This is a genomic window from Mycetocola sp. CAN_C7 (genome assembly GCF_015752285.1).
In the GTDB taxonomy this organism is placed as follows: domain Bacteria; phylum Actinomycetota; class Actinomycetes; order Actinomycetales; family Microbacteriaceae; genus Mycetocola_A.
Map to the genome: position 1 here is coordinate 1 of NZ_JADOUY010000008.1, position 56,577 is coordinate 56,577.

At 64.5% G+C, this 56,577-nt stretch carries 55 protein-coding genes, 2 tRNA genes and 1 other RNA gene (1 of these 58 only partly in view); 17 read left to right on the forward strand and 41 right to left on the reverse strand.

What is annotated here, in order from left to right:
• Positions 1–159: 159 nt before the first annotated feature.
• Both IWX78_RS14795 and IWX78_RS14800 read right to left on the reverse strand, forming a co-directional pair.
• The gene (locus tag IWX78_RS14795) at positions 160–1,080 is read right to left on the reverse strand and encodes a LysR family transcriptional regulator (RefSeq protein WP_334684784.1); all 921 of its coding nucleotides are present in this window, start codon (positions 1,078–1,080) and stop codon (positions 160–162) included.
• A gap of 218 nt (positions 1,081–1,298) precedes the next feature.
• A complete protein-coding gene (locus IWX78_RS14800; RefSeq protein ID WP_196834413.1) occupies positions 1,299–1,646 on the reverse strand; it encodes a hypothetical protein in 348 nt (115 codons plus the stop codon).
• 469 nt (positions 1,647–2,115) lie between these two features.
• On the opposite strand from IWX78_RS14800, the gene IWX78_RS14805 reads away from it, so the two are divergent.
• Positions 2,116–4,881, forward strand: a complete 2,766-nt coding sequence (locus tag IWX78_RS14805; RefSeq protein ID WP_196834414.1) for a helix-turn-helix transcriptional regulator — start codon at positions 2,116–2,118, stop codon at positions 4,879–4,881.
• 223 nt (positions 4,882–5,104) lie between these two features.
• Positions 5,105–5,590 (forward strand): GNAT family N-acetyltransferase, encoded by a 486-nt coding sequence (locus IWX78_RS14810; protein WP_196834415.1) that lies wholly within the window; start codon positions 5,105–5,107, stop codon positions 5,588–5,590.
• A 152-nt stretch (positions 5,591–5,742) separates the two neighbouring features.
• Here IWX78_RS14810 and IWX78_RS14815 read toward each other — a convergent pair whose 3' ends face one another.
• The 4 genes from IWX78_RS14815 to IWX78_RS16465 form a co-directional block, all read right to left on the reverse strand.
• Positions 5,743–7,401 (reverse strand): cation:proton antiporter, encoded by a 1,659-nt coding sequence (locus IWX78_RS14815; protein WP_196834416.1) that lies wholly within the window; start codon positions 7,399–7,401, stop codon positions 5,743–5,745.
• Positions 7,402–7,464: 63 nt separating this feature from the next.
• Positions 7,465–8,091, reverse strand: a complete 627-nt coding sequence (locus tag IWX78_RS14820; protein ID WP_196834417.1) for a pyridoxamine 5'-phosphate oxidase family protein — start codon at positions 8,089–8,091, stop codon at positions 7,465–7,467.
• Positions 8,092–8,289: 198 nt separating this feature from the next.
• Positions 8,290–8,658 carry a RidA family protein gene (locus IWX78_RS14825; protein WP_196834418.1) on the reverse strand — a complete coding sequence of 123 codons (369 nt, stop codon included), beginning with the start codon at positions 8,656–8,658 and terminating at the stop codon, positions 8,290–8,292.
• The gene (locus IWX78_RS16465; RefSeq protein ID WP_196834419.1) at positions 8,597–9,061 is read right to left on the reverse strand and encodes a response regulator; all 465 of its coding nucleotides are present in this window, start codon (positions 9,059–9,061) and stop codon (positions 8,597–8,599) included. Before IWX78_RS16465 ends, IWX78_RS14825 begins: the two co-directional genes overlap by 62 nt.
• A 629-nt stretch (positions 9,062–9,690) precedes the next feature.
• On the opposite strand from IWX78_RS16465, the gene IWX78_RS16470 reads away from it, so the two are divergent.
• Complete coding sequence (locus tag IWX78_RS16470) at positions 9,691–10,341, forward strand: GAF domain-containing protein (RefSeq protein WP_442929260.1); 651 nt, start codon at positions 9,691–9,693, stop codon at positions 10,339–10,341.
• Here the strand turns inward: IWX78_RS16470 and IWX78_RS14840 are convergent.
• The 9 genes from IWX78_RS14840 to IWX78_RS14880 all read right to left on the reverse strand — a co-directional run bounded on the left by IWX78_RS14840 (position 10,294) and on the right by IWX78_RS14880 (position 20,524).
• Positions 10,294–10,695 carry a DUF302 domain-containing protein gene (locus IWX78_RS14840; RefSeq protein WP_196834421.1) on the reverse strand — a complete coding sequence of 134 codons (402 nt, stop codon included), beginning with the start codon at positions 10,693–10,695 and terminating at the stop codon, positions 10,294–10,296. The two genes, IWX78_RS16470 and IWX78_RS14840, sit on opposite strands and share 48 nt — an antisense overlap.
• Positions 10,696–12,026: 1,331 nt before the next feature.
• A tRNA-Gln gene (locus IWX78_RS14845) sits at positions 12,027–12,098 on the reverse strand.
• 57 nt (positions 12,099–12,155) lie between these two features.
• Positions 12,156–13,085 (reverse strand): NAD(P)/FAD-dependent oxidoreductase, encoded by a 930-nt coding sequence (locus IWX78_RS14850; RefSeq protein WP_196834422.1) that lies wholly within the window; start codon positions 13,083–13,085, stop codon positions 12,156–12,158.
• Complete coding sequence (gene gltX / locus IWX78_RS14855; RefSeq protein WP_196834423.1) at positions 13,082–14,602, reverse strand: glutamate--tRNA ligase; 1,521 nt, start codon at positions 14,600–14,602, stop codon at positions 13,082–13,084. Before gltX ends, IWX78_RS14850 begins: the two co-directional genes overlap by 4 nt.
• Before the next feature lie 28 nt (positions 14,603–14,630).
• A complete protein-coding gene (locus IWX78_RS14860; protein WP_196834424.1) occupies positions 14,631–15,866 on the reverse strand; it encodes an MFS transporter in 1,236 nt (411 codons plus the stop codon).
• A 5-nt stretch (positions 15,867–15,871) separates the two neighbouring features.
• Complete coding sequence (locus IWX78_RS14865) at positions 15,872–16,630, reverse strand: fumarylacetoacetate hydrolase family protein (RefSeq protein WP_196834425.1); 759 nt, start codon at positions 16,628–16,630, stop codon at positions 15,872–15,874.
• A 39-nt stretch (positions 16,631–16,669) separates the two neighbouring features.
• Positions 16,670–17,779, reverse strand: a complete 1,110-nt coding sequence (locus IWX78_RS14870) for a branched-chain amino acid aminotransferase (protein WP_196834426.1) — start codon at positions 17,777–17,779, stop codon at positions 16,670–16,672.
• Between the two features lie 24 nt (positions 17,780–17,803).
• Entirely contained in the window at positions 17,804–18,859 is a 1,056-nt protein-coding gene (locus tag IWX78_RS14875) for a 3-isopropylmalate dehydrogenase (protein WP_196834427.1), read from the reverse strand.
• A gap of 135 nt (positions 18,860–18,994) precedes the next feature.
• Positions 18,995–20,524, reverse strand: a complete 1,530-nt coding sequence (locus IWX78_RS14880) for an MFS transporter (RefSeq protein ID WP_334684769.1) — start codon at positions 20,522–20,524, stop codon at positions 18,995–18,997.
• Between the two features lie 65 nt (positions 20,525–20,589).
• Here IWX78_RS14880 and IWX78_RS14885 point away from each other — a divergent pair, with 65 nt between their 5' ends.
• Both IWX78_RS14885 and IWX78_RS14890 read left to right on the forward strand, forming a co-directional pair.
• Positions 20,590–21,180, forward strand: coding sequence for a TetR/AcrR family transcriptional regulator (locus tag IWX78_RS14885; RefSeq protein ID WP_334684770.1), 591 nt, complete (start codon positions 20,590–20,592; stop codon positions 21,178–21,180).
• Between the two features lie 109 nt (positions 21,181–21,289).
• Positions 21,290–21,538, forward strand: a complete 249-nt coding sequence (locus IWX78_RS14890) for a DUF6458 family protein (protein ID WP_196834428.1) — start codon at positions 21,290–21,292, stop codon at positions 21,536–21,538.
• A 68-nt stretch (positions 21,539–21,606) separates the two neighbouring features.
• Here IWX78_RS14890 and serA read toward each other — a convergent pair whose 3' ends face one another.
• From serA to IWX78_RS14910, 4 genes are all read right to left on the reverse strand, one after another.
• Complete coding sequence (gene serA, locus IWX78_RS14895) at positions 21,607–23,199, reverse strand: phosphoglycerate dehydrogenase (protein WP_196834429.1); 1,593 nt, start codon at positions 23,197–23,199, stop codon at positions 21,607–21,609.
• Positions 23,200–23,287: 88 nt separating this feature from the next.
• On the reverse strand, positions 23,288–23,638 hold the full coding sequence (locus tag IWX78_RS14900; RefSeq protein ID WP_196834430.1) for a hypothetical protein: 351 nt from the start codon (positions 23,636–23,638) through the stop codon (positions 23,288–23,290).
• Positions 23,635–24,105 (reverse strand): hypothetical protein, encoded by a 471-nt coding sequence (locus IWX78_RS14905; protein ID WP_196834431.1) that lies wholly within the window; start codon positions 24,103–24,105, stop codon positions 23,635–23,637. Before IWX78_RS14905 ends, IWX78_RS14900 begins: the two co-directional genes overlap by 4 nt.
• 64 nt (positions 24,106–24,169) lie before the next feature.
• Positions 24,170–24,967: a copper homeostasis protein CutC gene (locus IWX78_RS14910; protein ID WP_196834432.1), complete on the reverse strand. Its 798-nt coding sequence runs from the start codon at positions 24,965–24,967 to the stop codon at positions 24,170–24,172.
• Between the two features lie 103 nt (positions 24,968–25,070).
• Between IWX78_RS14910 and IWX78_RS14915 the strand changes: the two genes are divergently transcribed.
• A complete protein-coding gene (locus IWX78_RS14915; protein ID WP_196834433.1) occupies positions 25,071–26,369 on the forward strand; it encodes an alpha-L-fucosidase in 1,299 nt (432 codons plus the stop codon).
• A gap of 141 nt (positions 26,370–26,510) precedes the next feature.
• Here IWX78_RS14915 and ilvC read toward each other — a convergent pair whose 3' ends face one another.
• From ilvC to IWX78_RS14945, 6 genes are all read right to left on the reverse strand, one after another.
• Entirely contained in the window at positions 26,511–27,539 is a 1,029-nt protein-coding gene (gene ilvC / locus IWX78_RS14920; RefSeq protein ID WP_196834434.1) for a ketol-acid reductoisomerase, read from the reverse strand.
• A gap of 66 nt (positions 27,540–27,605) precedes the next feature.
• The gene (gene ilvN / locus IWX78_RS14925) at positions 27,606–28,115 is read right to left on the reverse strand and encodes an acetolactate synthase small subunit (RefSeq protein ID WP_196834435.1); all 510 of its coding nucleotides are present in this window, start codon (positions 28,113–28,115) and stop codon (positions 27,606–27,608) included.
• Between the two features lie 2 nt (positions 28,116–28,117).
• Positions 28,118–29,926, reverse strand: a complete 1,809-nt coding sequence (locus tag IWX78_RS14930) for an acetolactate synthase large subunit (RefSeq protein ID WP_196834436.1) — start codon at positions 29,924–29,926, stop codon at positions 28,118–28,120.
• Positions 29,927–29,973: 47 nt separating this feature from the next.
• Positions 29,974–31,668 carry a dihydroxy-acid dehydratase gene (gene ilvD, locus IWX78_RS14935; RefSeq protein ID WP_196834437.1) on the reverse strand — a complete coding sequence of 565 codons (1,695 nt, stop codon included), beginning with the start codon at positions 31,666–31,668 and terminating at the stop codon, positions 29,974–29,976.
• Positions 31,669–31,703: 35 nt separating this feature from the next.
• Complete coding sequence (gene otsB / locus IWX78_RS14940) at positions 31,704–32,486, reverse strand: trehalose-phosphatase (protein WP_196834438.1); 783 nt, start codon at positions 32,484–32,486, stop codon at positions 31,704–31,706.
• Positions 32,483–33,988, reverse strand: a complete 1,506-nt coding sequence (locus tag IWX78_RS14945; protein ID WP_334684771.1) for an alpha,alpha-trehalose-phosphate synthase (UDP-forming) — start codon at positions 33,986–33,988, stop codon at positions 32,483–32,485. The genes otsB and IWX78_RS14945 overlap by 4 nt, the downstream gene beginning before the upstream one ends.
• Before the next feature lie 126 nt (positions 33,989–34,114).
• Here IWX78_RS14945 and IWX78_RS14950 point away from each other — a divergent pair, with 126 nt between their 5' ends.
• From IWX78_RS14950 to IWX78_RS14960, 3 genes are all read left to right on the forward strand, one after another.
• Entirely contained in the window at positions 34,115–35,002 is an 888-nt protein-coding gene (locus tag IWX78_RS14950; protein ID WP_196834439.1) for a sugar phosphate isomerase/epimerase family protein, read from the forward strand.
• Between the two features lie 49 nt (positions 35,003–35,051).
• A complete protein-coding gene (locus IWX78_RS14955) occupies positions 35,052–35,285 on the forward strand; it encodes a hypothetical protein (protein WP_196834440.1) in 234 nt (77 codons plus the stop codon).
• A 125-nt stretch (positions 35,286–35,410) separates the two neighbouring features.
• Positions 35,411–36,034 carry a hypothetical protein gene (locus tag IWX78_RS14960; RefSeq protein WP_196834441.1) on the forward strand — a complete coding sequence of 208 codons (624 nt, stop codon included), beginning with the start codon at positions 35,411–35,413 and terminating at the stop codon, positions 36,032–36,034.
• A gap of 5 nt (positions 36,035–36,039) precedes the next feature.
• Here IWX78_RS14960 and IWX78_RS14965 read toward each other — a convergent pair whose 3' ends face one another.
• The 11 genes from IWX78_RS14965 to IWX78_RS15015 form a co-directional block, all read right to left on the reverse strand.
• Positions 36,040–37,305 carry a DUF6716 putative glycosyltransferase gene (locus IWX78_RS14965; protein WP_196834442.1) on the reverse strand — a complete coding sequence of 422 codons (1,266 nt, stop codon included), beginning with the start codon at positions 37,303–37,305 and terminating at the stop codon, positions 36,040–36,042.
• On the reverse strand, positions 37,305–38,177 hold the full coding sequence (locus IWX78_RS14970) for an N-acetylneuraminate synthase family protein (protein ID WP_196834443.1): 873 nt from the start codon (positions 38,175–38,177) through the stop codon (positions 37,305–37,307). The genes IWX78_RS14965 and IWX78_RS14970 overlap by 1 nt, the downstream gene beginning before the upstream one ends.
• Entirely contained in the window at positions 38,174–39,346 is a 1,173-nt protein-coding gene (locus IWX78_RS14975; RefSeq protein WP_196834444.1) for a cytidylyltransferase domain-containing protein, read from the reverse strand. The genes IWX78_RS14970 and IWX78_RS14975 overlap by 4 nt, the downstream gene beginning before the upstream one ends.
• Before the next feature lie 88 nt (positions 39,347–39,434).
• Positions 39,435–40,817, reverse strand: a complete 1,383-nt coding sequence (locus tag IWX78_RS14980) for a glucose-6-phosphate dehydrogenase (RefSeq protein ID WP_196834445.1) — start codon at positions 40,815–40,817, stop codon at positions 39,435–39,437.
• 29 nt (positions 40,818–40,846) lie between these two features.
• Complete coding sequence (locus IWX78_RS14985) at positions 40,847–41,599, reverse strand: ArsR/SmtB family transcription factor (protein WP_196834446.1); 753 nt, start codon at positions 41,597–41,599, stop codon at positions 40,847–40,849.
• A gap of 98 nt (positions 41,600–41,697) precedes the next feature.
• Positions 41,698–42,561, reverse strand: coding sequence for a phosphogluconate dehydrogenase C-terminal domain-containing protein (locus tag IWX78_RS14990; protein WP_196834447.1), 864 nt, complete (start codon positions 42,559–42,561; stop codon positions 41,698–41,700).
• Entirely contained in the window at positions 42,558–43,352 is a 795-nt protein-coding gene (locus tag IWX78_RS14995) for a sugar phosphate isomerase/epimerase family protein (protein ID WP_196834448.1), read from the reverse strand. The genes IWX78_RS14990 and IWX78_RS14995 overlap by 4 nt, the downstream gene beginning before the upstream one ends.
• Positions 43,349–44,119: a triose-phosphate isomerase family protein gene (locus tag IWX78_RS15000; RefSeq protein ID WP_196834449.1), complete on the reverse strand. Its 771-nt coding sequence runs from the start codon at positions 44,117–44,119 to the stop codon at positions 43,349–43,351. Before IWX78_RS15000 ends, IWX78_RS14995 begins: the two co-directional genes overlap by 4 nt.
• The gene (locus IWX78_RS15005; protein WP_196834450.1) at positions 44,119–44,586 is read right to left on the reverse strand and encodes a ribose-5-phosphate isomerase; all 468 of its coding nucleotides are present in this window, start codon (positions 44,584–44,586) and stop codon (positions 44,119–44,121) included. Before IWX78_RS15005 ends, IWX78_RS15000 begins: the two co-directional genes overlap by 1 nt.
• Positions 44,586–46,310, reverse strand: coding sequence for a dihydroxyacetone kinase family protein (locus IWX78_RS15010; RefSeq protein ID WP_196834451.1), 1,725 nt, complete (start codon positions 46,308–46,310; stop codon positions 44,586–44,588). Before IWX78_RS15010 ends, IWX78_RS15005 begins: the two co-directional genes overlap by 1 nt.
• 79 nt (positions 46,311–46,389) lie before the next feature.
• Positions 46,390–47,757, reverse strand: coding sequence for an MFS transporter (locus IWX78_RS15015; RefSeq protein ID WP_196834452.1), 1,368 nt, complete (start codon positions 47,755–47,757; stop codon positions 46,390–46,392).
• A gap of 159 nt (positions 47,758–47,916) precedes the next feature.
• Between IWX78_RS15015 and IWX78_RS15020 the strand changes: the two genes are divergently transcribed.
• The 4 genes from IWX78_RS15020 (at position 47,917) to IWX78_RS15035 (ending at position 51,276) form a co-directional block, all read left to right on the forward strand.
• Positions 47,917–48,654 carry a FadR/GntR family transcriptional regulator gene (locus IWX78_RS15020; protein WP_196834453.1) on the forward strand — a complete coding sequence of 246 codons (738 nt, stop codon included), beginning with the start codon at positions 47,917–47,919 and terminating at the stop codon, positions 48,652–48,654.
• A 217-nt stretch (positions 48,655–48,871) separates the two neighbouring features.
• Positions 48,872–50,653: a M6 family metalloprotease domain-containing protein gene (locus tag IWX78_RS15025; protein WP_196834454.1), complete on the forward strand. Its 1,782-nt coding sequence runs from the start codon at positions 48,872–48,874 to the stop codon at positions 50,651–50,653.
• Positions 50,654–50,695: 42 nt separating this feature from the next.
• Positions 50,696–50,899 (forward strand): hypothetical protein, encoded by a 204-nt coding sequence (locus IWX78_RS15030; RefSeq protein WP_196834455.1) that lies wholly within the window; start codon positions 50,696–50,698, stop codon positions 50,897–50,899.
• 17 nt (positions 50,900–50,916) lie between these two features.
• The gene (locus tag IWX78_RS15035; RefSeq protein WP_196834456.1) at positions 50,917–51,276 is read left to right on the forward strand and encodes a hypothetical protein; all 360 of its coding nucleotides are present in this window, start codon (positions 50,917–50,919) and stop codon (positions 51,274–51,276) included.
• A 29-nt stretch (positions 51,277–51,305) separates the two neighbouring features.
• Here IWX78_RS15035 and IWX78_RS15040 read toward each other — a convergent pair whose 3' ends face one another.
• Together IWX78_RS15040 and IWX78_RS15045 are read right to left on the reverse strand one after the other, a co-directional pair.
• A complete protein-coding gene (locus tag IWX78_RS15040) occupies positions 51,306–51,677 on the reverse strand; it encodes a biopolymer transporter Tol (protein WP_196834457.1) in 372 nt (123 codons plus the stop codon).
• A 102-nt stretch (positions 51,678–51,779) separates the two neighbouring features.
• Positions 51,780–51,852: transfer RNA gene (locus IWX78_RS15045), tRNA-Lys, on the reverse strand.
• A gap of 135 nt (positions 51,853–51,987) precedes the next feature.
• On the opposite strand from IWX78_RS15045, the gene IWX78_RS15050 reads away from it, so the two are divergent.
• From IWX78_RS15050 to IWX78_RS15060, 3 genes are read left to right on the forward strand one after another with little or no spacing between them, the layout of a single operon-like run.
• On the forward strand, positions 51,988–52,809 hold the full coding sequence (locus tag IWX78_RS15050) for an inositol monophosphatase family protein (protein WP_196834458.1): 822 nt from the start codon (positions 51,988–51,990) through the stop codon (positions 52,807–52,809).
• 30 nt (positions 52,810–52,839) lie between these two features.
• Positions 52,840–53,613: a lysophospholipid acyltransferase family protein gene (locus tag IWX78_RS15055; RefSeq protein WP_196834459.1), complete on the forward strand. Its 774-nt coding sequence runs from the start codon at positions 52,840–52,842 to the stop codon at positions 53,611–53,613.
• Entirely contained in the window at positions 53,610–54,362 is a 753-nt protein-coding gene (locus tag IWX78_RS15060) for an alpha/beta hydrolase (RefSeq protein ID WP_334684772.1), read from the forward strand. Before IWX78_RS15055 ends, IWX78_RS15060 begins: the two co-directional genes overlap by 4 nt.
• Here the strand turns inward: IWX78_RS15060 and IWX78_RS15065 are convergent.
• Positions 54,353–54,640 carry a hypothetical protein gene (locus tag IWX78_RS15065; RefSeq protein WP_196834460.1) on the reverse strand — a complete coding sequence of 96 codons (288 nt, stop codon included), beginning with the start codon at positions 54,638–54,640 and terminating at the stop codon, positions 54,353–54,355. The genes IWX78_RS15060 and IWX78_RS15065 overlap by 10 nt on opposite strands.
• Before the next feature lie 88 nt (positions 54,641–54,728).
• Positions 54,729–55,104, reverse strand: a transfer-messenger RNA (tmRNA) gene (ssrA, locus tag IWX78_RS15070).
• A 163-nt stretch (positions 55,105–55,267) separates the two neighbouring features.
• On the opposite strand from ssrA, the gene IWX78_RS15075 reads away from it, so the two are divergent.
• Positions 55,268–55,936, forward strand: a complete 669-nt coding sequence (locus IWX78_RS15075) for an SIMPL domain-containing protein (RefSeq protein ID WP_196834461.1) — start codon at positions 55,268–55,270, stop codon at positions 55,934–55,936.
• 18 nt (positions 55,937–55,954) lie between these two features.
• On the opposite strand, the gene IWX78_RS15080 is transcribed toward IWX78_RS15075, so the two are convergent.
• Positions 55,955–56,577, reverse strand: the 3' portion of a protein-coding gene (locus IWX78_RS15080) for a tyrosine-protein phosphatase (RefSeq protein ID WP_196834462.1). 112 nt of this gene lie beyond the right edge of the window; only the last 623 of its 735 coding nucleotides appear in the window; the start codon falls outside the window, past its right edge — the gene reads right to left on this strand; the stop codon is at positions 55,955–55,957.

The following is a 56,577-nucleotide window of genomic DNA, read 5'->3' on the forward strand; positions in this document are numbered from 1 at the left end:
CGAGGCGGTGATCCTCCCAGAACTCGCCGCCGCATAAGCTAGAAGCACTGACCCGCACGGTGTCGAGAAATTCCACCACTCAGCGGGACGTCACCGATGGCGAGGTCGCCTGGGCTGTCTCCTTCGTCTCGGCGTCGCGTCGTTCCGACTCACCCAACGTCAGCCCACCAAGACGGCCGAAGCCTGACGCACGGCCACGTCCACCATCGCCAGAACGTCCCGGCTTGGAGAATTCCGGGCAAAGGCGACCACGACAACACTCGGCTCGAGCCCGTTCACCCGACAGTATGCCACGTCGGTTCGGGCATAAAGGGAGGCCATCGATGCCGGCAAGACAACGATGCCGTGTCGAGCTGCTACGCGCTCCATTGCCTCGAGCATTGACCCAGTTGAGTAACTCCGGGTGAGCCTTCGCGGCTGCGCACGATGGCCGCCTGGAGCGTAGAAAGCCGTGAGCTCGGGGACCGCCTCCGCGTCCTGAAGAAGACGAAGCTGGAGTAGGTCTCGGATCTCGAGATAGTCCAGCCGGGCCAGTGGATTGTCGGCGGGCATCGCAACGACTCGCGGCTCTTCGTAGAGGGGAATCAATTGGAGATCACGAGGGTCAATAGGTTGCCTAACGAAGCAAAGATCGACCATCCCGCTTCGCATCAGTTCGGTCGGGTCTTCGGGCTCGACGCTCATTAGGTCGACTTCCACTGCACCGTGTTGTTCGCTGAACTCCCTAACGATTGGAGCAACAGCTATACCCCGGTCAAAACCAACCGTGATGAGGGGCATGCGGATTGCTGCCTCAGCTATCCTGTCCCTGAGCTGGCCGGCGGACTGCAAGAGAGGCTCTGCGTCCTCGAGAAGTTGCCGCCCGGCGTCGGTAAGTTCTGTTCCGCGCACGGAGCGCGTGAACAACTTTGCCGCCATCTCCACTTCAAGTGATCTGATTTGCCGTGTCAACGCCGGCTGAGAGACATGAAGCACACCCGCGGCGCGTCTGAACCCCGAGCACTCGGCAACTGCTACAAAGTAGCGCAGCTTCCTAAGATCGACGTCAATGCTGTCCTCCTTTTTCTCCTCGCAACGAATTTGACCAGCGTGACGTCCAGCGACCGATCTTCGGGATCACTTCCCTGCCATTCTTGCTATCACGCGAAGACAATCGTCGCGCCGTCGACGCTCGGTTTTGTCCCACACCGTCGCGGTAGGCGCAGCGCACCGCGAACCGAGCGAGCCCGTGTCATTCGAGATGATGTGGACCGCTCCAGCCACGTACCCTGGCGTGTTATCGCATTTCGACGGAATGATCACGATTGACGTCCGACAGCGGGTTCACCGACAAATTGATGCCCTTCACGGGCGAGTTCTGACCAGAGTTCACGGTCACTCACGCGCACCCAGGTGCGACTAGTGATCCCGTCGCCGGTAAACGCCTCAGCAACCCCGCGGATACGGAGATCCTGAGCTCGTTCTACCGGCAGGTCGACCACTAGTTCAGAGCCGTGCAGGAATGCGAAGAGTTTCCCGTGAACGAGAAGCCCGCTGGGAGTCAGGTCGACATCGACGTCCTCGTCCTGCAGCAGTTCCAGGGCCACGATGCTGTAGACCGCTTTAGCGCTATCGCTTGTCGTCTGTGAGTCATCAGGTTGCGACACGTTCAGCTCCCGACGAATCCAAGGAGGTCGGCGTTAAATTGAGCCGTGTAGTGGCGGTGAGTACATGGGGCGTTCCAGGGTCGGCCGTAAGCGTGCAACCGTGCGAGAGCATGATAGTGCCCCCCTCGCCCGAATCTTTATAGTAGATCTCGGTTCCATGGTCGGTGGAGATCGTGCTCATTGTCGTCTTCTCCTTTGCTCTACAAGGCCTCAGCCATCGTCGTTTCAGCATCCCGGCCTCTGTGCGTGTCGCTTGCAACCGGTTGAACCAACAGCACCACACGAGGCCGGTCCTTCGAATCCGGGACAGCCCCAGTCGTGAAGCAATGTCCGTAGTTGTTGCTCCTGGTATGCGCCGCGGTTAGCATTGAGCTCCCAACCGTCACCCGAGAGCGGACCGGTAATGTGTTCAGCTAACGATTCCTGACATGAACTTCAGCGAGAACGCCATCCGTCACCGGACCAACCGATGACCAACCACATGGCGCCCTCGCATTTTGATGCGGCACCATTCTTCGGCCGCCACGAGGAGCGCCGGAATCTAGACGATCTCGTTTCTCTGATAGAAAACGGACTGAGCGGTGCCGTCGTTTTCTTGGGTGACCCTGGGGTTGGGAAAACCCGACTGCTGGAATGCCTACACGAGGCATCAGAGAGTGTCCGAACCATCCACCTGGTTGGGCTCGAGTCAGAAGTCCGGCTGCCGTTCGCGGCACTCCACCGCTTGCTGGAACCGCATTTCAATCGAATCGACCGGCTGCCCACCCCTCAGCGCGACGCTCTACTCATCACGTTCGGCATGCTCGATGGATCCCCGCCCGCGAGACTTCTCATCGGACTTGGAACTCTCAGCTTGCTGGCGGACGCCGCCACTGAGCAGCAACTGATCTGTGTGGTCGACGATGCCCAATGGCTCGACCGAGAGTCGCTGGGGACACTCGCTTTCGTCGCGCGACGCGTCCATGCTGACGGCATCGGTTTCGTCTTCGCGGGCAGAGAAAACCAACCGGAACTACAGGTGCTCGATGGTCTTGCGACGCATCACCTGGCGGGTCTAGGCACGTCCGACGCCAGCTCGCTGCTCAACGCGATCACGCCGCACAACATCAGTCCTTCAATCGCAGCGCGCCTGGTGACCGAGACTGGCGGCAATCCGCTCGCATTGGTTGAACTCGTCAAACAATTGACACCTGGCCAGTTGGAAGGTCAACTGCCTCTCCCTCAACGGCTGCTCATCGGCTCTGGACTGATCGACTATTTTCAACGCCAGGTCGAATTGCTTCCTGCGCAAACGCGCTCGCTTCTCTTGCTCGCATCGGCAATGTCGGATGAGAACGCGGCGTCGCTCTGGCGTGCGGCGACACTCATCGGCCTCTCGCCGGAGTCGATGGATGCCGCCGCACGCGTAGGGCTGATACGGGTCGACGATCGCGTCGCATTCCGGCACCCGCTTATCAGGTCCGCTGTCTATGGATCCGGCACACTAGACGAACGGCGAGCTTCCCATGCCGCTCTGGCAGCCATCGCCGACTTAGAGGACCATCCGGACCTGACAGCGTGGCACCGGGCTGCGGCAGTAGCAGCTCCGAACGAGGAGATTGCTGCTCAGCTGGAACGGTCCGCCGTCCATGCGGAACAGCGCGGGGGCCAGGCGGCGCAGGCCCTTTTTCTCGCGCGAGCCGCGGAACTTTCGCCAGGCAAAGATGACCGAAACATCCGCCTTTTTGCCGCTGCACAGGCCTATCTCGCTGCTGGAGATGGCGTCCAGGCGGATGCGCTCTTGGAGAAGGCAGCCACATGGCTCGGCTCCACAGAAATGCGCGTTGATCTCCAACGTCTACGCGCATCGATCGCTGTGTTCTTTTCCCGGCACAAGGACGCCCCCGCAATCTTGCTCGAAGCTGCTCGACACGTAGATCCAAATGAATCCGGAGTGATACGCGCGATTCTCTTCGATGCGCTACAAGCGGCTCTTGTTGCACGGGGCTACATCGTGGGACTCACTCCGGCGGACGTCGCTCTTTCAGTCCTTCATACACGCAGCCCGGAAAGGCCGAGTACCAAAGACCTACTTTTGGATGGATTCGCCGCACGCCTCGCAGTCGATTTCGAGACGGCAGCCCCCTTGCTCCGGGCGTCAGTGAAGCAACTCTTCACTGACGAGCAATCGGGCGCCCCGGAACTTCCCTCGATCATCCTCGGCTGGTTTGCGGCCGAGGATGTTTGGGATGACGAGGCTCTCAGATCGATGTTCGACCGTGCCGCTGTTATGTGCCGCCGTCACGGTGCACTCGGCGCGCTTCGTATTGCGCTCGCTGGCCTCTGCGTCAGTCAAGCGCTGGCGGGGCAGCTCGCCAAAGCGGAGCAGAGCTACTTCGAGGCCGCAGACATTTCGTCTTTGATCGGCGTCCCTCCGCCCGCAACAACGGGGGTGTTACTTGAGGTGCGGGCGTGGCAGGGTCGTGAACAAGAGAGTCGCGAAACTGCGGCTCTGACGTCAGCGTGGGGCAAAGAGCACGGCGCGGAGATCCTAGAGATCTTCTCGTGGTCCGGGTTGACGATACTCGAAATAGGACTTGGAAATTACTCGGCCGCGGCGAGATGGGCCAGGGAAATCTTCCGACGCGATCCGCCAGGGTTCGGCAATCGAATCCTTCCTGAGATTGTGGAGGCCTGCACTAGAACGGGCGAAACCGCATTCGCGCAGGAGGCGCTAGACCGGCTGAGTGAACGCGCTCGCGCGAGCGGGACGCCTTGGGCGAACGGCATGCTGGCACGATCGCGGGCTCTAATCGCCTCAGGTGAGGAAGCTGAGACGTACTATCTGGAAGCGATCGAGCATCTTGCGGCAACATCTGTCCACACCGAGCTGGCACGTGCCCACCTTCTCTTCGGAGAATGGCTACGGCGGCGAAAGCGGCGACGGGATGCACGGCTGCACCTCACCACCGCGCACGACATGTTCCTAGCTATGGGTGCGATGGCATTCGCGACCCGTGCTCGTTCTGAACTGCTCGCAACCGGCTACCAGTCGACAGTCGATACTCTCCAGTTGAGCCTAGGACTGACCTCTCAGGAGACTCAAGTAGCCCGATTGGCGGCGGCCGGCGCAATGAATGCTGAAATTGCAGAACAGATGTTCGTCACCACGTCGACGGTGGAATACCACCTCAGTAAGGTCTTCCGGAAGCTCGGTATTTCGTCGCGCCGCCAGCTCACGAGCATGCTCCAATAAGGTCGACCTTTTCGATGGCCAAACGCTTGTGCCTTACCGGATTCCCAAGTGGCGGATTGAAATATGCACCCGAGCGGCCCGTGGGCACAATGTCTTCCCAGTTCGCTGGTCCCGCGGTCCCGGCACCGCAACGGTCCAAGATCGCGCAGATACAATTTGTACGATCACGTCTGGGCTGTGAGCAATGGCTTCGTGTGATTCACAGCGCGAAAAAGAGAGCTTCATGAAAAAGATAAATATAGAAGCCGTCCCCTGGGCGGATGATCGGGCTGTATCGCTCCGAGAGGTGCTACAGGAAGACCTCTACCGCCGGTACGCAAGCCATCTGCAATCGAGCCCAGACCGGGAAGCTGCTCTCAACGCCTTGAGTATGAGTCCAGATGACGTGCTAGCAACCGTAATCGCGATTTCGGAAGAATCTGGACCGGTCGGCCATGCAGCTCTTCGTTCTTTGAACGGCGAGTGGGAAGTTAAGCGCGTCGTGGTTCTCGAGAGCGAACGCGGCAAAGGGGTCGCTCGCTTGCTTATGGCGAAGATCGAAGAAATCGCCAGGCGCAACGGCGCCTCGCGCGTCATTCTTCAAACTGGAGATGAGCAGCCCGAGGCTGTGGCTCTTTACTTAAGACTTGGTTATCAACCCATTCCGGTGTACGAGCCATACGCAACCGCCATCCCTTTTTCCTCCTGCTTCGAGAAGCGTCTGGCGTAACCATCAGCACCAATCTGGCGGCGGGTTTATCTGGAATACGTCCGCCGCTAGAGCGGTGTCATGAAGGGTTCGATATCCACACCAACGACTTAAAGCCGCCAGAACGGGATCCATTTTCGCTTGGGCCGCGGCAGCATCCGGCTCGCGCGCGGTCATGGTATTGTCCGTTCCTCGGAGATATCGTCTTCAGGCCGGCGTTGATGACGTGAGGACGTCCGCCCGTCCCGCGGAGTCAGTTCTTGCTCCTCCGCTGCTGTGCGCACGGCGGCCTCCTCGGCGTCTATGATTCGGAGCACGGCTATGACTGCTGCTTCCGGGTAGCGGTGTTGGGAACGTGCCTTGATGGTCGCTTCCCACTCGGCTTGAATCATGTGACGACGCAGGCGCCTATGACTGTCTGAAAGGGACTCCTGGGTGGGATCTTCGTGTTGACGTTGAAGCGAGGACGCGGCCAGGGCTGAAGACGCTCGCAACTGTGAGACGACTCGTTCATCGTCTGACTCGGAAATTTCGGCTTCCAGTCGCATCAGTCCAGCTGCTCGAACCTCGGACAGCAGTGCTTGCGCCTCCATGCGCTCTTGGGCGGGATTGGGTGGCTCTATGTGGAGAAGACGCACTAGGCCAGATATGGCAGTTGACCCGAATATCGTGGCGACTACGACGACGAAAGCAAGGAACTGAAGAAACTCGCGATCGGTTGTGTCCGGAGGAAGCAGAAACACTGCCGCAAGGGTAACCACACCTCTGACGCCAACTGATGAGATAACCAGAGCGTTCTTCCACTCCACGTTCTGTTCGCGAAGTCGACCCGGCCCCACGCGGAACACCCATGCGACCGTGAACACGAATGCGAATCGCGCGATCACAAGCGCTAGAAGAATGACGGTGCAGATCAGGGTGGATGTCCCGAGTTCGTATCCGGCACGCGCTGCGCCAGCCACGATGCCAGAGAGATTCATCCCGATGAAAAGAAAGACTGCGTTTTCGAGGATGAACTGTACGGTGCGCCAATTGACCGACTCGGCAGTCCTTGCTTCGGCCGTTTGAATCAGCGGGGACCAGTACCCGAGGATCAGTCCGGCGACTACCACGGCGAGGATGCCGGAGCCGTGGATCGCCTCGGCCGCCAAGAACGCTAGATATGGAGTGATCAGAGCCAGGCTGGTGTCGAGAACGGCGGAGCGAATCCGCGAGCGGATCATCGACAAAAGCCATCCGATGACCGCGCCCAGAACGACACCAGCCAGCACCGCGAGAACGAATTCACCGACGATTGACCAGGGTGTCAGGATTCCGGCCATGGCAAGAATGGCCGCGTTTAGAGCAACCAGGGCTGCCGCGTCGTTCAGGAGGCTTTCTCCTTCGAGGATTGTGATCACGCGGCGCGGCAAACCGATTCGTCCCGCCACAGCTGTGACCGCCACTGTGTCGGTCGGGGCAACCACAGCGGCAAAGGCAAATGCTGCAGCAAGCCCAATGGTGGGAAGCAAAAGCGCCGCGGTGAAGCCAACTACAACAACCGTCGCTGCCACCGTGCCGACCGACAGAATCAGGATGGTGTCCCGTCGGATTCGAATGTCTGGGAAGTAGGTCTGGCGAGCTGCAGCGAACAACAGCGGCGGAAGGAGCCCGTAAAGTACGAGTTCCGCCTCAACGTGAACCGAGGGTACCCCCGGAATGAAGGAGGCGATTCCACCGATGCCAACAAGCATCAGCGGTGTGGGCCAGCCGATGCGTCGACCCAGTCCTGTCATGGCGACAGTTACCAGCACGAATGCCACGATCCAACCGATGGCTGCGGGCGTGCTCATTGCCCCGCCTCGCCGCCACATCGGGTCGTTGGCATTCCTTCTTTGTCCAACCGCTCGAGTGGGTCAGTGCGCCTGGGATCGTAGCGTCGCATTTTCGGCTTCCAATTCTGCGATGCGGTCACGAAGGGGGATTAGTCGTTCCTCGACCTGGTCCACCGTGAGCCGCCGAGGAATGTGTTGAGGGCAATTCCAGTCGTAAGCCGCCACAGTCACGACGATGGCGGCTTCGATCACTGCGTCGTAATCTTTCACGGCCAGCGAAGCGACTAGGTCCGGCTCGTCTTCCGTGCGCACAACCCTCGCCGTGCCGAACAGTTTGAGACGTCGACGAGTCAAGTAGTCAACAGCTATGAACGCCACCCGTTCGTCGCCCACGAGGTTGCCAGTCGAGACATGTTGAAGGTTGCCCTGAAAGTCCGCCCATCCGATGGTGTTCGGATCTAGAGTCTTGATGAAGCCTGGTCTTCCTCCACGAAATTGGACATAGGGCCACCCACCCGACCCGACTGTCGCCAGGTAGAAACCGTCTCGTTCACCAAGGAACTTCTTTTCTCTGGGCCCAAGCGGGTCAGGGCCCTCCGCGGCGCTACCTCGTTCCGCCACCCGCGTGTAGAACTCGGCGCTGCCGTAGTGTTGCTGTGTCCGGCGTACGTCGTCTGTGAAGGCGATGCAGCCGTACTGCGTGCTCATGACTGCCGCCGGGTGCGCCATCCGGCGGCCGGACTTGGTGTGTCTTCCAAGCTGATTCGTGTGAGCGTAGGCGCAACCTGTGGCGTTTCTTGCATGACTTTTCCTTCCCGAGCCTGCGGCCGATTGCCCGTTGAACTCGAGCTGTTGAGTTGTTGGGAAGACTCGAATACAAACGAACTCGAGACGAGGACGACCAGGCTAAGCCTGCGGCACGACTGCCATGCAGTCGATCTCTACTCCGTAGCCGGGAAGAGATGCCCCGACCGTTGTTCGGGCAGGTAGCCGCGCGCCGAATGCGCTTACGTATGCTTCATTGAACTCGGCGAGGTCGGCAAGATCGGCGAGATAGACGCCGCATCGGACGATGTCTTCAAAAGATGCGCCTGCTGACTCCAGAACCGCGGCGATGTTTTCCAGTACGACAGTGGTCTGGATGCCGATCGGCCCGGTGAAAAGCTTCCCGCCACGCATCGGGGTGTGTCCGGATACGAACACGAACCTACCGTCAGCAATGACCGCTGAGACGTATGGTCGGTCGTTGGCCGCTCCCATTCGGAAGAACTTCATATCGCAACCCCTTCACCTTGTTTCTTTTGCGTCTATTGGCCGACACTTGCATTTGCGGCCTCCCGGATGAGATCCACGACTGGTCAAGAGGTCGATGGCGTGCTCCACCTCCGCATATGAAGACAGCACCATGATTTCCGATCTCGGGAAAGGCCGCACGGACCTCTTTTGCGGCATCCAGCCCTTCTCTGGTGTGAGTCGGGGGCATCCGAATGTCGATGATCAGTAGGTCCGGTGCTCGCATTCGGATGAGCTCAAGCAACTGCTCTGCATCCGAGGCTTGTGCGGCGACATCGAAGCCAGCCCGACTCAATAAGCTCGTCAGTCCCTCCCGCAACAACACGTCGTCGTCAACGATTATCACCCGAGGCAGGGCAGCCTCGCCTGCTTGTCCTAAAGACATATGGCGATTATCGAGCTGGACCCTTCGACAATGTAAGGGCCAAGCTGATACCGAGATTGCATCGTCCTTCGGCCATGGCCGACAACACGTCCGTTCACGCAGCGAATGCGCCAGCCGCGTGTGCCCCGCCTCTCGACATATCCGGGTTCTGGAGGTGAACTATACGGCGAAGCATAGTTCTATTCGAAGGAGGCACGCAGATGTCGTCTCTCGATGATGATGCGCCCAGTGGTGAACCAGCGGCGCTCCGAGCGGCTGTCGGGCTTCTCGCGAATGGTGCTTCGTCGAGGGTCGTGCTCGAGACAATCGCCCGCCACGAGGCTGCAGCGCTCGGTCCGAACTACTTAGAGATACTCCAATTTCGAGCGCGCAGAACGCACAGGAGTGGTGGCAGCTTGGGCAAGCCAGGAGGACGGCATCGTTGACCTCGACCGCTGGGAGCTGGCTGATGACAGCCTTGCCCGTCGGGTCGAAGCTACCTGTGCCCCAGCGCGAGACGACCGCAAGGTTTCGAAGACGAAAGTCCCAACCGACGCCACCGCTGAACGATCAGGCATCACCTCCTCTGTCGGTGTGCCGATTCTGGTAGGCAATCAGGTGGGGGGCGATACTCGTCCACGCCGTTGGGAATGAGCCGTTACCACCTGAGACAGAATCCAGACTCACGGGCTTCAACGAACTCATTGCGTCCGCCATCGCCAACAGCCGCATCTAAGCGGAGATCCAAGAATTGGTCTCCGACGAGAGAGCGCTTTTTGCGGGTCGCCGAATTGGTGGCTCGGGGGGCCACTCCAGACGACGTATTCGCTGCAGTTGTAGAGGAGCTGGGGCGCGTCGTTCATGTTCAGGGTGCGAAATTGCTTCAATACGACGCTGCTGACACAGCCACATTCGCAAGTTGGGGGCCGCTACAAGCCGGCATATCGACCGGATCCCGGTTGAGTTCGAAAGGCACAAGCGTCACCGCTCAAATACGGAAGACCGGGTTGCCGGCGAGGGTGGATGACGACGCTCCCGTAAGCGGTGACATCGGCGCCTCTCAGCGTTCAGCGGGGACGCAGTCCGCTGTCGGCGCACCTTTCTTCGTGGGAGGGCGTCTTTGGGGCGCTGTGATTGTTGGTTCCCTCGCACTACGCCCGTTGCCCGCTGGCACAGAAGACCGCATAGGGAAGTTTGCGGACTTAATTGCGATCGCGATTTACAATCTTGAGAGTCGCGCGCCACCGAAAAAACTACGACTGCACAGATGTTTCCAGCTCGGACGCGAGCTGTTTCATTAGTTCGGAGAGCTTCTCGGGCACACCTGCATGTATGGAGAATTTGTACAACGTGCCGAGTGAGACTGGGTCGCGGTAACCGACATTTGTCGCTCCATCTTCGTCCCACAACAGCAATCGCATCGGTAGATCGATCCCCGCTCGAGGATCGTCCATCATCAGCCCGGTCCCGACGGCAGGATTCCCGAACAGCACGACCAACTCATCGGGTATCTCAAGGCCCGCCGACCGGGCAGCGGCGGCATGGTCGATGGTCGCGAACACCGTGATCCCGCGGCTCCGCAGCGCGCTGTGAAGTCGTGCCGTCGCTTCGGCGACACTACCTGGGACACGCCGCACAATCCATTGCTCGTCCATCAGCACCCTTCTCTCTCGTGCCCCACGCTACGACCGCTTCGCTCAGACGGGCACGAAGGCTTTCTCCAGTTTCTCGCCCATGGTGAAATGCTCCGCACACGCTCACTCGCCGCACCGTCTAGATACGCCTTATGCGTCGCTGCCTAACCTAGGGTGCTCCGATCGTAGACGAACCGACTGGGACCTGCTCGAGTCCGACGCAGCTCGTTTCGGAGTCTGTCGACTGACCGGAGCTCTTCCTCATCCAGCTCGCAGCGGGAGGGGTCCGGCCTGGCGCGGCAGCCTCCTTCACGGCATCACGGTCGCCCAGAGGATTCTGCGACACCGAAGCGTCGGCACGACAATCAGTGCGCATGTCGAACCAGACATCCACGCGCCTGACGCGCGGAACATCACCGAACGGATAAGCCGCTAGAAGCACGAAGACAAGCCTCGTCTGAACACGTTCCGGGGGGCGGCTTTTGCTTTTTGTCGGTCGCCGCTCATTCGACGCTAATCGACGTCTATTCGACGAAAAGTGGAGCTAGAACCGATGAGAATGGATGACCACCGATGAGGAACGTGACGACAAGTGTTCCCTGTCGGTTATTCCATTGACGTGTGGCTTCGGCGTGATTATGCAGGAGCACGCGTCACGGCCCCGGGATTTCGGAGCTGATTTAGTCTGATGCAGTTTGTAAAGTTTCTGCTACTGCGGGGTACCTGGACTCGGTTTTCGGTGCATTTCTGCCCATGGTGCCAAGGTTTCATTCGACCGGGCCAGCGGCGCGTCGCCCCGCTACCCTCATGGCGGGCTCGGGTCCGCGACCCTCACCCACGTGTAGACGTCGACGTGGTCGCCGTTGAGCACGAACCGGGTCAGACCGCCGGGCCCCATCAGCGGGAGGTCAGCGACAGTATCACGGCCTTCGGCGGAACACCCTTCGGCCCAGATCCCCTCGTTCAACCCCTGGACGGGGTGGGCTACGAGCAGGCAGGTGGTGCCGTAGCGAGATTCTCCGCTCCAGATGCTGAGTTTCCCGAAATTCTCGTAGCGCCGCATTTGATCGGAACTGAGACCCAGCCGGTTGAGGCGTTCGCAAACGCGTGAGGTGTGCCTCAACCCGACGTGTCCCTTCCCCACAGAACGCCAGGCAGCCTCGCTATGCGGTGCCGTTCCTATGAAACGCCGAAGGAACGCGGCGGCGGTCACGAGACCTCAGACCCCGGGCCCGGGGCTGCCGACCGCGCAGACTGTGACAAAAACCCTGTGATCAGCCCGGTTGCGTCGGGGCAGGTCCGAATCTACCGGGACACAACAAAACCCCCGCATGAGCGAGGGTTTTCTACTGCTGGGGTACCTGGACTCGAACCAAGAACAAATGAACCAGAATCATCCGTGTTGCCAATTACACCATACCCCAATGGCCAAAAGCATTGCCCCGGCCGAGTGTCAACTGTAGCCTAACGGCGGCTTACTCTCAAATTGAGCGAGCCTCCGCGAAGACCGTGTCACGGATGATCGTCGCAGACACCTGAGCGCCCTCCCCCGCAGCCACGATGAGCTGCTCGGGCCCTGGCGGAGTGATGTCGCCAGCGGCATATAGGCCGGGAATCGACGTCCGTCCGGCGGCATCCACGATGAGCAGACCGTCCTCGTCGGTGTCGGCGCCCAGAGCGCCGAGGTAGTCCAGAGCCGCCGTCCAGCGTGGGCGTACGAAGCCTGCAGTACGCGGCACGACCTCGCCGTCCTCCAGTCGAAGACCGGTGAGCTCACCTCGGTCGCCGACGATTTCAGCCACGACGCGACGCTCGACCCGGATGCCCCGGGCAGCAAGCATCCGCTCGTTGTCGTCGGTCACTGTCGCGACCCCGTTCGTGAAGGCGATGATGTCGTCGCTCCACAGGGCGACCATCAGCGCACGCTCGACGAGGTCGTCGGTCTCGCCGATCACGCCCAGCGCTTCGCCGGCCTTTTCGTAACCGTCGCACTCGTAACAGCTGTGCAGCGCAGTGCCGTAGTACGCCCGCAGGTTGCCGATCGCCGGCAAGGTCTCGCGGAGCCCGGCGGCGACGAGGACGCGCGTCGTGGTGACATCACGGTCGGGCGCGCCACGCACGCCGGATGCCGTGACGCGGAATCCACCGTCGACGGCGGTCACGCTGTCGACGAGGGCGAACTGCACGTCGGCGTCGGCATATGACGTGACTTCGTCGCGTCCCATCCGCCGGAGTTCAAGCGGTGAAATCCCGTCGCGGGTAAGGAACCCGTGCGAATGCAGCGTGGCGGCGTTCCGAGGCCGGTTGCCGTCGAGCACGAGCACACGCTGGCGTGCACGGACGAGGTTCAGCGCAGCCGAGAGACCTGCAGGTCCCCCGCCGACCACGACGACATCGACTGGCGCGGTCATGCGGCCAGGTGGGCCGACAGCCGCGACAGACGGGCGAGCGTGTCCGACTTGCCCAGGATGTCCATCGATTCGAACAACGGCGGTGACACGCGGCGACCGGAGACGGCGACGCGGAGTGGGCCGTAGGCGATCCGCGGCTTGAGCCCGAGTCCCTCGATGAGCGTCGCGGCGAGGGCCGCCTGCACGCTCTCGTGGTTCCAGTCCGATTCGGCGACCGAATCGAGTGCGGCGACGGATGCCGTGAGCACCTCGTCGGAGTTCTGCGGGAGGCTCTTCAAGGCGTCTTCCTGGTACTCGATGCCCGCGACATCCGTGAAGAGGAAGCCGAGCATCCCAGGCGCTTCGCCGAGCAGCCCGATGCGCTCCTGCACGAGCGGCGCGGCCGCCGTGAGGATCGTCTGCTGCTCATCGCTGAGCGGCTCGGTGAGGATGCCCTCGGCCACGAGATACGGAATGGTGCGTTCGGCGAAGTCGGCGACATCGAGCAGGCGGATGTGGTCACCGTTGATCGACTCCGCCTTCTTCAGGTCGAATCGCGCCGGGCTCGGGTTCACGTTGACCACGTCGAACGCCGCCACCATCTCGTCGAGCGAGAACACGTCGCGGTCAGCGGAGAGACCCCAGCCGAGCAGCGCCAGATAGTTGACGAGCCCCTCAGGGATGAACCCGCGGTCGCGGTGGTGGAACAGGTTCGACTCGGGGTCGCGCTTCGACAGCTTCTTGTTGCCGTCGCCCATGACATACGGCAGGTGACCGAACCGGGGCACGAAGGTCGTCAGTCCGATGTCGATGAGCGCGTGGTAGAGCGCGATCTGGCGCGGCGTCGACGGCAGCAGGTCTTCACCGCGGAGCACGTGGGTGATACCCATGAGCGCGTCATCGACGGGGTTCACGAAGGGGTAGAGCGGATGCCCGTTCGGGCGGACGACGACGAAGTCGGTGAATGAGCCGGCTGGGAAGGTGATCTCACCACGCACGAGGTCGTCGAAACTCAGGTCGGAGTCTGGCACCTTCAGTCGGAGCGCAGGCTGGCGTCCCTCGGCGCGGAAGGCATCCTTCTCAGCGTCGGTGAGGTCACGGTCGAAGTTGTCGTAGCCGAACTGTTTGGGGCGACCGGCGGCGGCGTTGCGCTCGTCGATCTCTTCGGCGTTCGAGAAGCTCTCGTAGACGTGCCCGGCTTCCATCAGCCTGTCGATGACACCGCGGTAGATGTCCGACCGCTGCGACTGGCGGTACGGGCCGTGGTCTCCCCCGGCGCCCTCCCCCTCGTCCCAGTCGAGCTTCAGCCAGCGCAGTGCCTCGATGATGAGGCCGTAGCTTTCCTCACTGTCGCGGGCGGCATCCGTGTCTTCGATCCGGAAGACGAGTTTGCCGCCGGTGTGCCGCGCGTACGCCCAGTTGAACAGGGCTGTTCGGATCAGACCGACGTGCGGTGTGCCGGTCGGCGACGGGCAGAATCGGACGCGAACGTCGGAGCCGGTGGCCGTTGAGAAGAGGGAGGTAGTTGCGCTTGACATCACCGGCAATCCTAGCCGTTGCGCAGCCTCAGGGCGCGGGACGGCGGCTGACGAGCACGGCGCCGACGAGCACAGCCAGCACGAATGCTCCTCCGGCGACAGCGAGACCGTTGAAACCGATGAGGGCGAGTGTCGGGCCGGCCAGCGCTCCCCCCACTGCTCCTGACAGGTTCATCAGCGTGTCGGTGATGCCCTGCACCCGCGGGCGGCGGAGCGGTGCCGTCGACTCGGTGACGAGAGCAGACCCGGCGACGGTCGACGCGCTCCAGCCCAGCCCGAGGAGGATCAGGCCGACGGTGACGGCCGTGGTCTGTTCCGCGCCGAGGGCGATGGTGACGAGGGCAGCCGCGAAGAGTGCCTGGCCGAGGAGGATCACCGGCACCCGGCCCACACGGTCCGCGAGGATGCCGAATACAGGCGACAGCGCGAACATCCCGGCGACGTGCAGGCTGATGGTGAGGCCGATGATGGTGAGTGTCGCCCCGTGGTGAAGCAGGTGCACCGGGGTCATCGACATCACCGCGACCATCGTCGCGTGGCTCAGCGCCACCGTGAGAATCGCGAACCGTTCACGTGCACGTGACTCGTGTGCGGCGATCGCCGGTTTCGCCGTTGCATCCGCTGACGCACCGATTGCGCGTGCCAGAAGAAGCGGATCAGGCCGGAGGGCGATCAGATACACGGCAGCGGCCAGCACCTGCGCCGTGATGCCGAACAGGAACGGACCGCTGAGCGGCACGAGGCCGAAGATCCGGCCGATCGCATCGCCGGGTTCGAGCAGATTCGGGCCGACGACGGCACCGAGGGTTGTCGCCCAGACGACGAAAGAGAGATCCCGGCCGCGGGTGCGGTCGGTCGCGAGGTCGGTCGCCGCGAATCGGGCCTGGAGCCCGACGGCGGAGCCGGTGCCGATCAGTGCCAGAGCGAGCAGCAGGAGCGGAAAGCTGCGGGCGGATGCCGCGGCAATCGTGAGCGCGGCACCCATCGCTGAGACGAGTGCTCCACTGCTCAGCGCGACTCTGCGCCCGCTGCGAACCGCGAGCCGGGCCAGCGGGATCGCCGCGAGAGCGGCGCCGAGCGTCGACATCGTCGCTGCCATCCCCGACCAGGCATCCGATCCGGAGATGTCGGCGGCGAGCAGGGCTCCGAGCGAGAGAGTCGCCCCGATCGCGAATCCGCCGAGCACCTGACCGGCAGACAGCAGCCACACGGTGCGGCGCTGCAGTGCGGCGAGCTCAGTGGCTCCGGTTGCGCCCCCGCTCATGAGCGTCAGGCGGCGGTGTTGCGCAGGATGCCGAGTCCGGAGACCGCTACCTCGACCGTGTCTCCGGCGACGATGGGCCCGACGCCTGCGGGCGTCCCGGTGAGGATCACATCGCCGGGCAGCAGGGTGAAGACCGCGGAAGCGTAGGCGATGATGTCAGCGACCGAGTGGATCATGTCGGACAGCGGAGCCTGCTGGCGCACGTCACCGTTCACGCGCGTCTCGATCGTCGCACCGTCGAAGGAGAACTCGGTGTCGATGACGGGGCCGAGCGGGCAGAAGGTGTCGAAGCCCTTCGCCCGGGTCCACTGGCCGTCCTTCTTCTGCAGATCGCGAGCAGTCACGTCGTTGCCGATCGTGTAGCCGAAGATCACGCTCTCGGCATCCTCGGGGCGCACGTTCCGCGCCACCGAACCGATGACGACGGCGAGCTCGCCCTCGTGCTCGACACGCTCAGACAGTGCTGGCAGCACGATGCGGTCGTTGGGCCCGATCACCGACGTGTTCGGTTTGAGGAACAGGAGCGGCTCAGCGGGAGCCTCCCCCCCCATCTCCTTGGCGTGATCGGCATAGTTCTTGCCGACGCAGACCACTTTGGAGCGCGGGATGACCGGGGCGAGGAGTACGGCATCCGCCAGCGGCACCCGTTCGCCGGTCGTGTCGAACCCGCCGAACATCGGGTCGGCGGCGAGAACGACGAGGTCTGACTCGTCGATGATCCCGAAATTGATGACACCGTCAGAACTGAATCGCGCTATTTTCACGAGTCGAGCCTAGCCGGTGTGTCGAGCGCGCGCCCGGTGTCAGCCGTCGAGTCGCACGAGCCAGCCGTGACGGTCGTCGACGCGACCGTATTGGATGTCGGTGAGTTCTCGGCGAAGAGACATCGTGAGAGCCCCCGGTTCGGCGTCGGCGGAGCCGATCGAGAATTCGGACGTCTTCAGCTCGCCGATCGGCGTGATCACCGCTGCGGTGCCGCAGGCGAAGACCTCGGTGATCTCGCCGGACTCCATTCCTCTACGCCAGTCCTCGACGGTCACCGGGCGCTGGTCGACCGTGTAGCCGCGGTCTTCAGCGAGCTGGATGATGCTGTCACGGGTAACACCTTCGAGGATGCTGCCGGTGAGCTCCGGCGTGACGATCCGCTTGTCCTTGTGGACGAAGAAGATGTTCATCCCGCCGAGCTCTTCGATGTGAGCGCCGGTTTCGGCGTCGAGGAAGAGCACCTGTGCGCAGCCGTTCTCGGCGGCTTCCTGCTGCGGGAGAAGGGATGCCGCGTAGTTGCCGCCGCACTTCGCCGCTCCGGTTCCGCCGCGACCCGCCCGGGTGTACTGGGTCGACAGCCAGATCGAGACCGGCTTCACACCACCGGAGAAATAGGCCCCTGCGGGGCTTGCGATCACGTAGTAGCCGACCTTCTGGGCGGCGCGCACACCGAGGAACGACTCGTTGGCGATCATGAACGGACGCAGGTAGAGGCTGGTGTCATCTCCGGACGGAACCCAGTCGATGTCTGCGGCGGTGATCTGGCGCAGTGATTCGAGGAAATCCTCGACGCTGAGTTCGGGCAGTGCGAGACGTCGGGCCGACCGCTGGAACCGTTCGGCGTTCTTGTCCGGCCGGAAGGTCCAGACCGAGCCGTCGGCGTGCCGGTACGCCTTGAGCCCCTCGAAGATCTCCTGGCCGTAGTGCAGCACCGACGATGCCGGGTCGAGTTGGAGCGGTCCGTACGGCTGCACGCGGGCATCGTGCCAGCCGTCGTCGATCGTCCAGTCGATGGCGACCATGTGGTCGGTGAAATGTTTGCCGAATCCGGGGTTCGCGAGGATCTCTTCCCGCTTCGCTTCTTCGACGGCCGACGCTGTGGGGCGCTGTTCGAATGCCAGGGGGAAGGATTCGGTTGCGAGGGTCATGTTCGTTCCTTTGACTGAGGGAATCTAGTGTGCGCCGAGTGCTGCGACGATCGCATCCCCGACATCCGCCGTCGAGCGGGTGCTGCCGGTCCTGGCAGCGATGTCGGAGGTGACCGCGCGGGTGACCGCTGCTGATTCGTCGGCGAGACCGAGGTGTTCGAGCAGGAGGGCCACCGAGAGGATGGCGGCGGTCGGGTCGGCCACCTGTTGTCCGGCGATGTCCGGGGCGGATCCGTGGACCGGCTCGAACATGCTCGGGAAGGTGCCGTCGGGGTTGATGTTGCCCGAGGCCGCCAGGCCGATGCCGCCGCTGATTGCGCCGGCGAGGTCGGTGAGAATGTCGCCGAAGAGGTTGTCCGTGACGATGACGTCAAATCTAGCAGGGTCGGTGACGAGGAAGATGGTCGCCGCATCGACGTGCAGGTAGTCGACGGCAACGGCGGGGAACTCGGCGGCGACTGCACGCACGATCCGCTGCCAGAGGCTCCCGGCGAACGTCAGCACGTTGGTCTTGTGCACGAGAGTGAGGCGACCACGGCGAGCGGATGCCTGTGCAAACGCGAACCGGACGACCCGTTCGACTCCGTATGCGGTGTTGACCGACACCTCGTTCGCGATCTCGTGCGGTGTTCCCTGCCTGATGGCACCACCGTTGCCGACATACGGGCCTTCGGTGCCTTCACGCACGACGACGAAGTCGACGGCTCCCGGGTCGGAGAGCGGACTCGGCACGCCGGGGTAGATGCGTGTCGGGCGCAGGTTCACGTAGTGGTCGAGGGAGAAACGGAGCTTCAGCAGCAGGCCGCGCTCGATGTTCGCGTCGGCCAGTCTCGGGTCGCCCGGCACGCCGCCGACCGCTCCGAGGAGGATGGCGTCGTGAGTGCCGATCGCCGCGAGGTCCTCATCGGTGAGCACGTCGCCCGTCGCGAGGAATCGCGCGGCGCCGAGCGAGAATTCCGTCGAATCGATGGTGACATCGCTGCCGGCCGTTGCGGCATCCAGTACCTTGACGGCCTCGGCGATGACCTCGGGGCCGATCCCGTCTCCGGGGATGACCGCAAGCTTGACCTGACGCGACATGAACGCTCCATCTTCGGCACGAGTGTGGGATTTCAGACCCGTTCAGCCTATCGCCCGGCGTCTGGGCCCGACGCACGCGTCGCATGCCCGGTGACCTCACTCGACAGCGGGGGCGGCGCAGGCGACGGCTGTGCTCTAACGCACGCGGCGCAGGGCCACTCCGGCGACGACACCGGCTGCGACGATCAGCGCGAAACCGATCCACGCCGCGAAGCCGACACCGCTGTCGAACGCCATCCGTGCCGATTCGAGCAGCGCGTTGCCGGCCGGACCGGGAAGCTCGCCGGCAACGGAGACAGCACCACCGAGGGTTTCTCCCGCAGCGGACTGCTGCTCGGCGTCGAGTCCGGCCGGCAGTACGACGTTGTTCCGGTAGGAGGCGGTGAGGATCGACCCCAGAATGGCGGTGCCGAGAACCGCACCGAGCTCGTATGCGGTCTCGGACACCGCAGACGCTGCTCCGGCTTTCTCGGCCGGAGCGCTGGCAAGAATGAGCTCGTTCGACACGGTCTCAGCCGCTCCGATACCCAAACCCAGCGCCACGAATGCCAGGGCGATGCCGAGAACGTCGACGTCTCCCCCGGTGATCGCGATGGCTCCGTAGCCGAACGCCGAGAAGGCGAGAGCCGACGGCACAACGACCGACGGACGCACCCGCGCGGCGATCGGCACGATGACGAGACCGGCGATGATCATCACGACGAGGCCGGGCACGAGGGCGAGCCCTGCCTCGAGGGGTGAGAGCCCGAGCACGAGCTGCAGGTGCTGTGACACGAAGAACAGTCCGCCGACGAGCGCGGTGACGCTGAGCAGGTTGATCAGCACTGCGCCGCTGAACGATGCCTGACGGAAGAGCGCCATGTCGAGCATGGGCGTCTCGAGGCGGCCCTGGCGGCGAACGAAAAGCACGCCGGCGGTCAGCCCGATCGCGATGGCAGCGATCGCGATGACGTCGATTCCGTCGGTGGCGATGTGCTTGATCCCGAACACGACGGGCAGCATCGTCACCAGAGACAGGAGGATGCTCGGCACGTCGAGCTTGCCCGGGTGCGGGTCACGAGACTCGGGCACGAGGAAGGGGGCAAGGGCGAAGAGGGGCAGCAGCACGGGGATCGCGATGAGAAAGACCGAGCCCCACCAGAGGTTCTCGAGCAGGATGCCGCCGATCACCGGTCCGAGTGCGCTTCCGGCAGCGAATCCACTCGCCCACACCGCGATCGCCAGCCGACGCTGTTCCCGGTTGAGGAAGATGCTGCGGATGAGGGACAGGGTCGACGGCATCAGCATGGCGCCGAAGAACCCGAGCGCTGCCCTCGCTGCGATGAGCAACTCGATTGACGGAGCGAACGCTGCGACGACCGACACGATCCCGAATCCCGCCGAACCGATGAGGAGCAGCTTCTTGCGTCCGATTCGGTCGCCGAGGCTCCCCATCGACACGAGCAGGCCGGCGAGCACGAGCGGGTAGATGTCGATCATCCAGAGCAACGAGGTTCCGCTCGGCGTCAGATCCTCGGAGATCGCCGGGAGCGCGAAGTTCAGCACCGTGTTGTCGACGGAGACGAGGAGTACCGGCAGCATCAACACCGCGAGCGCCGCCCATCCGCGAGCGCCGACCCGGTCGGGAGGGACCACAGAGTGGCTGGCGGTTGCTGAAGCGGTCACGACCGGAGTCCTTGGGTTCGAAGATTGGCGGTTCTACTGTACCGACTGGACGGTATAGTTGCAACATGTCGCTTTCCTCCTCTCGCTACGATGGCGGGATGCCGCGCCCCGATTCCGCTCGCGACCGCATCCTCGTCGCCTACGAAGACCTCCTCATCGAATCCGGTGAGCGGGGCGCCACCCTGGAGGCGGTCGCCGCCAGGGCGGGCGTGTCAAAGGGCGGGTTGCTCTATCACTTCGGGTCGAAGGATGCCCTCACCGAGGGGCTCATCGATCGCCTTCTCGCCCTGACCGAAGAAGACGTCGTGCTGATGCAGGCTGCTCCGGCCGGTGTGGTGGACTACATGGTCCGCACCTCGGTGAATGTGGGCTCCGCGTTCGACCGTGCTCTCATCGCTGCCGCACGTCTCGCGCAGACGTCCGACCCTCGAGCCAGCACAGCGCTTGCGTCCATCCGTGACCGCTGGCTCGGCATCGTCACCGAGGCAACGGGCGACGAGACCCTCGCCCGTGCGATCGTGCTGATCAGCGATGGGCTCTACTACAATTCCGCGCTCCTGGGCATGAGCACGGCTGGCGCGGAAGACACCTCCGAGGAGAGGCTCGACCAGTTGATCGCCGTCATTGCACGCCTCGGGGGCCATACCACAGGCTGAATCCCAGCGCGCTGTCACGGAGCGCCCCTAGCACGGTTCTCGCGAATGCCCCTAGTGTGATGGTCAACCAGGCATCTTGTGGATGTCGACCAGAAAGGGAGCAATCACGATGAGTATCGGTTTGGGCATTTTTCTTCTCGCCATCGGGGCGATCCTCACGTTTGCGGTCAACGTCACCGTGGAGTGGATCGATCTCGATCTGATCGGCTGGATCCTCATGGGCGCCGGTCTCGTGGTGACCATCATCGGCATCGCGCTCATGACCAGAAAGCGTCGTTCAGTGACGACCACCCGCACCGGCGTCGACCCCGCGACCGGCACCAGGATCAACACGGCAGAGCGCAACGACTCGCTCTGACCGTCGGGCAGTAAGTAAGAGGGGCACCGCGGATTCCGCGGTGCCCCTCTTACTGTGTCCAGGTGTGGTTACTGTTCGGTGATCTCGATCGCACGGAGCACGCTCGCGTCGATGTCTGAACCGACCGCGTCGAGGATGGCATCCGGCACCGGTGAGTCGACGGTCAGTACGCTGAGCGCCTGCCCGCCGGCTTCACGCCGGGCGATCTGCATGCCGGCGATGTTGATCGAGGCTTCACCGAACCGACGACCGTAGACCGCGACGATTCCGGGGCGGTCGGTGTAGAGCATCACGATGTGGTGCCTTGCGATGGGCACCTCGACGTCGTATCCGTTGATCTCGACAAGCTTCTCGATCTGCTTGGTGCCGGTGAGCGTTCCTGACACGGAGATCTGCGAACCATCGCTGAGTGCACCGCGCAGGGTGATGACGTTGCGGTACTCCTCACTGTCCGGGTCGGTGAGGAGACGAACGACGATACCGCGCTGTTCGGCGAGGAGCGGCGCGTTGACGTACGAGACCGTCTCGCTGACGATGTTCGTGAAGATCCCCTTGAGAGCGGCGAGCTTGAGCACGCTGACGTCGTAGTCGTTGAGTTCGCCGTGCACCTCGACATCGACGCTGGTGAGCGGTGAGTGAGCGAGCGACGCGAAGATCTGGCCGAGCTTCTCCACCAGCGGGATGCCAGGACGCACGTACGGGTCGATGACCCCGCCGGCAACGTTCACGGCATCCGGAACGAGCTCGCCACCGAGAGCGAGTCGTACAGAGCGGGCAACAGACACACCGGCCTTCTCCTGGGCCTCGTCGGTCGACGCACCCAGGTGCGGGGTGACGATGATGTTCGGCAGGCTGAGGAGCGCGTCGTTGGTGGGCGGCTCCGAGACGAAGACGTCAAGCCCTGCCCCCGCGATCGTGCCGGTGATGAGCGCCTCGTGCAAAGCGTCTTCGTCGATGAGCCCTCCGCGAGCGACGTTGACGATGTATGCGGTCGGCTTCATCAGCGCGAGCTGAGCTGTGCTGATCATGCCGGTGGTCTCGGGCGTCTTCGGCATGTGGATGCTGATGAAGTCCGAACGTTCGAGAAGTTCGTCGAGAGTGACGAGTTGCACACCGAGCTGCTGGGCGCGCGCGCTCGTGACATACGGGTCGTATGCGACGATGTTCGTGCCGAAGGCCTGCAACCTCGCAGTGATGAGGGCGCCGATACGGCCGAGGCCGATGATGCCGATCGTCTTCTCGTACAGTTCGGTTCCGGTGTATTTCGACCGCTTCCACTGGCCCTGGGCGAGCGCGTTATGCGCCTGCGGGATGTGGCGGGCGAGGCTGAGGATGTGACCGACCGTGAGCTCGGCAGCCGAGATGATGTTCGACGTCGGAGCGTTGACCACCATGACGCCTGCGCTGGTCGCCGCCTTGATGTCGACATTGTCGAGGCCGACTCCCGCCCGTGCGATGACTTTGAGCTGAGGCGCGGCGGCAAGCGCTTCGGCATCGACGCTGGTTGCCGATCGGACCAGGATCGCGTGTGCATCGGCGAGCGAGGCCAGGAGTGCGGGCCGGTCGGTGCCGTCCACCTGGCGGATGTCGAAATCGGGCCCGAGGGCGTCGACGGTTGCTGGGGAGAGTTCTTCGGCGATCAGTACGACCGGTTTTGACACAGGGACATCCTTTGTTGGCAACGGGGAGGCCGGGCGTCGCAGCCGTCGGGACGCACGTGCTCCAACTTTACTTGACCCTACGGGGGTGTTACGTCAGCACCGATCCGATGCCGAAGAGGGCGAGGAGGCTCAGCGAGATCGCTGCCACCGCCCCGAGCCCGGCGAGATAGAGGAGGATCTGGGCGAGCGCGTCCCGGCGCCTGCCGAGCAGATACGCGAGAACGAAGACCGCGACGGGGATCAGGATGCCGGCGATCAGCACCACCCAGCCGACGCCGTTGATGCTGGTTTCCAGCCCGGATGCCACGATGCTCACCCCGGCGAGATTTCCGACGGCTTCCCAGACGTCCCAGGCGAAGAGCAGACCGAAGAGGATGGCCAGGGTGAGGGTGAGCCAGACCGGCGTGCCGCGCCGTTCGACCGTCGTTTCGGCGCTCATGCCGCTCCCCCGGCGACGATGAATGGCCAGGGCGCGAGAACCACGACGCCGGCGAGCAGAATGACGAACCGTGGACGGAGCGAACGCGAGGCGCGGGTGAGCCAGAACGTGGCGCCGATCCACAGCGCGGGGGCCAGCACTGCGAATGCGAGTCCGACGGTGTGCATGGCGGCGCCGACGACGTCCGTCGGCGCGACACTGTTGCGCTGCACGGCGATGAGCCAGCCAATCGTGTAGAGCAGGTAGATTCCGGCGAGGATCCCGAAGGTGACGAGGGCGACCGAACTCATCTGACTGGCGCCGGATGTCTTCTCGGTGGCGGGAGCAGCGACCTGGCCGGGCTTGCCGACGACCTTCCAGCCGCCGGAGATGCGGGGACTCTTCTGGCGTTCCCCTGTGGCAGGTTCAGTTGCCTCGGGGTCGCCTGCCCAGGTCAGTGCGTCGTCGTCGGGGTGGTCGGAACTCATGCCTGTCAGCGTACCGGCGATCCCACCCTCACGAGATCGCAATAGCGCACCTCAAACGAGCCGATCAGAGGCTTTTGGGTGCGTGAGTGCGATCTCGTGCGGCAGCCACCGCGCGCGCAACGAGCTCCGGATCGGTCACGTCATGCCCGTCGTCGCCTCCGCCGGGTCCGCTGCCGAAGGAGCGGTCTGCTGCCGCGCGGGCGGAGAGGTGGATGGCGTCGACGCCGACTGCGGCGAGAGACGGGATCGACTCGACCGTCACTCCCCCGCCGGCCATGATCTCGACCCGACCGTCGGATTCACTCACGAACCCGGCGAGTACCGCGAGACCGTCCGCACTGGATTTCGCACGGCCAGAGGTGAGAACACGATGTACCCCGAGGTCGGCGAGTTCGGAGATCAGGCCAGGCCGCTCGGTCGCTCTGTCGACGGCACGGTGGAAGGTCACGGTGAGGTCGCCTGCCGCCATCAGGAGGCTCTCGAGCGTTCTCCGGTCGAGTTCGCCGTCCTCGGTGAGCGCTCCGATCACCACGCCGGCCACTCCGAGCGCCGCCAGCTCGGCGATGTCGTCAGCCATGACATCCCTCTCGCCGCGTGAGAAGACGAAGTCACCCGGGCGAGGACGAACGAGTACGTGGACGTCGTCTGCCCCCGCTCTCCGGGCATCCTGCACAGCAGCCCTGACGGCACCGAACGATGGCGTGAGACCGCCGAGGTCGAGCGCGGTGCAGAGTTCCACCCTGGTGGCACCCGCAGCCCGCGCGACGCACGCACCATCAACGCCCTGCACGGCGATTTCGACGTCAAGTCCGTGTCGTCCGACGGGACGCGTGCCTGGAGCGGGGTCGCGGGTCGAATCCATGCCCCAGAACCTACACCGTGCGCCGTGAAGCAACATCGCCGGAAACATGGATGCCGTAACGTCGTGCCCAGTCCCGCCCGCACCCTGCTCGTGAAAGGACCGTATGAGCACCGCAGCACTCCCCTCCCCCGACTTCGCGTGGTTCGACCGCGGCCGGCTGGGCCTTTTCATCCACTGGGGCGTCTACGCCCTCCCGGCGAGGCACGAATGGGTGCAGAACCGGGAGCACATCCGCCCGGAGGACTACGAGATCTACAGCGAACATTTCGATCCCGACCTGTTCGACGCGCGGGGGTTGGCGCGACAGGCCAGAGAAGCCGGCTTCACCTACGCCGTGCTGACGACGAAGCACCATGACGGCTTCTGCCTCTGGGATTCCACTCTCACCGATTACACGGCACCGCGAACCCGAGCCGGCCGCGACCTCGTACGCGAGTTCGTCGATGCCTTCCGGGCCGAAGGCCTCCGCATCGGCTTCTATCATTCCCTCATCGACTGGCACCACCCCGACTTCACCGTCGACGGCGTTCACCCCCTGCGCGACGATCCGGCCGAGGTGAGCCTCAACGGCGAACGGGATCTCGGTGTGTACCGGAAGTACCTGCACGGCCAGGTGCGTGAACTCCTCACCGGATACGGACAGGTGGATTACCTCTTCTTCGACTTCAGCTACTCGCAGGGCATCGGCGGTCTGCCTGGCAAGGGCGCCGCCGAGTGGGGGTCTGCAGAACTCCTCACGCTGATTCGCGACCTCCAGCCCGGATGCATCGTCAACGACCGGCTCGAACTCGGCGGAGACGTCGCCACTCCCGAGCAGTACCAGCCGGTCGTGACCCCGACGGATGACTCGGGGAACCCGGTGCGGTGGGAGGCCTGCCAGACTCTCAACGGAAGCTGGGGCTACGATCGCGACAATCTCAACGACAAGTCCAGTGACCTCCTCCTCCGGATGCTGGTCGACACCGTTTCGAAGAACGGCAACATGCTGCTCAACATCGGACCGGATGCCCGTGGCGCGATCGACGCCCGCACCCAGGAGCGGCTCACGGACCTGGCATCGTGGTTCCGGCTGCACGGTCGTTCCATCTACGGGGCCGGGCCGAGCGAGTTCTCACCGCCAACCGACATCCGCTACACCCAGAATGGCGACCGGCTCTACGTGCACGTGTTCGCCTGGCCGTTCGTGCACCTCCACCTCCCGGGGCTCGGCGGTCGGGTCCGTTACGCCCAGTTACTGGCCGACGGATCGGAGGTCCCGTTCCAGGTGCACCTGCCTGACCACGACCAACCGAACCAGCACACCCAGCCCGTCGGCCTGGGCAGAGACACGGTGACCCTTCACCTGCCTGTGCGTGCTCCGAACACCCCTGTACCGGTGATCGAGATCTTCCTCACATCCTGAGCGCCCGCGAGAGTTCAGTTTCGCACCCAAGACGCCCCGATCGGGCTGTTTTAGGTGCTCGATTGCGATCTCGCACAGCCGCCGCACGCACGAACGGCCCCCACCGCAAGGCGAGGGCCGTTCGTCACGGGTGACCGTGAACTAGCGCGCGACGGAACCGTCGGTGTAGTCGTCGTCGTTCGACGCGTTCCAGGCGAAGAGCTTGCGCAGTTCGCGACCGGTCTCTTCGATCGGGTGAGCCTCGCCCTTGGCACGGAGTGCGAGGAACTCGGGAGCACCGGCATCCTGGTCGTCGATGAAGCGCTTGGCGAACGCGCCGGACTGGATGTCAGCGAGAACGGCCTTCATGTTCTCCTTGACCGAGGGGTCGATGACCCGCGGTCCCGAGACGTAGTCGCCGTACTCGGCGGTGTCAGAGACGCTCCAGCGCTGCTTGGCGATGCCGCCCTCCCACATGAGGTCGACGATGAGCTTGAGCTCGTGGAGAACCTCGAAGTAGGCGACCTGAGGCTGGTAGCCGGCTTCGGTCAGCACCTCGAAACCATACTGGACGAGCTGTGAAGCGCCGCCGCAGAGCACAGCCTGCTCACCGAACAGGTCGGTCTCGGTCTCTTCGGTGAATGTGGTCTTGATGCCACCGGCACGAAGTCCGCCGACAGCCTTCGCGTAGCTGAGGGTGAGCGGCCAGGCGTTGCCTGACGCGTCCTTCTCAACCGCGACGATGACGGGAACGCCACGGCCTGCCTCGTACTCGCGACGAACGGTGTGGCCGGGTCCCTTGGGGGCGACCATCAGCACGTCGACACCCTCGGGTGCCTCGATGTAGCCGAAGCGGATGTTGAAGCCGTGGCCGAAGACGAGAGCCTTCCCCTCTGACAGCTGGTCCTTGATGGACTCGGCGTAGATGGTGCGCTGGAACTGGTCAGGCGCGAGGATCACGATGACGTCTGCCCAGGCAGCCGCCTCGGAGACGCTCTTGACGACAAAACCCTGCTCCTCGGCCTTGGCGATCGACTTGGAGCCTTCCTTGAGGCCGATGACGACCTCGACACCGGAGTCGCGGAGGTTCAGTGCGTGTGCGTGCCCCTGCGAGCCATATCCGACAACGGCGACCTTTTTACCCTGGATGATCGAGAGGTCGGCGTCAGCGTCGTAAAAAATCTCAGCCACTTATTTATCTCCTTGTTGTTGAGGTTGGTGTGAGAGCGGTGTCGCGCGGTGCGCGGACCGCCCGACTTAGTTCTTGAATACGCGTTCGGTGATGGATTTGGATCCGCGGCCGATGGCGAGGAGGCCCGATTGGGCCATCTCCTTGATGCCGTACGGTTCGAGCACCTTGAGCAGCGCGTTGGTCTTTCCGGAGTCGCCAGTGACCTCGATCACGACGGCATCCGTCGCGACGTCGACGACGCGGGCCCGAAACAGGTTGACGGCTTCGAGCACCTGCGATCTGGTCGTGTTGTCGACGCGCACTTTAATGAGCAGATGCTCGCGCTGCACGGACTGGTCCTGGTCGAGTTCGACGATCTTGATCACGTTCACGAGCTTGTTGAGCTGCTTCGTGATCTGCTCGAGGGGCAATCCCTCCACCGTCACGACGACGGTGATGCGGCTGAGGCCGGGGACTTCGCTCGTGCCGACGGCGAGGGATTCGATGTTGAAACCACGTCGGGCGAACAGGCCGGCGACGCGGGTCAGAAGACCCGGCTTGTTCTCCACCAGGAGGCTCAAAACATGTCTGCTCATTCTCAGGCCTCCTCGTCGAACGACGGGCTGTGGTCTCGTGCGTACTGCACGTAGCTGTTGCTGACACCCTGCGGGACCATCGGCCACACCATGGCGTCTGCGCTCACCACGAAGTCGATGACGACCGGGCGGTCGTTCGTCTCCAGGGCGAGCTGAATGGCTGCGTCGACCTCATCGGCCTTCGTCACGCGGATGCCGAGGCATCCGTACGCTTCAGCCAGCTTGAGGAAGTCAGGGATCCTCACCGTGTCATGCCCGGTGTTGAGGTCGGTGTTCGAGTAGCGCCCGTCGTAGAACAGCGTCTGCCATTGGCGCACCATGCCCAGTGACGAGTTGTTGATCACTGCGACCTTGATCGGGATCTTGTTGATGGCGCAGGTCGCGAGTTCCTGGTTCGTCATCTGGAAGCATCCGTCGCCGTCGATCGACCACACGACGCGATCGGGCTCGGCGACCTTGGCGCCCATGGCCGCAGGTACCGAGTAGCCCATCGTGCCAGCTCCACCGGAGTTGAGCCACGAGTTGGGACGCTCGTACTTGATGAACTGGGCGGCCCACATCTGGTGCTGTCCGACGCCTGCCGCGTAGATCGCCTCTGGCCCGGTGAGTTCGCCGATCCTCTGGATCACGTACTGCGGGGCAAGGAGGCCGTCTGTCGGTTCGGTGTAGCCGAGCGGGAATTCCTCGCGAAGGCCGTTGAGGTAGGTCCACCACTCGTCTGTGTCTGTCGAGTGGTCGCGCAGTCCGGCAGAAATCGCAGCAGTCAGGTCGACGATGACGTCTTTCGCGTCTCCGACGATCGGCACGTCAGCCGTGCGGATCTTCGAGATCTCCGCCGGGTCGACGTCCACATGGACGACCTTGGCGTTCGGTGCGAACAGCGCCGTCTTGCCGGTGACCCGGTCGTCGAATCGGGCGCCGAGCGACACGATGAGGTCGGACTCCTGCAGGGCGAGAACAGCGGGAACGGTGCCGTGCATGCCCGGCATGCCCAGATTCTGCTTGTGCGAGTCGGGGAAGGCACCACGAGCCATGAGCGTGGTCACCACGGGGGCGCCGATCAGCTCGGCGAGTTCGAGCAACTCGGGCGATGCCTGCGCACGGATGACGCCGCCTCCGACATACAGCACGGGGCGCTTCGACTCGAGAAGCAGCTGTGCCGCCGCCTGGATCTGCTTGCCGTGTGCCTTGGTCACCGGCCGGTAGCCGGGCAGGTCGATCTTGGGCGGCCAGATGAATGGCGCGTCCTGCTGCTGGGCGTCTTTGGTGATGTCGACGAGCACGGGGCCCGGTCGTCCGGTCGACGCGATGTGGTAAGCGGCGGCGATGGTGGCCGGGATGTCGTTCGCGTCTGTGACGAGGAACGAGTGCTTCGTGATGGGCATGGTGATGCCGACGATGTCGGCTTCCTGGAAGGCATCCGTTCCCATGAGGGTGGAGAAGACCTGGCCGGTGATCGCCAGCATCGGCACCGAGTCCATGTGGGCATCCATGATCGCGGTGACGAGGTTCGTGGCGCCAGGACCGGAGGTCGCGATGGCGACGCCGACCTTGCCCGTGGATGCCGCGTAGCCCTCGGCCGCGTGGCCGGCACCCTGTTCATGACGAACGAGGATGTGACGGATCTTGGTGGTGTCCATCAGCGGGTCGTAGACGGGCAGGATCGCGCCGCCGGGCAGACCGAACACGTCGGTGATGCCGAGCAGCTCGAGCGTGCGGACGACGGCCTGAGCTCCTGAGAGCGTTTCGGGGCCGTCTGAGGCGGCCTTGAGATCGGCGGGCGATATGGCGGTGCGAGGTTCCGCAGGCATCGTATGGATTCCCTTATCGATGGTTGGATCTGAACTGAACGCGGAAGTTACCCGGTGATCGCGCCCTCCGCGGCGGAGTGCACGAGCTTGGAGTACTTTGCGAGGACGCCACGGGTATAGCGCGGGGGAAGCGGTGCCCAGCCGTTGCGGCGGGCGGCCAGCTCTGTTTCGTCGACAAGTAGGTCGAGCGACCGAGCTGCGATATCGACCCGTATCAGATCACCATCGCGCACGAAGGCAATGGGACCAGCGTCCACTGCTTCGGGTGCTATGTGGCCGATGCAGAGGCCGGTTGTGCCGCCTGAGAATCGACCGTCCGTCAATAGTAGTACATCTTTTCCGAGCCCAGCGCCCTTGATGGCCGCGGTGATCGCGAGCATCTCGCGCATGCCGGGCCCGCCCTTCGGGCCCTCGTAGCGGATGACGATGACGTCACCTGCCGAGATCTGGCCGTCGGTCAGAGCATCCATTGCTGCGCGCTCGCGTTCGAACACCCGGGCGGGTCCTTCGAAGACGTCGGCGTCGAAGCCGGCGGTCTTCACGACCGCACCCTCAGGGGCGAAGGTGCCGTTGAGCACCGTGATGCCGCCGGTGGCGTGGATCGGGTTATCGAGTGTGCGGATGACCTCGCCGTCGAGCGGGAGCGGGTTGAGGTCTGCGAGGTTCTCGGCAAGGGTCTTGCCCGTGACGGTGAGCGCGTCTCCATGGAGCAGCCCGGCGTCGAGAAGCGCCTTCATGACGACGGGTACGCCGCCGTGACGGTCGACGTCGTTCATCACGTACTTGCCGAACGGCTTGAGGTCGCCGATGTGCGGAACCTTGTCACCGATGCGGTTGAAGTCGTCGAGAGTGAGGTCGACGTCGGCCTCACGGGCGATGGCGAGCAGGTGCAGGACGACGTTGGTCGATCCGCCGAAGGCCATGGCGACGGCGATCGCGTTCTCGAACGCTTTCTTGGTGAGGATGTCGCGGGCCGTGATCCCGAGACGCAGCATGTTCACGACGGCCTCGCCTGAGCGGTGAGCGAAGTAGTCGCGGCGCCGGTCGGCCGATGGCGGCGCTGCTGAACCGGGGAGGCTCATGCCGAGTGCTTCAGCGACGGATGCCATCGTGTTCGCGGTGTACATTCCGCCGCAGGCACCCTCGCCTGGCGCAATCGCACACTCGATGCGCTTGAGGTCTTCTTCACTCATCGTGCCGGCTTTGCACGCTCCGACCGCTTCGAACGAGTCGATGATCGTGACATCCTTCTCGGTGCCGTCGCTGAGCTTGACCCAGCCGGGCGCGATCGACCCGGCGTAGAGGAAGACGCTTGCGAGGTCGAGGCGCGCCGCAGCCATGAGCATGCCTGGCAGCGACTTGTCGCAGCCGGCGAGGAGCACTGTGCCGTCGAGGCGTTCGGCCATGACGACGGTCTCGACGGAGTCCGCGATGACTTCACGGGAGACGAGGGAGAAGTGCATGCCCTCGTGGCCCATGGAGATACCGTCAGAAACCGAGATCGTTCCGAATTGCAGCGGGTATCCCCCGCCGGAGTGGACGCCTTCCTTGGCGCCCTGGGCGAGCCGGTCGAGCGAGAGGTTGCAGGGGGTGATCTCGTTCCAGCTCGACGCGATGCCGATTTGGGGCTTGTCCCAGTCTTCGTCGCCCATTCCGACCGCACGGAGCATTCCGCGTGAGGTGGTGGCTTCGATTCCGTCTGTGACTGCTCGGCTGCGAGGTTTCAGGTCGATCTCTGACATGGTTCGAGTCTAGAACCTCGAACATGCCCCGGCTTTCATCGGCCGGTGGCTGCCCGGAGTTCGGCGAGCCGGTGGAGGACGGCGGCGACCTCGGCTGGGGCCTCGACGCGGTACGGAGCCACCGTCGGTCCATCTCCGCTCTTGAGCGCCAGGTCGCTCTCGGCGAGCACACGGAAAGCATCTTCATCGGTCACGTCATCGCCCGAGTACAGAACGGCGGTCGCGCCGGTGTAATCGCGCAAATGCCTGATCGCGTCGCCCTTCGTGGCGGAGAGGACCGAGAATTCGAGGACGTTCTTGCCGTCGCGCACCGTGGCATCGGGGTACACATCTGCCACGATCCTGCGGGCGTCGTTCTCTGCGGAGAAAGCCGCATCGGTTTCGACACCACGCGTGTGGACGGCGAAGCCCGCCGGTTTCCGCTCGATACTCACTCCGGGGTGTTCGTCGGCGAAGCCGAGAAATGCCTCGGCGAGTGCCGCGACGCGCGCGCTGTCTTCTGCGCTCAGGGGCGGATGGGCGTCGACGCCGTCGAACCGGTACTCGGCGCCGTGCGATCCGACGAGGAGCACCCCGTCGGGAGACTCCGACGCGAGCTGGAGGCTGTCGACGGCCCGACCGGAGACATACGCCACGGTGGTGTGGGAGATCTCGAGCAGCTTCTCGACGGCTCGCTGTGCTTCTGGCAGCGCCCGGGCGTCTTCGGGGCGGTCGACGAACGGCGCGAGGGTGCCGTCGAAGTCGAGGGCGATGAGAAGGTGCTCGCTGTCGGCCAGCTTCGCCAGTGCGGCATCGAGAGCCGGAGAGACGGCGGTCATTTGCGCTCCTCCGGGTGCTCGTGGGACACCGGATGCGACGTCGACGCGTGAGCGAGTTCATCGAGGAACACGCGCGACCACTTCACCACATCGTTCTCGAGCACGCGTTTGCGCAGGGCTCGCATCCGTCGCCGGCGTTCGGCGTGCGGCATGTCGATCGCGGCGATGATGGCATCCTTCACCCCGTCGATGTCGTGCGGGTTGATCAGGAGCGCCTGGCGGAGATCGTCGGATGCTCCGGCGAATTCACTGAGGATGAGCACGCCGCCGAGGTCGGCGCGGGTGGCGACGTACTCCTTGGCGACGAGGTTCATGCCGTCGCGGAGCGCGGTGACCAGCATGATGTCTGCCGCCAGGTAGAGAGCAACCATCTCTTCGCGGGGGTAGCCCTGGTGGAGATAGTTGATAGCGGTGTGGCCGATGCTGCCGTAGTCGCCGTTGATGCGCCCGACGGTCAGCTCGATCTCGTCGCGGAGCTGCATGTAGCTGGCAACGCGTTCGCGGCTGGGACTGGCGACCTGCACGAGCGTCACGTCCTCGACGTCGACCCGATGTTCGGCGAGAAGCTCTCCGAATGCCTTGAGCCGGTGTCCGATGCCCTTCGTGTAGTCGAGTCGGTCGACGCCGAGCATGATCGTCTTCGGGTTGCCGAGTTCCTCGCGGATCTGGCGGGCACGGGCCTGCACCTCGGGCTGACCGGCGAGTTCGACATAGCTCGTCGCGTCGATCGAGATCGGGAATGCCCGGGCGATCACCCGGCGGACGGGAGCGCCGCGCACGCTGGACCTGTCCCCCGTGGTCTCATCGGACGAGTCGCCGACGGGAACCCAGACCCGGGTTCCCTTGGTTTCATACCCGAACAAGCGGCGCACGGCGCGGGAGAAGTTGCCGGCGTCTGCCACCCGCTGGAAGCCGATGATGTCGGCTCCGAGCAGGCCGGAGATGATCTGCCGCCGCCACGGCAGCTGCGAGAAGATCCCGTATGCGGGGAACGGAATGTGGTTGAAGAAGCCGATGGTCAGATCCGGACGGGTCTCACGGAGCATGCCGGGGACGAGTTGCAGCTGGTAGTCGTGAACCCACACGGTCGCGCCGGTGTCGGAGATTCGAGCGGCGGCCTCGGCGAACCGACGGTTGACGGCGACATACGCTTCCCACCATTCGCGGTGGTAACCGGGCTGCGCGATCACATCGTGGTAGAGCGGCCAGAGGGTGTCGTTCGAGAAACCCTCGTAGTAGTTCTCGATCTCCTCCCCGTTGAGCGCGATCGGGACCATCCGGATGCCTTCGTGCTCGAACGGGTCGAGCTCGACGTCCGGAGCTCCAGGCCAGCCGACCCACGCACCATCAGATGCTTTCATCAGCGGTTCGAGGGCGGCGACGAGACCGCCGGGCGACATCCGCCACCCGGACGAACCGTCCGGCTGGCTGACGCTGTCAACGGGAAGCCTGTTCGCCACGACAACGAAGTCGTAGGTCTCGCCTGAACTGGATGTCGTCACAATGATTGAGCCCCTTCGGCCACGGGTCTGGCCTTGTAGTTCGGCCACTGTCCGGTGGCCTCACAGGCTACCAGTCGTCGACAGCCGGCCATCTCGTGTTCAGTTCCGAATCCTAGGCTGAACGCGATGATCAGAATCGGCATGAGCACATCGAGTGTCTACCCGCTCGGCACCGAGCGGGCGTTCGCGTTCGCGGAGAAGACCGGCTACGACGGCGTCGAGGTGATGGTCACCAACGACGCCGTCACCCAGGACGCCGACGCGCTGCTGGCACTGAGCACGGCGTACGGGATGCCGATCCTCTCGATCCATGCTCCTGTGCTCCTGCTCACCCACTTCGTCTGGGGAACCGACCCGCTGGTGAAGCTGAGGAAGTCCGCCGAACTCGCGTCGGATGTCGGTGCGGACACCGTCGTCGTTCACCCTCCATTTCGCTGGCAGAAGGGGTACGCAGACGAGTTCCTCGACCGGGTTCGGAGCCTGGCTGAGTCGACCGGCATCCACATCGCCGTCGAGAACATGTTCCCCTGGCAGATCCGCGGCAGAACCATGAAGGCCTACTCTCCCGGCTGGGACACAACAACACTGGACTGCGATGACGTCACTCTGGACTTTTCGCATGCCTCCCTCGCCGGGCAGGATGCTTTCGATCTCGCCATCCGCCTCGGGTCACGGCTCAGGCACCTGCATCTCTGTGACGGATCAGGCTCCAGCGACGACGGCCGTGTCTTCGACGAGCACCTGCTCCCTGGCCATGGAACGCAGCCAGTCGCCCGGGTGCTCAGACATCTCGCCGAACAAGCGTGGAACGGTTCGGTGGTCGCCGAAGTGAATCTGCGCAAAGCACGGTCAGACGTCGAACGGCACCTCGCACTCGAGGAGACCCTCCATTTCGCCCGCACCCACCTCGGACACGCCCGGCCAGGAAACGATCACACTCGAGAACTTCCGTCACCGCTCCATCGACAGGCTTCTGCGTCGTCTGCCCTCTCGCCGCTGAGCCGCCCGTCGTGACTCTCGCAGAAAATGCCGATAGCGTAGAGGACCTTGGAGGTGCACCAACATGCGCAAATACATTCTCAACTTTCACATCATCAGTGCGTTCGCCGGTGCGATCACCCTGATCAAGACGAGCAAAAATGCTCCGCGGGACTGGCGGCTCGCTCTGATGTGGATCGGCTGGCTCGTCACCGTCGCCAACGCTGTAGCGGCGGCTTCTGAACGGTTCGAACAGGATGAGGCCGAGGCCGAGGGCGGCAAGAAGAAGGTCGAACGTCGGCAGGCGGCCAAGTCCTGACCCGACGACCGGAAACGCCACAGTTCCGCGGGCGAATCGGTGGTGGTGCGGCGTGTCAACTCCCCTCTCGGGGGTCGGTGATTCACACTGGAACCACCACCACCCAGGAGCAGGGAGCACCGAGCATGTTTGGTCGCCGTCGTCACCGAGCACCGGTCGCCGTCGCACCTCCGGTGCCCGCTCCGCTGCCTCTCAGTACTGGCCTCGAACTCAGTACTGGCCTCGAACTCAGTGAAGAGCAACTCTTCGAGAAGGTCCGTGCGAGACTCGACGCGCACATCGGCGCGACCGGTGACTGGACCCTGGTGCGTCGCACCGCGGCAGACACCGACTCGTTCTTCCACGACATGGCGTCGTTCTCGCTGGCCCGGGAAATCACGGCGGCGATCGTCGGCACCGCTGCCGATTCCGGGGTCACGACCCCGGGGCACGCCGTAGCGTCGACCACCCGACTGCCGGCTGACGTCGAGCCGACCATCACCGTGCCAGCGACGGCATCCGCGCTGCGCGCGATTCCCGCTGTCGACGACGTCCGGCCCGCCGTTCTCGAACCGGCGCCAGACGATCGTGTCTCTGCCGTCACGGACGACGCAGCGAGCGAGCAGAAGTTCCGTGAACACGTCATGTTCGAGCTCAACACCGTGGCGGTGTGGGCCGACCCGCAGCGCCACGACCCCGCTCAGGTGAGCACCGACATGGTGACGCCTCCCGTGTCACGTCGGCGCTGGAACGGCACGCGCGTCTCCTGACCTGGTCAGGCCGCGGTGGAAGCGTTCGTCGCTGACTCCGGGCGGGCAGAGGCAGCGATCCGGGATCGCCGTGCACGTTTGACGGCGAAGACCGGCCAGCCGACGATCAAGGCGACGAGGCCAAGCGCTGAGGAGTCGTATCGGCCGAGCGCCTGACGGCGATCCCAGGCTCGCCGGAGCAGTCCCCCACGGCTGCGCCTGGCTGGGGGCCGGAATTGCAGCAGACCTGCGTCGCGAGCCTCGAACAGCGCAGCCAGGCGGGGCACGAAGGTGTTCTCGATCTCCCGGTGCGCATAGTTGGCCGTCAGCCAGCTCGGTTCGATGCTCCGAAACCGCAGCGCGAGCAGGTCAGCGGCGGAACCGAAAAGCCCGCTGCCCTCAAAGACTTCATTGATGAGAAGCGGGCCGACACCGAACTCATCGAGCACAAGGCTCGGGATGTCGAGTGCAGCGGCTTCGAGGACAGCCGTCGAACTCACCGTCGCGAAACCGACGGCGCGCTGCAAATGCTGCTGCATCGAGCCCGCCTCGACGACGAGGTTGGCCGGGGCATCCGACGGAAGAAGCTCGGGCAGCGGGTCCGTCTCGGTGTGCGTCTGTTCCTCGCCCGGTAGCGCACGGACCTTGAGGACGATCCGGAACTGCGGATGCCGTCGCGCGAGTTCCACGAGCAGGTCAGCGATCAGCTGCCGCTCCGGTCGTTCCCGCGGCACGATTGCCTGTGCTGCGAAGACAATGCTGTCGCCCGAATCTGACGCGCGGGTGCCCGCTGTGAGCCTCCGGGCGAACGGGAGGGTGGCGAGCACGAACTCGACGCGAGCCCCGTTCTCGGCGGCAAGGTTCCGATACGCGTCGACCTCCCGGTGGCTGTGGAGGACGAACAGGTCAGACTGTGTCCGATAGAAGATGCCCTTCCACTTCGCCGGGATCGAAATGCCCGGCAGGCCGCTGACGAGAACCGGTCGACGCTGCCGTTTGCTCAGGGCATGCAGGAGCACTTCAGCAACCGGTCCCCTGCAGGCGACGACGACGGCATCCGCCGACGTGATCTGCTCATCACGCAGGATGCCGGCGACGGGCAGGATGCGCGCCGTCGCACGCGAGAATCGGGTTCCGGACACCGCATCAAGGACCTGGCGGTTGCTCGCCGTCAGCGCACTGGCGACGATGACGAGTGAGATGTCCCAGGTTGCCGGAAGCGAATCCAGCAACGCAGCGCCCCACTTGACGAAGGAGTCGGAATCGACGAGACCGACGACCCGTCTGCCCACTAAGCGGGAACCCGGCGGAGCTTGGCCAGGGGAGCGAGTTCACCGGGGTAGATCCGCTTGATTCCGTCACCGAGAGCATCCTCGAGGATCCGGATGTCACGGACGAGCGTCGAGAAGCCGTGCGGTTCGAGCGATGCGGCGTGGTCGGAACCCCACATCGCCCGGTCGAGGGTGATGTGGCGTTCAACGATACGGGCGCCGAGTGCGACAGCGGCGATGGAGATCTGGAGACCACGTTCGTGCCCGGAGTAGCCGATCGGCACATCCGGGTACCGCCGTGCGAGCGCGGGGATCATCAGGAGGTTGGCTTCCTCTGGTGGCAGCGGGTAAGTGGAGGTCGCATGGAGGATCGTCAGCCGCGCCGGGTCGAGCAGGGAGACGGCGCGGTCGATCTGTTCGAGGGTCGACATCCCGGTGGAGAGGATGACCGGCTTGCCGGTGGCGTCGATGCGGCGCAGGAGGCCGTCATCGGTCACTGACGCTGAGGCGACCTTGTATGCCGATACCCGGAGGTCCTCGAGGAAGTCGACGCTGGGTTCGTCCCACGGCGACGCGAACCAGTCGAGTCCTCGCAGGGTGGCGTGATCGCCGATCTCGACGTACTGCTCGCGGTCGAATTCCACCCGGTAGCGGTAATCGAGGTAGGTCATGTCGCCCCACGGGGTGCTCCGAAGCACGCTCTTCATGTGTTCGGGCGTCGAGATCGCCGGCGTGCGCTTCTGGAATTTCACGGCCTGCGCTCCGGCATCCGCTGCGACATCGACGAGTTCCTTCGCCAGGGAGACGTCACCGTTGTGATTGAGGCCGATCTCGGCGATGACGTAGACGGGGTGGCCGGGGCCGATGTCGCGGGATCCGATGCGCAGGGTCATGCGTGTGTCCTTTCAGGGAGTACCAGGTCGGCGAGTTCGCGGACGGCGCCGTCACCGCCGTTGCGGGTGAGAACGACCCGGGCGGCCGGGACGACATCAGGATGGGCGTCGGCGACGACGATCGGCCAGCCGACGGCTTCGAGGCAGGCGAGATCGTTCACGTCATTGCCGAGGTAGGCGATCCGCGACAGCGGGATGCGTCGTTCGGCCGCCCACTCCCTGAGAACTGTGCCCTTGTCGGCGACACCGTGCCGCACGTCGATGCCCAGTTTGTTTGCGCGCGCGGAGACGACGGCGTTCTGCTCGGTGGAGAGAATGAGGACCGGGTATCCTGCGTCGCGCAGCAGGGCGATACCGAGCCCGTCTCCGCGGTGGGCGACAACGGATTCGGTGCCATCCTGCCCGACGTGGACCCGGTTGTCGGTGTGCACACCGTCGAAGTCGGTGACGACGGCATCCACGTCGATGGCTGTTCGGGGTCTGCTTGACGCGTCCATCCGCACGGCGGCCAGCAGCTCGGCCTCGGTGTCGATCTCGAGTGCGCTGGGCGGGGAGACGAGCCCCATCCCGATACGTCCGAAAAATCGGTGTCGCGAGCGGCGGAATCCGTCGACGCGCATCACATAGAACGCGCCGGTCTCCTGATACTGCGGTTCGCGGTCCTGTCGACGCGGCCGGGTGGCGGCATCATGATTGACGGCCGCCGCTCCCTTATCGGTTTCCCGCCAGAGGAAGGAGTGAGACTCGACCGCTGAGAAAACGACATCGGACTCACCGAGGGTGACCCGTTCGACGGCGTCGTCGAGGTCGTCAGGTGAGATGAACGGGGAGGTGGCCTGGAGAAAGACGAGGATGTCCGGCCGGATGCCGTCGCGCTCGAGTTCATCGAGGACGTGCAGGAGCGCGCTTTCGCTCGACGCGGTATCCGTCGCGAGGTCATCCGGGCGGTCGATGACGCCTGCCCCATATGCTTCAGCAGCTTCTGCGATCTCCGCCGAATCCGTGCTGACGAACACCGTGTCGATCTGCCTGGCGTTGCGGGCGGCGACGACAGCTCGTGCGACGAGCGGGATCCCACCGACGCGACGGATGTTCTTGCCGGGGACACCGCGGGAACCTCCGCGTGCCGGGATGACGGCGACGACGAGGTTCGGTGCTGGCTGGGGCATGCCCTCAGGCTAGGAACACTCCGCGCCGTGAAGATGGCCACCGATGGACCGGCACGTGAACGGCCGACGACAGCTCAGTGTCTCGGCGTCAGGACACCACACCGATCGGCTCCCAGTCCGCCGGGCCTGTGGCTCCTGCGGGATAGTCGGCGAGAGGTACCTCTCCTGATCGCCAGGACGCGAGGATCGGCTCGACGATGCGCCAGCACTGCTCCGCCGTGTCTCCCCGCACCGACAGCGATGGGTCATCGTCGAAGATGCCCTCGAGCACCTCACCGTATGCACTCAGAGCCCCGGGGCCGAATGCGGCGTGGAACGTCGCCCGTTCGAGGTCATGAGGGTCGTCCGGCCCGTTGATGTTGATGGAAAGCGACAGCTCGTCCGGTGCGAGGAACAGGCGCAGGATCGTCGGTTCCGTGCTGCCGCGAAACCCGGTTGGCACGTGGTTGGCGGGTTTGAAACGCACAATGATTTCCCGGCGGCGGGCGGCGAGCGCCTTGCCGGAGCGCAAAGTGAATGGGACGCCTGCCCAGCGCCAGGTGTCGATCTGCACCGTCACTTCGGCGAGCGTCTCGGTCTGCAGCGCAGGATCGACGCCCGGTTCGTCTGCATACGACGGGTAGTCCCGCCCGTCCACTGCGCCTGCGGTGTACCTGGCACGGCGGCCGGCCGCTGCCGGGTCGTTGTTCCATGCGGTTGTTGCCCGCAGTGCGAGCCCCTTGGCGTCGCGGATGTCGGCTGCGCCGAGGGTCGACGGCGGTTCCATGGCGAACACGGCGAGCACCTGGAGCAGGTGGCTCTGGATCATGTCGACGAGCGCGCCGGCGTGGTCGTAATACCCGGCACGCCCCTCCAGCCCGAGTTGCTCGTCGTAGACGATGTCGACGCGTTCGACATGCTCGGCGTTGAACAGCGGTTCGAAGATGCGGTTCGCGAAGCGCAACCCGAGGAGGTTGAAGACGGTGGACCTGCCGAGGAAATGGTCGACCCGGTGGATCCTGTTCTCTGTGACAAGCCCAGCCAGTTGGGCGTTGAGAGCGGCGGCGCTCGTGCTGTCGGTTCCGAACGGTTTCTCGAGAGCAAGAATGGTGCCGTCGGGGAGGCGCACATCCTCGAGCGCAGCGCAGGCTTTCACGGTGACGGCGGGCGGCAGCGCGAAATAGAGCGCAGGGGTGCCGGTCGCTTCGGCGAGCAACGCCGAGAGTGCGGATGCGTCGGTGACGTCGGCGGTTCGGAAGACCGTCCGGGCGAGCACCGCGTCCACTGCGGGACCCGCTGCATCCACCGTCGCGAACGAAGCCGACACAACGTCGCGCCAGGCGGCATCCGTCAGTTCGTCGACACCGACACCGATGAGCTCGACCCGACGGTCGGGCTGTCCGGTGAGGAGCTGGCCGAGTGCGGGGAGGAGAAGTCTCGAGGAAAGGTCTCCTCCCCCACCGAGAAGGAACAGGGTGGTTGATCGTGTCATCCTCCGACCCTATTCCCCTGGCCGTACGGTCAGGTGTACATCAGCGACCCGGGTGTGGTGAGCAGCGTGCCGGTCTCCAGCCAGGTCTTCAGGCCGGAGAGGATCATCGGCCAGCCACCGTACAGCTGCTCGTTTGCACCCTCACGCAGCTGGTCGTGCGTGACCGTCAACCTGCACGAGTCCTCGACCTGTTCGATCTCCCAGGTGACCCGCGATGTGCCCTCGCTCTTCACATCGTCTCCCCACAGGGCCACCATGCTCTGAACCAGCCTCCTGGGCGGATCGATCTCGAGGATCTCTCCTTCACCGAGCGGGGCATCCGCCCTGACGTTGGTCATCTCGTAGTGCGATCCGGCCGACCAGTCGGTTTCGACGCGGTTCCCGAAGCTGTATTTGCTGCGGATGTCGGAGTCGACGATCGCCTCCCAGAGCCGCTCGGGCGTCGTCTTGATGTAGACCTCGAAGATCTTCTCCATGGTGTTCTCCAATTCCTTCTTCAGGCCGCTGAGACCAGCAGCCCAGTTCTCTGCGTACTTGCTCACCCATCGGTCGTGGACGAGCTGGATCGGCACGGCGTTGAGGAAATGGAATTTTTCCCGCCCGTCTCGCCTCGTGACGATGAGTCCGGCGTCTTCGAGTTGCTTGAGATGCTTCATCACCCCGAACCGGGAGATGTCGAATCGTGATTCAAGCGCCCCGAGGGTCTGGCCGTCCTCGCGGTAGAGATCATCGAGGAGCGCGCGGCGAGTCGGATCGGCCAGCGCTTTGAAGATCTCGTCCATGCGCAAACATTATGTGACCATTTGGTCACATGTCAAGGGTGGTCAACGGCAAAAGGACGGGCAGCCAGGAGGCCGCCCGTCCCTCTCCCCGATCGGCTCTAGCGTTCGATCTTGTCGAGGTGCAGCATCGCTGCGAGGTTCTTGTCGAGCTCCTCGTCGGTGAACACCTTCTTCCAGTCATCCTTGATGATCGAGGACTTTCCGTAATCCATGGCGATGAGGCAGGCGTCGCTGAACGGGTTGTCTCCGCGGAGCCCATTGGCGAGGGCGACCTGCGTGTGACCGAGAAGGATCGACCGTGCGGCCGGCTCCGGAACGCCCATCGTGTTCACGGCCTCGTCGAGGGCCTCCTTGAGGAGGGCGCCGATCATGCAGGCGATGGTCTCGACGAGGGTGGGCTCGAGTTGCGCCAGCTGCTTGATGGTGACCCAGTGCACGTCGACGACGGGGGCATAGATGGCACGCACGGTGGCTTCGACGATCGCCTTCTTCTCGGGGTCGTCCGATTCGATCGCCGCGATGGCATCCTGCGGTGCAGCGATGCCCCCGAAGGTGTCTGCGTACTCTTCCGGGGTGGTGCGCTGAAGGAAGATCGACGGGTGGCAGGGGTGCGCGACGGCCTGGATGACGTCTTCGCGGGTGGTGAGCAGGCCCGCGTATGCGGCAGCCGGGTCGAGGGTGAGGACGATCGCGCCCGCCTTCAGCTGCGGAACGATCTCCGCAGTGACCGGGCCGAGGGCGAGGTCGGGAACGGCGAGCACGATGATGTCGGCGTCGGCGACCGCTGTTGCGGTGTCGGTGAGTTCCCGGCCGGCGGCGCGGACGCGGTCCTGCCCGACGGGCGAATTCTCGCTGTAGAAGACGGTGTGCTCGGTCTTCGCGAGGTTGTCGGAGACGCGGGTCCCCATCTTTCCCCCTGCGCCGATCACGGCGATGGTGGGGGCGAAGTCTGTCGTGGTCATCGGTTTCTCCTCAGGTAGTCCAGTGTGGTGGCCGTCCAGGCGATCTCCGCCTCGACGGTGGTCTTGGGGTCGCCCTGCCAGGGCAACCAGTGTTCGACGATCTCGTTGATCCCGCGCTCGCCGGGTGTGACCGTGTCGAGCAGGTGGCGGTAGTCGTGCAGCCCATCGCCCATCGGCGCACCGCTGTAGGTGAACCCGACCCAGCCCTCCTGACGAGCGAAGGCGAAGTCCTTCACGTGAACGTTGCGGGTGAGTGGGGCGCACCGTTCGACAGCATTCCTCGGGAGTTCAAGTCCGGCGACGACGTTGGCCGGGTCGAGGCAGATGCCGAGCCGGTCGCTGCCGACCCGCTCGACGAGTCCGACGAGGTCTGCTGTCGGCACCTGTTCGTATGTCTCGAGCGCGAGTGTCACTCCCGCCGTCTCGAAAGACGGCATGGCGTCGGTGAGGATCAGTTCCGCTTCGCCGAGGCTGGGGCGGTGATCCGGCCCGAAGAGCATGCTGCGAATGAGCTCGGCGTCGAAGAGCTCGGCCAGTCGCAGGAACGATTCGAGGTGGCCGGACCCGATGCCCTTTGTGCCCAGTTCGATCCGGAGCCCGAGGTTGCGGGCTTCGGCCGCAACCGCGGCGAGCTCGGAGCGCGACATGGTGAGCAGGGGCGCGTAGTCGCAGATCTGAAACAGGTCGACATCGAGCTCACGGGTGCGCTCGAAGGCGCCGACCAGGCTCAGCGGTTCGGGGACCTGTGTCGAGTGCTGCCAGAAGAAGGCGTAGGTGCCGAGCCCGATCATGACCGGACTCCGGACTGTGCCAGCTCCGCTGCCTCATCGAGGACGGATGCCAGCGCCTCCGGGTCGTGCGCGAAGCGCCCGAGGAACACGCCGTCGACGTCGGAACCGAGGTCTGTCAGCAGACCGGGTCCGGCGCTTCCGCCGTAGATCACCGAACTGCCGTCGCGACCGTCGAGGGAAGCGAGAACCCGTCGCAGTCGCGCGCAGACAATACGAATGTGATCGGCGTCTGCCGGCTCGGCTGCGCCGATCGCCCAGACCGGTTCGTACGCCACGATCACCCGCCCGGTGGGCGCGTCGGCGAGAGCGGATTCGAGTTGCCGGACGACCTCGTCGGCGGCGGCATCCGGTGCCACGCGCTCGATTTCGCCGATGCAGAGGACGGGAGCGATGCCGTTTCGCAATGCGGCCGCGGCCTTGTCGGCAACAACCAGCTCGGTCTCACCGAAGATCCGACGCCGTTCGGCATGCCCGACTTCGACGACCCCCACGCCGAGCTCAGCGAGCTCTACGCCGCTGACCTCCCCGGTGTACGCGCCGTCGTCTTCCCAGAACAGGTCCTGGGCACCGACGATGACCCGTGTTCCAGCGACGGCATCGAGAGCGGCCGGGATGGAGACAAAGCTCGGAATGATGAAAAGTTCGACCGCACCACTCGTCACCGATTCGTGGCTGCGCCCCAGTTCCGCGACCCGACCGAACCAGGAACGGGCTCGGGCATGCCCGAAGTACATTTTCAGGCTCACTCCGACGGTGACGGGCGGCATCAGCAGCTTCCGGTCGACTCGTAGCGGTCGAGAACGGCAACCTTCTCGGCGCTCGCCGACGTGTCGTCGAAACGGTAGGTGAGCCACTCACGCACGAGTCGACGCGCGAGCTCGGCCCCGATGACCCTTTGACCGATGGCGAGCACCTGCGCGTTGTTCGAGAGCACGAGTCTCTCGACCGAGAAGCTGTCGTGCGCGACGGATGCGCGGATGCCGCGCACCTTCCCGGCCGCCATCGCCACGCCCATTCCTGTTCCGCAGATCAGCAGACCGCGGTCGGCATTCCCGGCGGCGATGGTCTCTCCCACTGCGACGCCGACCCGGGGGTACGGAGTGTGCCCGTCGGCGTCGACGCCGACATCCGTAACACTTTCGACGAGGCCGCTGGCCAGAAGGTCCTTCTTGAGGAGTTCCTTGTAGTCGAAACCGGCGTCATCCGATCCGATGACGATGCGGAGCTTGTCCATTACTGTTCCTGTTCGTTGAGTACTGACGTGATGCGCTGCACGATCAGCGCGAGGGAGTGGGCTCCGGCATCCGGGGTGCCCAGTGACTTCTCGGCGTGCGGACGGGCCCGGCCCATGAGCGGAAGCAGTTCCGCGGTTGCGGCGGCAGCGACTGTCGAGGCATCAGCGGCGACGGCCCAGGCGTCCGCAAGTCGGGTGCCGCGTGCGACCTCGGCTGCGAGGGTGTCGGCGAACGGCACGAGCGAGTCGACCATCGTCTTGTCGCCGCGCACGGCACCGAAGGTGAGGATGCTCTCCGTCGCTGATCGCACTCCGTCGCTGACCGTCGCTGCAGAGGGCTTCTCCGAATCGCCGAGCCGCTCGCCCACGGCGGTGAGCGCAGCACCCCAGAGTGCTCCTGAGGTCCCGCCGGCCCGATTCGACCAGGCGTCGGCTGCCCGGGTGAGCACCGTCTGCGCGCCGGCACCCCGGTGGAGAGCATCACGGGCAGCGGCGCGAGCAGCCTGGGCTCCTCGCTGCATCCCGATTCCGTGATCGCCGTCTCCCGCGACAGCGTCGATCCGGCCGAGTTCGTCGACGTTCTCGTCGATCACCGCGGCGATCGCATCGATCACGCGCTGGGCGACCCGGGCTGCTGCCCGGGACTCCTCGCTCGCGTCTGGGATGACGTCGACCGCTTCGAGCTCGTCGCGGACCGGTGCCTGTTCGGCGGCGGCGACGGAGCCTTTGCGATAGGCAGGAGTGTCTGCTGGCGCACGCCAGAATCCTTCGAGTTCGTCGTCGAGCCAGAACAGGGTCAGGGAGGCACCGGCCATGTCGAAACTGGTGACGAGTTCGCCGACCTCGGGGTCGACAACGGTGACCCCAGCTTCTGTGAGCAGCGCGGAGACACGGCGGTAGACGACGAACAGCTCCTCGTACTTCACCGAACCGAGCCCGTTGAGAAGAACACCCACCCGCTGGCCGTCAGCCGACGTGATGCCGTCGGGCAGTTCGGCGAGCAGCGCAGACACGAAGAGTTCAGCGAGTCCGTCTGCGGTCGGTACATCCATCTCGTCGATGCCGGGTTCACCGTGGATGCCGATGCCGACACCCATGCGCCCCTCCGGCACGGTGAAGAGCGGCGCATCAGCCCCGGGCAGCGTGCACCCGGTGAACGCTACGCCGAAGGAGCGGGTGCGTTCGTTGGCCAGCGTAGCCACTCGGACGACCTCGTCGAGGGAGTAGCCCGCCTCCGAAGCCGCTGCCGCTGTCTTGAAAACGGTGAGATCGCCGGCGATGCCGCGACGTTTGTGCTTCTCGGCGACGGAGGCGCTGGCGATGTCATCGGTGACAACCACGGTACGGCAGTCGATACCGTCAGCGCGAAGACGGTCCTGCGCCTGGCTGAAGTGCAGGACGTCACCGGCGTAGTTGCCATAGGTGAGAAGGACGCCGCCACCGAGAGAGGCGGCAGAAGCGACCGAACGGACCTGCTGCGCCGACGGGGACGCAAACAGGTTGCCCATCGCAGCGCCGTGCGCGAGGCCCTGGCCGACCAGTCCCCCGAAAGCCGGGTAGTGGCCAGACCCACCGCCGGTGACGATGGCCACCGACCCTGGCCGGGATACCGTGCTCCGGATGACGCCCCCGTGCACGCGGCGGACCTGGGCGGCGTTGGCAGCGACGAAACCGTCGATCATCTCGTCGGCGAAGTCGACGGGGTCATTGAACAGGCGAGTCATGTGCGTGGAGCTCCCGGGAAGGTGGGTGGAACAAGGAACGGTGGGGAGGGGCGGCCGCGAGCGGCCACCCCTCTCCTGATCACTGCGCGAGCGACTGCGCGTCGACCGGGTCGACGGCGCCTGGCGGTGTGCGCCTCGCACGAGCCAGCAGGAGCATGATCACTCCCGAGATCGCCATGAAGCCACCGACGATGAACATGGGGACCTCGTAGCTGCCGGTCCAGTCGGCGACAGCACCGGTGACGTACGGAGCCGAGAAGCCTGCGAGGTTTCCGATGGTGTTGATCAGCGCGATACCCGCTGCGGCTGCCGCTCCGGTGAGGAACTGCGTGGGCAGCGTCCAGAAGTTCGGCAAGGCGGAGAAGATCGCCATGGCGGTAATCGCGATGATGGCGATCGTCGCGAACGGCGAGCCGGCGAAGAGGGCGAACGGGATGCTCAGCGCACCGACGAACGCGGGAATCACGATGTGCCAGGTCTTGAGACCGCGCTTCGTGGCATCCCTGGCCCAGAAATGCAGGGCGATCGCTGCCGGGATGTACGGCACGGCGGTGATGAGGCCCTTCTGGAACGTGTCGAACTCAGTACCGAACTGGGCCTGGAATCCTTCGATGATCGTCGGCAGGAAGAAGCCAAGTGCGTAGAGGCCGTAGATGAAGCCGAAGTAGATGAACGCAAGCGCCCAGACCCGACCGCTCTTGAACGCATCACGGATGCGGGCGTGCCCGTTGGCCTTCTCGGTCGTCGCGCGCTCCTTCTCGAGTGCATTGGTCAGCCAGACCTTCTCCTCTTCGGTGAGCCACTTCGCGTCAGCCGGGCGGTCCTTGAGGTAGAACCAGGCGACGATACCGATGATGATCGCCGGGATGGCGACGCCGGCGAACATGAAGCGCCAGCCTTCGAGGCCGAAGATGCCGTCCTGTTCGATGAGGATGGCGGCGAGGGGTGCACCGATCACGGTGGTGAGCGGCTGTGCCAGGTAGAACAGCGCGAGGATCTTCGAGCGGTGGGCGGCGGGCACCCAGAGGCTGAGGAACAGGATAGCGCCGGGGAAGAAGCCGGCTTCGGCGACGCCGAGCAGGAAGCGCAGGCCGACGAGCTGCTCGAAGTTGCCGACCCAGGTGAAGAGCAGCGCGACGATGCCCCAGCTGACCATGATCCTGGCCAGCCACTTGCGGGCACCGAATCGGTGGAGGGCGAGGTTCGAGGGAGCCTCCAGCAGGATGTATCCGATGAAGAACACGCCAGAGGCGAACCCGAACTGAGCCGCCGACAGGGCGAGGTCGTCGTTCATCCCGTTGGGAGCGGCGAATCCGATCGCTGTCCTGTCGAGATAGTTGATGAAGAACATCAGTGCGACGAACGGCACCAGGCGAACGGCGACCTTTCGGATCGCTGATTTCTCTACCGCTGACTGCGGTCCGGGTCTCGATGTGGTGGAGGCCACGTTAACTCCTTCGTTAAATATGAGGGCGGCAACCAGAACCCGGTGAGAACCACGTCGGTCGCGTAAATGAGTATTCGCCTTTTTCCGTTTCCTGTCAACCGGTTGACCAAAAAGGGAGTGACGGTGGGCGCGCTCGACCCCATCCAGTACCGTGGACCCATGCCGGCATATCCTCACGACGCGTCTTCCGAAATCGCCGCGTCCATCGGCTCCCTCTCTGGCGGCACACCGGTCTCCGCGGTTGCGAAACGGTTGCTCGAGATCTTCACGAAGGGTGACATCGAGCCGGGAACCCGGCTCCCCCCTGAGCGCCAACTCTCGACCACGCTCGGTGTCGGCCGGTCCGCCGTGCGTGAAGCCCTTGCCGCTCTCGAGATCCTCGGTGTCGTCGATGTCCGACCGGGTTCGGGCACCTACCTCCGCGGTGCGACGAGCGAGCTCCTCCCCCAGACCCTGAGCTGGGGCCTCATGCTCGGCGAACCACGCACCGTCGAACTCATCGAGGTCCGCGGCGCCCTGGAGATCTATGCCGCCAGGCTCGCGGCGTCCCGCATCACCGACCAGGCCCTCGAACGACTCGGCCAGCACGTCGACGAGATGCGCGCGAACATCGGCGACCTGCCTGCCTTCGTCGAAGCTGACCTGCAGTTTCATTCGGAACTGGCCCGCAGCATCAACAACACCGTGTTGTTGGACCTGCTTCAGAGCATCCGGTCCCTCCTACGGGTCTGGGTCGATCGTGCCGTGCAGCAGCCGGAAGAGGCTGCGGCTGCCATCGAGGAACACGCGGCCGTCTACGCGGCGATCGCGACTCGCGACCCGGATGCTGCGGCATCCGCCATGGCCGTTCACATGAATACCGCTGGAGCCCGTCTCTCGCGTTCCGTCGCTCCGTAGCGCAATTCGGGCGGGTGCTCCCGTCCGAACGCGTAGCGCGGCCGGGCGAATCCCCCGCCTGATCCGGTTTACGGCAGTCTGTCGATCCCGTCAACCGGTGTATTTGACAAATCCTCACGAGTAGGCTAGCCGGCATCCACACATCGAAGTTGATCGCTCGCCGTGCGCCCGCAGATCGTGCAACCGGGTCGCCGAGCACTTGGAGAGAGGGGCGGTCGTGCCCAGTCCATTCATCGGTGAAATCTTCACTTTCCGCAATCCGGATGATTCGGAGGTGACGCTCCGCGGTTGGGGAAACCAGTTCGAAGCCGTCTTCGAAACCCTCGATGGGTACACCGTCGTACCGGGAAGCGACGGTTTCTATGAGTACGCCTACCTCGCCGACGACGGCGAGTCGCTGCTCCCCAGCGGCAGAAGGGTCGACGAGACCGACCCCGAATCGCTCTCCCTCCCGAAGCACGTCCGCCTCACGCGCGATGCCGCCCGGATGCACGCCGACGGAGCGCGTTCGGCGATGGGTCCGCCTCCACGCTGGATGCAACGCCGCCAGCAGGATCGTGCTGCCCGAGACGTGCGCCCGCCAGAGGGCTTGCCGCCCGGGTCGCCGGAGTCGGCAGCGGACGAGGCCCAGGCCGCTGATGACGGGCCGGACGGAGCTCCTCCGTCCGGCGCAACCACCGGGGACTACCTGGGTCTGGTCCTGCTCGTCGACTTTTCCGACTTTCCGCAGTCGATCGGCCGGCAGGAGGTCGACGATTTCTGCAACAAGGCCGGCTATTCGGGTTTCGGCAACAACGGATCTGCGTTCGATTACTTCCGGGACGTCTCAGACGGCACACTCCGGTACAAGAATCACGTGGCGGCGTACTACCGTGCAGCCCACCCACGGACGTACTACACCGACCCCACGGTCGCGTACGGAACTCGGGCTCAGGAACTCATCCGTGAGGCTCTCGACAGCCTCGTCGCCAGCGGCTTCAACTTCACCACGCTGACCGCGGACTCGGGCGGTTTCATTCAGGCGCTCAGCGTGTTCTACGCAGGCACCCGCTCCAACAACTGGTCGGAGGGACTCTGGCCACACTCGTGGGGTCTCGCCAGTTCGTACTCGGTCGGCGGCGGGCGCCGGTTCTCCGATTACCAGATCACCGATCTCGGTACCCAGCTGACGCTGCGGACGTTCTGCCACGAGAACGGACACATGGTCTGCGATTTCCCCGACCTGTACGACTACGACGCCGTCAGTGTCGGGAATGGCATCGGCCACTACTCGCTCATGTGTTTCGGCGGATCAGATCGGAACCCGGTCCAGGTCGAGGCCTACCTCAAGCATGCGGCCGGCTGGTCGTCACGCGTCACCACCCTCACCAGCGGCATGACGGCGACGGTCGAGGCAGGAAAAAACGACTTCCTTCTCCACGCGCGGAACGCATCCGAGTACTTCATTCTGGAGAACAGGCGCCAGTCCGGCCGCGATGCTGCACTGCCTGACGCCGGCCTGGCGATCTGGCACGTCGATGTGAACGGCAACAACAGCCATGAGCAGATGACGGCCAGCCAGCACTACGAATGCTCACTCGAGCAGGCAGACAATCGGTTCGACCTCGAACGCCGGGTCAACGGCGGCGACGCCGAAGATCTGTACGGTGGCACGGCGTCGTCGTTCGGACCAGCGACCGCCCCGTCGAGCAACTGGTGGGACGGCACCGCGTCCGGGCTCGACATCTCGCAGATCTCCGCCGTCGGCACGTCGATGACCGTCACCACCAGGGCATCCGGGCCCCAGTGGTACTCGAACGTGGGCGTTGCCAGCGTTTTCGCCACCCACCACGGCCAGAACGCGTGGGCGAACCTCGCCGGTCTCGGCTGGCGGAAAGTCCAGACGGGCGCCCCAGACGGCGTCACCAACATGCTGGGGGTTCTCGCCCTGGCCCGGGCCAGGAACCTCACCGTCACCGTCAATGCTGACGCCGGCGCCGTGTTCCAGGCCTACCTCTGATCCCCAGCAGCCACGACACAGGAAGAGCCGACCATGTGGACCTTGATCAATCAGATTTTCACCTCCCACCACTCCCAGAACGCGTGGGCACATCTCGCCGTCGACGGCGCGTGGCACAAAGTGCTGCCCAACGCTCCAGACGGCGTGACAAACGTGCACCTGGTGCTCGCCACCGCCAAAGCGAACGGCAAGCAGGTCTACGTCGTGCTCGATGCAGCCAAGAACATCACCCAGGTCTACCTCTAGCCGACGGGAACACGCCGATGCCCAACGAAGTCACCATCAGGATCGCCGTCGACTCGGGATCTGACGGACACCTTGCCTCTGCCGGGCAGGCAGAAGCCTCCCCATCGCCCGTTTCGGTCGACGAGTTGGGTGCACCGGGATCGTCCGGGAGCAGCGCGGGGGCGGCGTCAGGCGACGCCCCGGTTCCGCTCCCACTCGATCAGCTGAACGGGAACGCCTCCGCCCAGGACTCGTCCGCCCCTTCTCCATCGGCGATCCTGGCGCCGTCCGCCGCTGCCGGTGGCGACGCCCCACAGCCGATCCCACTCGAAGAACTCCGGGCGGGCGACGCCGACACGGATACGGATGCCGACGACGACGCACCCACTCCTCGGTGACGCATCGAGCGCCACCCTCATCCGGCCGTTCACTCGGGTGGGCAACGCTCCGCGTCGCCGGAATCGAGCGCGTCCAGCGCCTGAAGTGCATCGAGGGCGCGCGCCAGACGGTCGGACTCCCTCTCGTCCCACCAGTACGGCCCGCGTTCACCGAGTCCCGCTTTAGCGAACCCGACGCGCTCGCGGGCTGCAGCGATCGCATCCGCATCGCCGGCGCGCTTCGCCGACCGTACGCCGGACCGTCCCCGACCGAGGTGGGATGTCAATTGCTCGACCACGTCAGCAGGAAGGAACGGGTCGGTGCGCCGCCAGCGCCTGCCGTTGATGACCAGCCAGCGCGCATCGTCGTCAGTCGTCGATGATCCGTTGCTGTCGGAATCGGTCGAGCCATCGGAAGTCATGGCACGACTCTATTCGCGACGAACAGCGTCGTGTCGGATGACGTCACGCACCTGGCGATGACGAACTACCGGTTTAGTCGCAGTAAGAGGAAGAAGAGATTGTGCACCCCCCGGGACTTGAACCCGGAACCCACTGATTAAGAGTCAGTTGCTCTGCCGATTGAGCTAGAGGTGCATTTCGAACCCACCGATTGCGCGGTGAACCGAGGAAAACCATAGCATGCGATCCGCGTGCTCCGCGAATCGAGAGAGCATCGCCAGACGCCCCATCCCCGCTCACCATGGCGGAAGCCGACGCTATCGTGGAAGCATGACGAACCCTCCGTTCTCGATCGCAGACGACCTTGCACTCGCCCTCAGACTGGCGGATGCCGCCGACGCGATCTCGGTCGACCGATTCCGCTCAACGACGCTGCAGATCTCCACCAAACCGGATGCAACGCACGTCACGGACGCCGACCTCGCCGTCGAGAAAGTGTTACGCGAGATCCTGGCCGTCGAGCGACCGGATGACGGCATCCTCGGCGAGGAGTTCGGAACAGCGGGGTCGACGGAACGCCAGTGGATTCTGGATCCGATCGATGGCACCGCCAACTTCCTGCGGGGCGTGCCCAACTGGGCCACTCTTATCAGTCTCGCCATCGACGGCCGGCCTGCTGTCGGCGTCGCAGCCGCACCCGCCTTTCGTAAGCGCTGGTGGGCAGCAGACGGGACCGGCGCCTGGCTGGCCGAAGACGAACAGGAACCCCGCCGCCTGCAGGTCTCCGGCGTCGAGAAGATCACGGATGCCTCCCTCAGCTTCCAGAGCATCGCGCAGTGGGATGAGGCCGGCTACCTCGACCGGCTGATCGACCTCTCACGATCGGTGTGGCGCGACCGGGCCTACGGCGACATGTGGTCGTACGGCATGCTCGCTGAGGGGCTGATCGACATCGTCGCCGAATTCGGTGTGAAGGAGTATGACATCGCTCCGTTTGTCGTCATCGTTCGAGAGGCCGGGGGGCGCTTCTCCGCCGTCGACGGCCAGGACACCATCGCCGGGCGGAGCGCACTCGCCACCAACGGAGTGCTGCACGATTCGGTGCTTAGCATCCTGGGGCACGGTCCCGCCAGCCTGAGCGACCGCGACTGAATTCACGGCGGCGACCCGTACCATTTCGGTATGAACGCGCGCACCAGGGAACCCGTATACACGACGGCGATCGCGGCCGGGCGGCTGCTGTTCGGTGCCCTTCGGCTCAAACCGATCGTCACCGGGGCCGAGAATCTTCCGGCGTCCGGCGGTGCCGTGCTTGCGATCACCCATTTCGGCTACATGGACTTCGCCCTGACCGAGTGGATGGTCTGGCATCGCAACCGGCGTCGCATCCGCTTTCTCGCGAAGAAGGGCGCGTTCGACAAACCGGTCGTCGGCTGGTTGCTGCGGGGGATGCGACACATCTCGGTCGACATGAAAGCCGGCGGCGAGGCGTACTCTCAGGCAATCGCCGCGCTCGAGGCCGGGGAAATCCTCGGAGTCTTCCCCGAGGCCGGCGTGAGCGCGTCGTTCACCGTGCGCGAGTTGAAGACCGGCACTGTGCGCATGGCCGCGGAGGCCGGCGTCCCCATCATCCCCGTCGCGGTCTGGGGCGGGCATCGTCTCCTGACGAAGGGACACAAACCCATCCTCAGCGAGGCGCGTAACGTCCCCGTCCGGTTCGCGATCGGGGCCCCGCTCACGGTCGGCGCAGACGCCGACGTTCGGGAGACGACAGCAGCACTGCGGCAGACGCTCCAGACGCTTCTCGACGACGCGCAGGCGAGCTACCCGGATGCCGGCACGGGTGCCTGGTGGCAGCCCGCTCACCTCGGCGGGACCGCCCCCACCCCGGAGGAGGCCGCCGTGATCGAGGCCGAGCGCCAGCGGCGAAAGGCCGAGGAGGCAGCGGCACGGTGACGGCGGGCCGCCGCATCAAAAACGCCGTGCTTGCAGTGGTCGCGGTGCTCCTCCTCGTGATCTCCATCGGGGCCGTCTGGGCCCACCAGGTGATGGCGGGCGAGCGCGACGCAGCGCTCGAGGTCTGGCGGAACGATGCCATCACCGTCACGGACACCGACGTATCCGTGGTTCTGGCGCCGACGACCGACGCGACATCGACCGGGCTCGTCTTCGTTCCCGGCGCGAAGGTCGACCCCTATGCCTACCTGTTCAAACTGTCTGGAATCGTCGAGGACGGCGTGACCGTGGTGATCACCAAGCCGACCCTCAACCTGGCCCTGGTCGATCTGAGGCCGCTCGCGACGTTCACCGACGGTGTCGCACGCGTCGATCAGTGGTTCGTCGGCGGGCACTCCCTCGGCGGGGTCAGGGCCTGTCAGTACGCCGGCGAACAAGAGACGGTCGGCATCGTGCTGTTTGGGAGCTACTGCGCGACTGACCTGTCAGACAGCGGGCTCCCCGTGCTGAGCTTCGTCGGCGAGCATGACGGCCTGAGCACGCCCGAGAAGATCGAGGACTCGGCCGTGCTGCTCCCTGATGACGCCGCCACCGTGCTCGTCCCCGGCGGGAACCATGCCGATTTCGGCGACTACGGCGTGCAGCCGGGCGACGGCGGGTCCGCCACGAGCGACACCGCAGTCCGAGAGCTCATCACTGCCGAGTTCCGTTCGTGGGCCGCGCCGGTCGTCGGCACTGATCAGCGCTGAGCGGATTCCAGCCGGCCGGGTCCGAACGGAAGCCACGGTGCCGAGTAGCGCAACGTAGTCGGGTGACCGGGCTCGAGCGTGATCCGTGCGTACCCGAACTTCCAGAGCCGGTTGAAGAGGAACACCGTGACGTCGGTCGTTCCGACGGAGGACACCTGCCAGGTCCCGGTTCCCCATTGGGCGGGCTGGCCACGGCCGTTGAACACCACCGTCGGTTTCGGATACCAGCCGATGCGTGGCTTGTGCAGGGTGAGCTCGATGCGTTCACTGTCTGCCATGCATCCCAGCTAACCATGAATCCGCAACGCAGAAAGGCCGCCCTTCCGGGCGGCCTTTCGTCGTTCACGTTGCGTGATCAACAACCGATGGTGGAGATGCGGGGAATTGAACCCCGGTCCACTGCTGTGGTCATGTGCCTTCTACGGGTGTATCCAGTGAAGACGTTCTACTCGGCTCCGGAATTTGCCACTGGCACCTAATCCGACAAGCCCAGCCTCAGTTGAAGTCCCTCTACGCCCTGAGACGAAACGTAGAAGCAATCTCTCTAAATGGCGCCAGGGTCCGGGTAGAGAGCATTCCCGGCCTGACGGACTTCTTTAGTGCGCTCGCTTAGGCAGCGAGGGCGAAGTCAGTGCGCTTTGAATTGGCACTTATTGTTTTCCAGAGATCGTTTACGAGATAACCCTGGATCCTCGACCCGCTTCTCACAGTTGCGCAGGCAGTGTCGAAACCGATCATCCCCATGCACACTCCGAGGAGTGGATTGCTGGTCACGCGCTGTTGAATTACCAAACCGGTTTCCCGGCATCCGGGCCATTCGACCCAGCTTTTCAGTATACGCGTCTGCGAAGCCCACCGCCATGCGCTGCCTGTTCCGACGGGGTCTTCACAGGTACAGTTCGAACATGGCCCACCACTCCGAACAGTCGACCGTCGTTCTCTCCCTGCGCGGGGAGGCCGTCGCTGAGTCCGCTCCTGAGCGGGCGACCGCGACCCTCGTCATCGCGGTGGACGGCCCCGACCGTTCCGAGGTCCGCGCGCGCTCCACCCGGGCCATCGCGGAATGCATCGACTCCGTCACCCGACTGCACGACACCGTCGCCGGTCCCGTCGTCGACTGGACCAGCGACGACCTGCAGGTGTGGGCGGAACGGCCGTGGAGCAACGACGGCACCCAACTCCCCCTCGTGTTCCATTCCCGTGCGACCCTTGCCGTCACCTTCACCGATTTCATCCGTCTCAGCCTGTGGCTCGATGAGACCGCCGACCGCAACGACGTGTCAGTCGGCGGTGTGGCCTGGGCGATCACCGATCTCACGCGTCGCGAACTGGAGGCGCGCGCCCAGCGGGATGCCGTCGCGCACGCTCTCGACAAGGCATCCGTTTACGCCTCATCACTCGGCCTGGTTACGGTGACGCCTGTCACGCTCTCGGAGCCGTCGGCAGCAGCGCGGCCATTCGGTCAGGACGACACTCGGATGTTCGCGACGGCGGCGGGAACACCCTCAGATTTCGCCCCGTCCCCGATCCGCGTGTCGGTGGAAATCGACGTGACGTTCGCCGCCACCCCCTGACCCGTCATCCCTGACCCGTCACCCGCGGTCAACGAGAGAAGCAGACAACAACTCCAGATCGTGAAGACTCAAACCCGAGCGCAACAGGTACTGCCGAACCGACCCATACTCCTCGTCGATCTCGTCGAGAACCGTATCGAGTACGTGTCCGGGGCTCCCGCCCATGAGCGTCCGTAATTCCGGTGTCTCCACTCCGCCGTGTTCGACGATGAGTGCGATCATCCACTCGAGCCATTCGCCGCGCAGGTTGGCCTCTGAACGGGCGTAGTCCTCGACGACGATGGTACGGTCCACGCCGACGGCGAGCAGCGCGAGGGCGACGACGATGCCCGTGCGATCCTTGCCCGCCGTGCAGTGGACGAGTACACCGGCGTCTGCGGTCGCGATCTCACGCAGTACCCGGATGACGACGCCGGAGTGCTGGGTCACGATCTTGCTGTAGAGGGCGGGAAGGCTGACGGCCGCCTCGCCCTGCGATGCCCCCGAGCCTTCGAACACCGGCAGACGCACGACGGCGACGTCGAGCCCGTCGAGATCGTCCGGCATGATCCGGGCTTCGAACTCGTCGCGAAGATCGACGACGACTCCGACTCCGAGCTCACGGAGGTGGCGTTTACCGTCCGGCCCGAGCCGGTGAAGTC

Coding starts and splice junctions, on each gene's coding strand:
- IWX78_RS14805 (WP_196834414.1), top strand. CDS start 2,116: ATGACCAACCACATGGCGCCCTCGCATTTTGATGCGGCACCATTCTTC.
- IWX78_RS14810 (WP_196834415.1), top strand. CDS start 5,105: ATGAAAAAGATAAATATAGAAGCCGTCCCCTGGGCGGATGATCGGGCT.
- IWX78_RS14815 (WP_196834416.1), bottom strand. CDS start 7,401: ATGAGCACGCCCGCAGCCATCGGTTGGATCGTGGCATTCGTGCTGGTA.
- IWX78_RS14820 (WP_196834417.1), bottom strand. CDS start 8,091: ATGAGCACGCAGTACGGCTGCATCGCCTTCACAGACGACGTACGCCGG.
- IWX78_RS14825 (WP_196834418.1), bottom strand. CDS start 8,658: ATGAAGTTCTTCCGAATGGGAGCGGCCAACGACCGACCATACGTCTCA.
- IWX78_RS16465 (WP_196834419.1), bottom strand. CDS start 9,061: ATGTCTTTAGGACAAGCAGGCGAGGCTGCCCTGCCTCGGGTGATAATC.
- IWX78_RS16470 (WP_442929260.1), top strand. CDS start 9,691: ATGAGCCGTTACCACCTGAGACAGAATCCAGACTCACGGGCTTCAACG.
- IWX78_RS14840 (WP_196834421.1), bottom strand. CDS start 10,695: ATGGACGAGCAATGGATTGTGCGGCGTGTCCCAGGTAGTGTCGCCGAA.
- IWX78_RS14850 (WP_196834422.1), bottom strand. CDS start 13,085: ATGACCGCGCCAGTCGATGTCGTCGTGGTCGGCGGGGGACCTGCAGGT.
- gltX (WP_196834423.1), bottom strand. CDS start 14,602: ATGTCAAGCGCAACTACCTCCCTCTTCTCAACGGCCACCGGCTCCGAC.
- IWX78_RS14860 (WP_196834424.1), bottom strand. CDS start 15,866: ATGAGCGGGGGCGCAACCGGAGCCACTGAGCTCGCCGCACTGCAGCGC.
- IWX78_RS14870 (WP_196834426.1), bottom strand. CDS start 17,779: ATGACCCTCGCAACCGAATCCTTCCCCCTGGCATTCGAACAGCGCCCC.
- IWX78_RS14875 (WP_196834427.1), bottom strand. CDS start 18,859: ATGTCGCGTCAGGTCAAGCTTGCGGTCATCCCCGGAGACGGGATCGGC.
- IWX78_RS14885 (WP_334684770.1), top strand. CDS start 20,590: ATGTCGCTTTCCTCCTCTCGCTACGATGGCGGGATGCCGCGCCCCGAT.
- IWX78_RS14890 (WP_196834428.1), top strand. CDS start 21,290: ATGAGTATCGGTTTGGGCATTTTTCTTCTCGCCATCGGGGCGATCCTC.
- IWX78_RS14900 (WP_196834430.1), bottom strand. CDS start 23,638: ATGAGCGCCGAAACGACGGTCGAACGGCGCGGCACGCCGGTCTGGCTC.
- IWX78_RS14905 (WP_196834431.1), bottom strand. CDS start 24,105: ATGAGTTCCGACCACCCCGACGACGACGCACTGACCTGGGCAGGCGAC.
- IWX78_RS14910 (WP_196834432.1), bottom strand. CDS start 24,967: ATGGATTCGACCCGCGACCCCGCTCCAGGCACGCGTCCCGTCGGACGA.
- IWX78_RS14915 (WP_196834433.1), top strand. CDS start 25,071: ATGAGCACCGCAGCACTCCCCTCCCCCGACTTCGCGTGGTTCGACCGC.
- ilvN (WP_196834435.1), bottom strand. CDS start 28,115: ATGAGCAGACATGTTTTGAGCCTCCTGGTGGAGAACAAGCCGGGTCTT.
- IWX78_RS14930 (WP_196834436.1), bottom strand. CDS start 29,926: ATGCCTGCGGAACCTCGCACCGCCATATCGCCCGCCGATCTCAAGGCC.
- ilvD (WP_196834437.1), bottom strand. CDS start 31,668: ATGTCAGAGATCGACCTGAAACCTCGCAGCCGAGCAGTCACAGACGGA.
- otsB (WP_196834438.1), bottom strand. CDS start 32,486: ATGACCGCCGTCTCTCCGGCTCTCGATGCCGCACTGGCGAAGCTGGCC.
- IWX78_RS14950 (WP_196834439.1), top strand. CDS start 34,115: ATGATCAGAATCGGCATGAGCACATCGAGTGTCTACCCGCTCGGCACC.
- IWX78_RS14955 (WP_196834440.1), top strand. CDS start 35,052: ATGCGCAAATACATTCTCAACTTTCACATCATCAGTGCGTTCGCCGGT.
- IWX78_RS14960 (WP_196834441.1), top strand. CDS start 35,411: ATGTTTGGTCGCCGTCGTCACCGAGCACCGGTCGCCGTCGCACCTCCG.
- IWX78_RS14970 (WP_196834443.1), bottom strand. CDS start 38,177: ATGACCCTGCGCATCGGATCCCGCGACATCGGCCCCGGCCACCCCGTC.
- IWX78_RS14975 (WP_196834444.1), bottom strand. CDS start 39,346: ATGCCCCAGCCAGCACCGAACCTCGTCGTCGCCGTCATCCCGGCACGC.
- IWX78_RS14980 (WP_196834445.1), bottom strand. CDS start 40,817: ATGACACGATCAACCACCCTGTTCCTTCTCGGTGGGGGAGGAGACCTT.
- IWX78_RS14985 (WP_196834446.1), bottom strand. CDS start 41,599: ATGGACGAGATCTTCAAAGCGCTGGCCGATCCGACTCGCCGCGCGCTC.
- IWX78_RS14990 (WP_196834447.1), bottom strand. CDS start 42,561: ATGACCACGACAGACTTCGCCCCCACCATCGCCGTGATCGGCGCAGGG.
- IWX78_RS14995 (WP_196834448.1), bottom strand. CDS start 43,352: ATGATCGGGCTCGGCACCTACGCCTTCTTCTGGCAGCACTCGACACAG.
- IWX78_RS15000 (WP_196834449.1), bottom strand. CDS start 44,119: ATGCCGCCCGTCACCGTCGGAGTGAGCCTGAAAATGTACTTCGGGCAT.
- IWX78_RS15005 (WP_196834450.1), bottom strand. CDS start 44,586: ATGGACAAGCTCCGCATCGTCATCGGATCGGATGACGCCGGTTTCGAC.
- IWX78_RS15010 (WP_196834451.1), bottom strand. CDS start 46,310: ATGACTCGCCTGTTCAATGACCCCGTCGACTTCGCCGACGAGATGATC.
- IWX78_RS15020 (WP_196834453.1), top strand. CDS start 47,917: ATGCCGGCATATCCTCACGACGCGTCTTCCGAAATCGCCGCGTCCATC.
- IWX78_RS15035 (WP_196834456.1), top strand. CDS start 50,917: ATGCCCAACGAAGTCACCATCAGGATCGCCGTCGACTCGGGATCTGAC.
- IWX78_RS15040 (WP_196834457.1), bottom strand. CDS start 51,677: ATGACTTCCGATGGCTCGACCGATTCCGACAGCAACGGATCATCGACG.
- IWX78_RS15050 (WP_196834458.1), top strand. CDS start 51,988: ATGACGAACCCTCCGTTCTCGATCGCAGACGACCTTGCACTCGCCCTC.
- IWX78_RS15055 (WP_196834459.1), top strand. CDS start 52,840: ATGAACGCGCGCACCAGGGAACCCGTATACACGACGGCGATCGCGGCC.
- IWX78_RS15065 (WP_196834460.1), bottom strand. CDS start 54,640: ATGGCAGACAGTGAACGCATCGAGCTCACCCTGCACAAGCCACGCATC.
- IWX78_RS15075 (WP_196834461.1), top strand. CDS start 55,268: ATGGCCCACCACTCCGAACAGTCGACCGTCGTTCTCTCCCTGCGCGGG.